This window comes from Mesorhizobium sp. M4B.F.Ca.ET.058.02.1.1 (assembly GCF_003952505.1).
Classification (GTDB): domain Bacteria; phylum Pseudomonadota; class Alphaproteobacteria; order Rhizobiales; family Rhizobiaceae; genus Mesorhizobium.
In genome coordinates, this window is record NZ_CP034450.1 from 619,521 (window position 1) to 675,177 (window position 55,657).

The 55,657-nt window shown below is 61.3% G+C and carries 57 protein-coding genes and 5 tRNA genes (2 of these 62 only partly in view); 44 read left to right on the forward strand and 18 right to left on the reverse strand.

Annotation, left to right across the window (positions count from 1 at the left end):
- The 6 genes from prfB to EJ073_RS03025 form a co-directional block, all read left to right on the forward strand.
- The gene (prfB, locus tag EJ073_RS03000) for a peptide chain release factor 2 (RefSeq protein WP_126054381.1) occupies positions 1–69 on the forward strand; it begins 1,063 nt to the left of the window's first position. Within the gene, positions 1–69 belong to an annotated coding region that runs on past the window's edge; the region does not span the whole gene.
- 62 nt (positions 70–131) lie between these two features.
- Positions 132–560 carry a GFA family protein gene (locus EJ073_RS03005; RefSeq protein ID WP_245455459.1) on the forward strand — a complete coding sequence of 143 codons (429 nt, stop codon included), beginning with the start codon at positions 132–134 and terminating at the stop codon, positions 558–560.
- A 298-nt stretch (positions 561–858) separates the two neighbouring features.
- Positions 859–1,230, forward strand: coding sequence for a hypothetical protein (locus EJ073_RS03010; RefSeq protein WP_126054383.1), 372 nt, complete (start codon positions 859–861; stop codon positions 1,228–1,230).
- Positions 1,231–1,379: 149 nt separating this feature from the next.
- A complete protein-coding gene (locus tag EJ073_RS03015) occupies positions 1,380–1,748 on the forward strand; it encodes a GFA family protein (RefSeq protein WP_126054384.1) in 369 nt (122 codons plus the stop codon).
- A gap of 155 nt (positions 1,749–1,903) precedes the next feature.
- Positions 1,904–2,554 (forward strand): OmpA family protein, encoded by a 651-nt coding sequence (locus EJ073_RS03020; protein WP_126054385.1) that lies wholly within the window; start codon positions 1,904–1,906, stop codon positions 2,552–2,554.
- A gap of 249 nt (positions 2,555–2,803) precedes the next feature.
- Positions 2,804–3,400: a hypothetical protein gene (locus EJ073_RS03025; RefSeq protein ID WP_126054386.1), complete on the forward strand. Its 597-nt coding sequence runs from the start codon at positions 2,804–2,806 to the stop codon at positions 3,398–3,400.
- Positions 3,401–3,467: 67 nt separating this feature from the next.
- Here EJ073_RS03025 and EJ073_RS03030 read toward each other — a convergent pair whose 3' ends face one another.
- A complete protein-coding gene (locus tag EJ073_RS03030; protein ID WP_189347595.1) occupies positions 3,468–5,021 on the reverse strand; it encodes a DEAD/DEAH box helicase in 1,554 nt (517 codons plus the stop codon).
- 192 nt (positions 5,022–5,213) lie between these two features.
- Positions 5,214–5,987, reverse strand: coding sequence for an NAD kinase (locus tag EJ073_RS03035; RefSeq protein WP_126054388.1), 774 nt, complete (start codon positions 5,985–5,987; stop codon positions 5,214–5,216).
- A gap of 1,155 nt (positions 5,988–7,142) precedes the next feature.
- Between EJ073_RS03035 and EJ073_RS03040 the strand changes: the two genes are divergently transcribed.
- From EJ073_RS03040 to EJ073_RS03050, 3 genes are all read left to right on the forward strand, one after another.
- Positions 7,143–8,177: an extracellular solute-binding protein gene (locus EJ073_RS03040; RefSeq protein WP_126054389.1), complete on the forward strand. Its 1,035-nt coding sequence runs from the start codon at positions 7,143–7,145 to the stop codon at positions 8,175–8,177.
- A gap of 68 nt (positions 8,178–8,245) precedes the next feature.
- On the forward strand, positions 8,246–9,673 hold the full coding sequence (locus tag EJ073_RS03045) for an amidase (RefSeq protein ID WP_126054390.1): 1,428 nt from the start codon (positions 8,246–8,248) through the stop codon (positions 9,671–9,673).
- 160 nt (positions 9,674–9,833) lie between these two features.
- Positions 9,834–10,493: a TetR/AcrR family transcriptional regulator gene (locus EJ073_RS03050; protein ID WP_245455460.1), complete on the forward strand. Its 660-nt coding sequence runs from the start codon at positions 9,834–9,836 to the stop codon at positions 10,491–10,493.
- Positions 10,494–10,659: 166 nt separating this feature from the next.
- Here EJ073_RS03050 and EJ073_RS31355 read toward each other — a convergent pair.
- A tRNA-OTHER gene (locus EJ073_RS31355) sits at positions 10,660–10,720 on the reverse strand.
- Between the two features lie 159 nt (positions 10,721–10,879).
- On the opposite strand from EJ073_RS31355, the gene EJ073_RS03055 reads away from it, so the two are divergent.
- From EJ073_RS03055 to EJ073_RS03090, 7 genes are all read left to right on the forward strand, one after another.
- Complete coding sequence (locus EJ073_RS03055) at positions 10,880–12,157, forward strand: site-specific integrase (protein WP_126054391.1); 1,278 nt, start codon at positions 10,880–10,882, stop codon at positions 12,155–12,157.
- Positions 12,154–12,348 carry a hypothetical protein gene (locus EJ073_RS03060; RefSeq protein ID WP_126054392.1) on the forward strand — a complete coding sequence of 65 codons (195 nt, stop codon included), beginning with the start codon at positions 12,154–12,156 and terminating at the stop codon, positions 12,346–12,348. Before EJ073_RS03055 ends, EJ073_RS03060 begins: the two co-directional genes overlap by 4 nt.
- A gap of 633 nt (positions 12,349–12,981) precedes the next feature.
- The gene (locus EJ073_RS03070) at positions 12,982–15,354 is read left to right on the forward strand and encodes a DUF5906 domain-containing protein (RefSeq protein ID WP_126054394.1); all 2,373 of its coding nucleotides are present in this window, start codon (positions 12,982–12,984) and stop codon (positions 15,352–15,354) included.
- Between the two features lie 287 nt (positions 15,355–15,641).
- Positions 15,642–16,208, forward strand: a complete 567-nt coding sequence (locus EJ073_RS03075; protein WP_126054395.1) for a hypothetical protein — start codon at positions 15,642–15,644, stop codon at positions 16,206–16,208.
- Between the two features lie 106 nt (positions 16,209–16,314).
- Positions 16,315–17,136, forward strand: coding sequence for a hypothetical protein (locus EJ073_RS03080; protein ID WP_126054396.1), 822 nt, complete (start codon positions 16,315–16,317; stop codon positions 17,134–17,136).
- Positions 17,137–17,225: 89 nt separating this feature from the next.
- Entirely contained in the window at positions 17,226–17,687 is a 462-nt protein-coding gene (locus EJ073_RS03085; RefSeq protein ID WP_126054397.1) for a hypothetical protein, read from the forward strand.
- Positions 17,662–17,958, forward strand: a complete 297-nt coding sequence (locus tag EJ073_RS03090; RefSeq protein WP_126054398.1) for a hypothetical protein — start codon at positions 17,662–17,664, stop codon at positions 17,956–17,958. Before EJ073_RS03085 ends, EJ073_RS03090 begins: the two co-directional genes overlap by 26 nt.
- A gap of 386 nt (positions 17,959–18,344) precedes the next feature.
- Here EJ073_RS03090 and EJ073_RS03095 read toward each other — a convergent pair whose 3' ends face one another.
- The 6 genes from EJ073_RS03095 to EJ073_RS03120 all read right to left on the reverse strand — a co-directional run bounded on the left by EJ073_RS03095 (position 18,345) and on the right by EJ073_RS03120 (position 20,564).
- A complete protein-coding gene (locus tag EJ073_RS03095) occupies positions 18,345–18,524 on the reverse strand; it encodes a hypothetical protein (protein ID WP_126054399.1) in 180 nt (59 codons plus the stop codon).
- A 32-nt stretch (positions 18,525–18,556) separates the two neighbouring features.
- Positions 18,557–18,739, reverse strand: a complete 183-nt coding sequence (locus tag EJ073_RS03100; protein ID WP_245455461.1) for a hypothetical protein — start codon at positions 18,737–18,739, stop codon at positions 18,557–18,559.
- Between the two features lie 23 nt (positions 18,740–18,762).
- Positions 18,763–19,038 carry a hypothetical protein gene (locus EJ073_RS03105; protein ID WP_126054401.1) on the reverse strand — a complete coding sequence of 92 codons (276 nt, stop codon included), beginning with the start codon at positions 19,036–19,038 and terminating at the stop codon, positions 18,763–18,765.
- Between the two features lie 125 nt (positions 19,039–19,163).
- Positions 19,164–19,364, reverse strand: a complete 201-nt coding sequence (locus EJ073_RS03110; protein ID WP_126054402.1) for a hypothetical protein — start codon at positions 19,362–19,364, stop codon at positions 19,164–19,166.
- Positions 19,365–19,679: 315 nt separating this feature from the next.
- The gene (locus tag EJ073_RS03115; RefSeq protein WP_126054403.1) at positions 19,680–20,081 is read right to left on the reverse strand and encodes a response regulator; all 402 of its coding nucleotides are present in this window, start codon (positions 20,079–20,081) and stop codon (positions 19,680–19,682) included.
- Positions 20,082–20,363: 282 nt separating this feature from the next.
- The gene (locus EJ073_RS03120) at positions 20,364–20,564 is read right to left on the reverse strand and encodes a hypothetical protein (RefSeq protein ID WP_126054404.1); all 201 of its coding nucleotides are present in this window, start codon (positions 20,562–20,564) and stop codon (positions 20,364–20,366) included.
- A gap of 340 nt (positions 20,565–20,904) precedes the next feature.
- Here EJ073_RS03120 and EJ073_RS03125 point away from each other — a divergent pair, with 340 nt between their 5' ends.
- The 3 genes from EJ073_RS03125 (at position 20,905) to EJ073_RS03135 (ending at position 22,674) form a co-directional block, all read left to right on the forward strand.
- The gene (locus tag EJ073_RS03125; RefSeq protein WP_190233820.1) at positions 20,905–21,642 is read left to right on the forward strand and encodes a TIGR04255 family protein; all 738 of its coding nucleotides are present in this window, start codon (positions 20,905–20,907) and stop codon (positions 21,640–21,642) included.
- 86 nt (positions 21,643–21,728) lie between these two features.
- The gene (locus EJ073_RS03130; RefSeq protein WP_126054406.1) at positions 21,729–22,247 is read left to right on the forward strand and encodes a hypothetical protein; all 519 of its coding nucleotides are present in this window, start codon (positions 21,729–21,731) and stop codon (positions 22,245–22,247) included.
- On the forward strand, positions 22,234–22,674 hold the full coding sequence (locus tag EJ073_RS03135) for a hypothetical protein (protein ID WP_126054407.1): 441 nt from the start codon (positions 22,234–22,236) through the stop codon (positions 22,672–22,674). The genes EJ073_RS03130 and EJ073_RS03135 overlap by 14 nt, the downstream gene beginning before the upstream one ends.
- A 35-nt stretch (positions 22,675–22,709) precedes the next feature.
- Here EJ073_RS03135 and EJ073_RS03140 read toward each other — a convergent pair.
- Positions 22,710–22,785: transfer RNA gene (locus EJ073_RS03140), tRNA-Thr, on the reverse strand.
- Positions 22,786–23,064: 279 nt separating this feature from the next.
- On the opposite strand from EJ073_RS03140, the gene EJ073_RS03145 reads away from it, so the two are divergent.
- From EJ073_RS03145 to EJ073_RS03155, 3 genes are all read left to right on the forward strand, one after another.
- On the forward strand, positions 23,065–23,232 hold the full coding sequence (locus tag EJ073_RS03145) for a hypothetical protein (RefSeq protein WP_126054408.1): 168 nt from the start codon (positions 23,065–23,067) through the stop codon (positions 23,230–23,232).
- Between the two features lie 179 nt (positions 23,233–23,411).
- Positions 23,412–23,729: a BA14K family protein gene (locus EJ073_RS03150; protein WP_126054409.1), complete on the forward strand. Its 318-nt coding sequence runs from the start codon at positions 23,412–23,414 to the stop codon at positions 23,727–23,729.
- Positions 23,730–23,913: 184 nt separating this feature from the next.
- Positions 23,914–24,270 (forward strand): hypothetical protein, encoded by a 357-nt coding sequence (locus tag EJ073_RS03155; RefSeq protein ID WP_126054410.1) that lies wholly within the window; start codon positions 23,914–23,916, stop codon positions 24,268–24,270.
- On the opposite strand, the gene EJ073_RS03160 is transcribed toward EJ073_RS03155, so the two are convergent.
- Positions 24,271–24,729: a YbaK/EbsC family protein gene (locus EJ073_RS03160; protein WP_126054411.1), complete on the reverse strand. Its 459-nt coding sequence runs from the start codon at positions 24,727–24,729 to the stop codon at positions 24,271–24,273.
- A gap of 73 nt (positions 24,730–24,802) precedes the next feature.
- Positions 24,803–25,672 (reverse strand): HTH-type transcriptional regulator BhcR, encoded by an 870-nt coding sequence (bhcR, locus tag EJ073_RS03165; protein WP_126054412.1) that lies wholly within the window; start codon positions 25,670–25,672, stop codon positions 24,803–24,805.
- Positions 25,673–25,878: 206 nt separating this feature from the next.
- Between bhcR and gcl the strand changes: the two genes are divergently transcribed.
- The 3 genes from gcl (at position 25,879) to EJ073_RS03180 (ending at position 29,509) form a co-directional block, all read left to right on the forward strand.
- On the forward strand, positions 25,879–27,660 hold the full coding sequence (gcl, locus tag EJ073_RS03170; protein ID WP_126054413.1) for a glyoxylate carboligase: 1,782 nt from the start codon (positions 25,879–25,881) through the stop codon (positions 27,658–27,660).
- Positions 27,661–27,686: 26 nt separating this feature from the next.
- Positions 27,687–28,484, forward strand: a complete 798-nt coding sequence (gene otnI, locus EJ073_RS03175) for a 2-oxo-tetronate isomerase (protein WP_126054414.1) — start codon at positions 27,687–27,689, stop codon at positions 28,482–28,484.
- A 107-nt stretch (positions 28,485–28,591) separates the two neighbouring features.
- On the forward strand, positions 28,592–29,509 hold the full coding sequence (locus tag EJ073_RS03180; RefSeq protein ID WP_126054415.1) for a 2-hydroxy-3-oxopropionate reductase: 918 nt from the start codon (positions 28,592–28,594) through the stop codon (positions 29,507–29,509).
- 137 nt (positions 29,510–29,646) lie between these two features.
- Here EJ073_RS03180 and EJ073_RS03185 read toward each other — a convergent pair whose 3' ends face one another.
- Positions 29,647–30,060 (reverse strand): hypothetical protein, encoded by a 414-nt coding sequence (locus tag EJ073_RS03185; protein ID WP_126054416.1) that lies wholly within the window; start codon positions 30,058–30,060, stop codon positions 29,647–29,649.
- A 13-nt stretch (positions 30,061–30,073) separates the two neighbouring features.
- On the reverse strand, positions 30,074–30,928 hold the full coding sequence (locus EJ073_RS03190) for an RNA methyltransferase (protein ID WP_126054417.1): 855 nt from the start codon (positions 30,926–30,928) through the stop codon (positions 30,074–30,076).
- A 209-nt stretch (positions 30,929–31,137) separates the two neighbouring features.
- Here EJ073_RS03190 and EJ073_RS03195 point away from each other — a divergent pair.
- Together EJ073_RS03195 and EJ073_RS03200 are read left to right on the forward strand one after the other, a co-directional pair.
- Positions 31,138–31,222: transfer RNA gene (locus EJ073_RS03195), tRNA-Tyr, on the forward strand.
- Between the two features lie 89 nt (positions 31,223–31,311).
- Positions 31,312–31,385, forward strand: a tRNA-Gly gene (locus EJ073_RS03200).
- A 71-nt stretch (positions 31,386–31,456) separates the two neighbouring features.
- Here EJ073_RS03200 and EJ073_RS03205 read toward each other — a convergent pair.
- Positions 31,457–32,344 carry a DMT family transporter gene (locus EJ073_RS03205; RefSeq protein ID WP_126054418.1) on the reverse strand — a complete coding sequence of 296 codons (888 nt, stop codon included), beginning with the start codon at positions 32,342–32,344 and terminating at the stop codon, positions 31,457–31,459.
- 237 nt (positions 32,345–32,581) lie between these two features.
- On the opposite strand from EJ073_RS03205, the gene tuf reads away from it, so the two are divergent.
- A complete protein-coding gene (gene tuf / locus EJ073_RS03210; RefSeq protein WP_095805843.1) occupies positions 32,582–33,757 on the forward strand; it encodes an elongation factor Tu in 1,176 nt (391 codons plus the stop codon).
- A gap of 235 nt (positions 33,758–33,992) precedes the next feature.
- The gene (locus tag EJ073_RS03215; protein ID WP_245455667.1) at positions 33,993–35,588 is read left to right on the forward strand and encodes a hypothetical protein; all 1,596 of its coding nucleotides are present in this window, start codon (positions 33,993–33,995) and stop codon (positions 35,586–35,588) included.
- Between the two features lie 46 nt (positions 35,589–35,634).
- Here EJ073_RS03215 and EJ073_RS03220 read toward each other — a convergent pair whose 3' ends face one another.
- Positions 35,635–36,357 (reverse strand): class I SAM-dependent methyltransferase, encoded by a 723-nt coding sequence (locus EJ073_RS03220; RefSeq protein WP_126054420.1) that lies wholly within the window; start codon positions 36,355–36,357, stop codon positions 35,635–35,637.
- Between the two features lie 235 nt (positions 36,358–36,592).
- On the opposite strand from EJ073_RS03220, the gene EJ073_RS03225 reads away from it, so the two are divergent.
- From EJ073_RS03225 to EJ073_RS03280, 12 genes are all read left to right on the forward strand, one after another.
- Positions 36,593–37,078 carry a group II truncated hemoglobin gene (locus EJ073_RS03225; protein WP_126059064.1) on the forward strand — a complete coding sequence of 162 codons (486 nt, stop codon included), beginning with the start codon at positions 36,593–36,595 and terminating at the stop codon, positions 37,076–37,078.
- Between the two features lie 2 nt (positions 37,079–37,080).
- Positions 37,081–37,629: a putative glycolipid-binding domain-containing protein gene (locus tag EJ073_RS03230; RefSeq protein ID WP_126054421.1), complete on the forward strand. Its 549-nt coding sequence runs from the start codon at positions 37,081–37,083 to the stop codon at positions 37,627–37,629.
- A 71-nt stretch (positions 37,630–37,700) separates the two neighbouring features.
- A tRNA-Trp gene (locus EJ073_RS03235) sits at positions 37,701–37,776 on the forward strand.
- 369 nt (positions 37,777–38,145) lie between these two features.
- A complete protein-coding gene (gene secE / locus EJ073_RS03240) occupies positions 38,146–38,349 on the forward strand; it encodes a preprotein translocase subunit SecE (RefSeq protein WP_126054422.1) in 204 nt (67 codons plus the stop codon).
- Between the two features lie 27 nt (positions 38,350–38,376).
- A complete protein-coding gene (gene nusG / locus EJ073_RS03245; protein ID WP_126054423.1) occupies positions 38,377–38,904 on the forward strand; it encodes a transcription termination/antitermination protein NusG in 528 nt (175 codons plus the stop codon).
- Between the two features lie 196 nt (positions 38,905–39,100).
- Positions 39,101–39,529 (forward strand): 50S ribosomal protein L11, encoded by a 429-nt coding sequence (rplK, locus tag EJ073_RS03250; protein WP_095765524.1) that lies wholly within the window; start codon positions 39,101–39,103, stop codon positions 39,527–39,529.
- Positions 39,530–39,534: 5 nt separating this feature from the next.
- On the forward strand, positions 39,535–40,233 hold the full coding sequence (gene rplA, locus EJ073_RS03255) for a 50S ribosomal protein L1 (protein WP_126054424.1): 699 nt from the start codon (positions 39,535–39,537) through the stop codon (positions 40,231–40,233).
- A 396-nt stretch (positions 40,234–40,629) separates the two neighbouring features.
- Complete coding sequence (rplJ, locus tag EJ073_RS03260; RefSeq protein ID WP_126054425.1) at positions 40,630–41,148, forward strand: 50S ribosomal protein L10; 519 nt, start codon at positions 40,630–40,632, stop codon at positions 41,146–41,148.
- A gap of 54 nt (positions 41,149–41,202) precedes the next feature.
- Complete coding sequence (gene rplL, locus EJ073_RS03265; protein ID WP_059189560.1) at positions 41,203–41,583, forward strand: 50S ribosomal protein L7/L12; 381 nt, start codon at positions 41,203–41,205, stop codon at positions 41,581–41,583.
- 251 nt (positions 41,584–41,834) lie between these two features.
- On the forward strand, positions 41,835–45,971 hold the full coding sequence (rpoB, locus tag EJ073_RS03270; RefSeq protein WP_126054426.1) for a DNA-directed RNA polymerase subunit beta: 4,137 nt from the start codon (positions 41,835–41,837) through the stop codon (positions 45,969–45,971).
- Between the two features lie 129 nt (positions 45,972–46,100).
- Positions 46,101–50,297 (forward strand): DNA-directed RNA polymerase subunit beta', encoded by a 4,197-nt coding sequence (rpoC, locus tag EJ073_RS03275; protein WP_126054427.1) that lies wholly within the window; start codon positions 46,101–46,103, stop codon positions 50,295–50,297.
- Positions 50,298–50,371: 74 nt separating this feature from the next.
- On the forward strand, positions 50,372–51,037 hold the full coding sequence (locus tag EJ073_RS03280) for an O-methyltransferase (RefSeq protein ID WP_126054428.1): 666 nt from the start codon (positions 50,372–50,374) through the stop codon (positions 51,035–51,037).
- 410 nt (positions 51,038–51,447) lie between these two features.
- Here the strand turns inward: EJ073_RS03280 and EJ073_RS03285 are convergent, their stop codons facing one another.
- Together EJ073_RS03285 and EJ073_RS03290 are read right to left on the reverse strand one after the other, a co-directional pair.
- Positions 51,448–52,383, reverse strand: a complete 936-nt coding sequence (locus EJ073_RS03285) for a Gfo/Idh/MocA family oxidoreductase (protein ID WP_126054429.1) — start codon at positions 52,381–52,383, stop codon at positions 51,448–51,450.
- A 73-nt stretch (positions 52,384–52,456) separates the two neighbouring features.
- Positions 52,457–52,738, reverse strand: a complete 282-nt coding sequence (locus EJ073_RS03290; RefSeq protein ID WP_126054430.1) for a transcriptional regulator — start codon at positions 52,736–52,738, stop codon at positions 52,457–52,459.
- A gap of 474 nt (positions 52,739–53,212) precedes the next feature.
- On the opposite strand from EJ073_RS03290, the gene rpsL reads away from it, so the two are divergent.
- The 3 genes from rpsL to fusA form a co-directional block, all read left to right on the forward strand.
- Positions 53,213–53,584: a 30S ribosomal protein S12 gene (gene rpsL, locus EJ073_RS03295; RefSeq protein ID WP_006202128.1), complete on the forward strand. Its 372-nt coding sequence runs from the start codon at positions 53,213–53,215 to the stop codon at positions 53,582–53,584.
- 64 nt (positions 53,585–53,648) lie between these two features.
- On the forward strand, positions 53,649–54,119 hold the full coding sequence (gene rpsG, locus EJ073_RS03300; protein WP_126054431.1) for a 30S ribosomal protein S7: 471 nt from the start codon (positions 53,649–53,651) through the stop codon (positions 54,117–54,119).
- Between the two features lie 29 nt (positions 54,120–54,148).
- Positions 54,149–55,657: the 5' portion of an elongation factor G gene (fusA, locus tag EJ073_RS03305; protein WP_126054432.1), read on the forward strand. 582 nt of this gene lie beyond the right edge of the window; only the first 1,509 of its 2,091 coding nucleotides appear in the window; it begins with the start codon at positions 54,149–54,151; its stop codon lies off the right edge, out of view.

Genomic DNA, 55,657 nt, shown 5'->3' on the forward strand with positions numbered 1-55,657 from the left:
TTCATGGAAGCCTCGCTGTCGCACCGCATCGAAGGCGGGGCGGGCGAAGCGGTGGCGGACCTCGACTAGGATATGTCCATATTCAGGTGAGGCCGGGCTGACACCTTGGGCACCAGATGAAGGAGGCGCTTGTGACCAAGCCGGACAAGGCAAATACTCACAGACTTTCCGGAAGGTGCTTTTGCGGCGCCGTCCACTACGAGGTGGCGGACGAATTCGTCTATGCCTTGAACTGCCACTGCTCGAACTGCCAGCGCGCCACCGGGTCGGCTTTCAAGCCCTTCGCCGGCATCGAGCGGGACAAGCTGCGCCTGACCGCCGGCGACGACAGGCTGCTGGTCTTCGGCGATCCGAGCGGCGCTCACGACAAGCACTGCGGGCAGTGCGGCTCGCTGCTTTATTCGGTGGTGCGGGAGGGCGCCTACGTCCACGTCACCATGGGGACGCTGGTGGATACGCCGAGCATCCGCCCGACGGCGCATATCTTCGTTGGTTCCAAGGCGAAATGGTTCACAGTCACCGACGACCTGCCGCGGTATGATGAGCATATTCCCGGTTGAACGGCTGGAACCAGCTTCATCCGAATTTCGTTGTCCGGCACCAGACATCCGTCGCTAACGGCTCGTTAACCAAGCCGGCGCACGATTCTGGCTGCAGAGGTTTGGCGTGCGGCGCGGCGTTGCCGATGCGGCCGCTTCTTGCGCCGGCCAAGGAATCAGCCCAGCATTCGGGCTGAGGGGATAGAAGCATTTATGGCCGGACGCGGCATATCTGCGACCTGACGATCCGGCCAGTGGGAAGACACGTTCCGGGAACGGGCAAGCGAAGGCTTGGAGCTCGTTTGAAAGGAACGTTCTCATGTTTGCTGCCACAATTCGACAGGCCAAAGCCGTTGAACCGGTTGGCCGCTTCCTGTTTTTCCTGGCCGCGGCGGTCGTAGTGTTGACGGCGCCTGCGCTCGCGCATGACGCCAAGCCTACCGCGGCATTGCCGCAAGGCTGGAGCTATCCCTTCTCCTGCTGTGCCAACTACGATTGCCGCACGACCCACTCGGGCGAAGTCCTGGAGAAGCCGGAGGGCTATGTGATCGCCGGCACGGGCGAGGTGGTTCCCATGACCGACAAGCGCGTCAAGGACAGCCCCGACGGTGAATTCCACTGGTGCGCGCATCAGGCGGGGCTCGATGCCGGCAAGACGATCTGCCTGTTCGTGCCGCCGCGCTCCTATTGAGGCGACGGGCATCCGACCTGCGGGTCAAGGGGCATCGGGCTTTCCAGTTTTGAGAGCGGGCAGGCAAGCCTGCCGTCAGGCGGTTGTCAGGAACGCTTCTTTATGTTGCCTTGCCGTGGAGGCGGCGGACAATGGAGAGGAAATCGTTCATGACCATCAAGGGAAGCTGCCACTGCGAAGCGACAACGTTCGAGGTTTCGGAACCGCCGCAAACCGTGACGCAATGCACATGCTCCTTCTGCTCGAAACGCGGCTCGCTCTGGGCCTATTATTTGCCCGAGCAATTCAAGCTCACCAGCCCGCCCGAAAACGTCTCGTTCTACCGCTGGGGGTCAAAGACCATAAAGCACGGCTTTTGCGCCGCATGCGGCTGCGGCACCTTCACCGAAACGCCCGACTGGTCGAGCGGTGAGCCGGACTTCGACAACCCGAAGGTCAGCGTGAATTCGCGCCTGTTCGACGATTTTGACCTCGACAAGGTCGAGGTCGTCGTCATCGACGGCAAGAATCTCTGGTAGAGGGCACTGGCCGGAACGTCCGCGCATTGCGGCGACGGAAAAGCTTTGATTGGCATTTTGCCGTTCCGCTTTTCGCCGTATTTCATGCTACAAGACCGCCGGAAGGGCTGATATGGCGCGGCTGCAATGGCCGCGGTTTGGAGAGGGACATTCTCATGAAGAAGACTGTGCTCGTCGTCGTGGCGACGGCTGTATTGGTGAGCGCTTGCACCACCACCGATCCCTACACCGGTGAGCAGAAGGTTTCCAACACGGCGGCCGGCGCCGGCCTTGGCGCGATCGCGGGTGCCGGGCTTGGCCTTTTGGCCGGCGGCAACGACCGCCGCAACGCGCTGATCGGCGCCGGCATCGGCGCGCTCGCCGGCGGCGCTATTGGCGCCACGATGGACCAGAACGAGGCCGAGTTGCGCCGCCAGCTCCAGGGCACCGGCGTCAGCGTCACCCGCACCGGCGACCAGATCATCCTCAACATGCCGTCCGATATCACCTTCAACGTGGACCAGGACGCGGTGAAGCCCGGCTTCTATCCGGTGTTGAATTCGGTGGCGCTGGTGCTGAACAAGTTCCGCCAGACCACGGTCGATGTTTTCGGCCACACCGATTCGACGGGCGGCGACGAACACAATTTCGATCTGTCGCAGCGCCGCGCGCTGGCGGTCGCCAACTATCTGTCGGGGCAAGGCGTCGATTCGCGCCGCTTCGCCGTCACCGGCTTCGGCGAGACCCGTCCGGTCGCGTCCAATGCGACGGCCCAGGGCCGCGCCCAGAACCGCCGTGTCGAGATCCAGCTGTCGCCGCTCACCTGAGCCGCCTGGCATCGAACGTGAAAACGGCCCCCACGGGGGCCGTTTTTGTTTTGAGCCGACATTGGCAGTCTTCAGTTCACCCAGTCATCCTGAAGAATTAGCTAGTTCTAACGGACTGCTTTTCCGGGATCATGGAAAGGAATAGCATCGGAGCGTTCCTGAGGGGACGGGGCGGTACAATCGGCCGCGCAATCAAGAAGTTCGACGCCTCGGTCTTGCACGGCCAGATCAGAATTCTGGGAGGAATGCATGACGAAAACAGCTCGCTTCGGTGTCCTCGCTTTGACGGGTCTCATTGGCGCCTGGCTTGGCGTGGCCACGGCTCAGGCCGAGGATGCCAGCAAGGCCGACATCGAGGCCTTGAAAAAGTCGCTCGCCAAATATGAGGACTACACCGCCGCCATCCGCGACCTCTATCTGTCTACTGTCGGGTGCGTCTACTTCACCGGCGAAAAGATACCCGGCACGATGGACTATCCGAAAGGCGCCATGGGCATCCATTTCGTCAACGTTCCCAGCGTCGGGAAAAAGCTCGATCCGATGCACCCCAATGTGCTGATCTACGAGCCGACCAAGAAAGGCCTGAAACTGGTCGGGGTGGAATGGCTGGTGCCGCTGACGCCGGACGTCAAGGAAGCACCCACGCTATTCGGCCAGAAATTCATGGGACCGATGGAGGGACACTACCCTCTGATTCCGAAGGAGTTCGTCCACTACGATCTTCACGCCTGGTTCAAGGACAATCCGAACGGCGTGTTCAGCCCGACCAACCCGACCGTGAAATGCAGCAAGGCCGAGTTCCCGATGCTGGAGAAGCCGACCAAGATGATGCCCGGGCCGATGTAACGGGCCGCAAGACCTGAAAAAGGCGAGCCGGTTGGTCGGCTTGCCTTCTTGAAACGGAAACAGAAAATCAGACCTTGGCGACGATCCGCATGAAGGCGGGCATGTCGTCGCCGAAACCGACGGTGGCGTCGTCTTCTTCCTGGCGGTGGCGGGCAGGGCGGTCGCGTTTCGACTCGCTGCGCTGCTCGTTGCGATCACCCTTGCGTTCGCTGTTTTCGGAACGGATTGCTTCCTTGCGAGCGCGCCGCTCGCCGATATCGGCCACCGTGGCTTCGACTGCGACCGGCTGCTCCCCGGATACTGCAGCCGGCGCCGTGTCTTTGCTGTGCCGGGCCTGGCGCTCGCGTGATTTGCGCTCGCCCCTGTCCTTGCGGTCCTCGTCCTCGCGGCCGGCGCGGCGCGGTGCGCCGCGGCCGCGGCGGGGCGCCTCGTCCTCGCCTTCACTGGCGACCACCGTCGACAGGTCGCCGTCGTGCCATTCGATCCTGGTGCCGATCAGGCGCTCGATGGCGTCTATATATTTGCTGTCCGACTTGGTGGCGATGGTGAAGGATTTGCCCGAGCGGCCAGCGCGGCCGGTGCGGCCGATTCGGTGGACATAATCTTCGGCGTGGATCGGCACGTCATAGTTGAAGACGTGGCTGACATCGGGGATGTCCAGGCCGCGCGCCGCGACGTCCGAGGCGACGAGGTAGCGCAATTTGCCGTCCCGGAAATTGGCCAGCATCTGCATGCGTGCGCGCTGGTCCATGTCGCCATGCAGCGCGCCGGCATCGAAATCATACTTCAGCAGCGAGCGGAACAGCTCGGAGACCTCGACCTTGCGGTTGCAGAAGATGATGGCGTTCTTCAGTTCGGCATCTTCGGCCTTGATCAGGTTGCGCAACGTCTCGCGCTTGTCCCAGGGTTTCGAACCGGACTTCACCAGCCGCTGAGTGATGCTGGTCGCGGTGGAGGCGGCCTTCGAGACCTCGACGCGCACCGGCGCATGCAGGAATTTTTCCGTCAGCTTGGTGATCTCTGGCGGCATCGTCGCCGAGAAGAACAGCGTCTGGCGTGTGAACGGGATCATCTCGCAGATGCGCTCGATGTCGGGGATGAAGCCCATGTCGAGCATACGGTCGGCTTCGTCGATGACGAGGATCTCGACGCCGTTGAGCAGCAGCTTGCCGCGCTCTCGATGGTCGAGCAGGCGGCCCGGCGTCGCGATGAGCACGTCGGCGCCGCGCTCCAGCTTCTTGTCCTGTTCGTCGAAGGAGACGCCGCCGATCAGGAGCGCGATGTTGAGCTTGTGGTTCTTACCGTATTTGACGAAGTTCTCCTCGACCTGCGCGGCAAGCTCGCGCGTGGGCTCAAGGATAAGCGTGCGCGGCATGCGGGCGCGGGCGCGGCCTTTTTCGAGACGGGTCAGCATCGGCAGCACGAACGATGCCGTCTTGCCGGTGCCGGTCTGGGCAATGCCCAGCACATCCTTGCCCAGCAAGGCGTGCGGGATGGCGCCGGCCTGGATCGGCGTCGGCTTGGTGTAGCCGGCATCGGTGACTGCGGAAAGGACCTTCGGCGACAGGCCGAGGTCCGCGAATGTCAACGCTTCTTGAGCGGTCTGGGTGTCTGAGGACAAGTGTTGGCTGTCTTTGGCTGGTTTAGGGAAGCGCAACGGCATCCGTCGCGGCAAGCGCCGCGCGCCTGCAAGATCGGCGTTGGAGTTAGGCGCAAGGCCGCGATTTGTCAACAGAAACGGCCCGAATTGCTGCGATTGTGAAGACGTAACCTTAATCGCGATGCTTAATCGAAGCCTTGTCCTTGCGCCGGCTCAGTAGCGGAACTGTTCGGCGAGGATACGCTCGTTCCACGAATGGTTGGGATCGAACAGCAGCGTGGCTGTCGCCGTCGGCGACTCCCGCACCGTCACAGAGGCCACAGCCTTTACTTCCGTATGGTCGGCGGCAGCGTTCACCGGCCGCTTTTCGGCCTCCAATATGTCGAAGCGCACCGTCGCCTTGTTGGCGAGCAATGCGCCGCGCCAGCGGCGCGGGCGGAACGGACTGACCGGTGTCAGCGCAAGCAGAGGCGCGTCGAGCGGCAGGATCGGTCCGTGCGCGGAGAGGTTATAGGCCGTCGAACCGGCCGGCGTCGCGATCATCACGCCGTCGCAGTTCAGTTCCTCCAGCCGCACCTGCTCGTCCACCGTGATGCGGATCTTGGCTGTCTGGTAGGACTGGCGCCACAGCGCCACCTCGTTGATCGCCAGCGCCGATACCGTTTCGCCCTCGCGCGTCACCGCCAGCATCTCCAGCGGACGGATGGTTTCGGCGACGGCGGCGGCGATACGTTCCTCGAGGCCGCCGGCCCGGTATTCGTTCATCAGGAAACCGATGGTGCCACGGTTCATGCCGTAGACCTTCTTGCCCGTGCTCATCGTGTCGCGGAGCGTCTGCAGCAGGAAGCCATCGCCGCCGAGGGCCACGACGATCTCGGCCTCTTCGACCGATGTCTGGCCATAATGCGACGACAGGCTTTCCAGTGCCGCCCTGGCGTCGGCGGTGTCGGACGAGACGAAGGCGAAACGGCTGGTGGCTTTGCTCATGGCTTTCCGATGACGACCGGCTGGCGGCGACCGGTTCGCGGCCGCGCCAGCGCCGGGGTAGCATGGGCCGCCCGCATGTGCAAAGGGCGGCGGTGTTCGCCAATGGCCGCCAAAAGGACCGCTCGCGCATTGTGTCGGCCAACAGGCGAACGTGATGGTTAAGGCGGAGCTTAAGCTCTCGTAAAGCCGGATCGGTCATGTTAGCCGGCAGTGGATGGTTGGTGGGGGCTAGCCAGTCGAGAGCTGTCTATTGCCGGTGACACGCCTAATCATCGTCTTCCTGATGCTGGGAAGTTTTGCCCTCGTTTTCGCCGAGTTGGTGCGCCGCTCGGAGGATATGAGCTTCCGACCCGAGCCGACTGCTTCGCGCTGCGGCGACGCAGCTGGGACGCCCTGTCCGCAAAGGTCGCTGTAAGACCGCTGCGCCAAGCCACCGCGCAATCTACGACCACCGCAAGCACACCGAACATGCCGGCGAGAATAATCAGGTTGACAGTTTTGGCGCGCATATGCCCAAGCCCTGTGGTGCGGAATTCGCCTCCGTTGTCATCAACTCCTGTAGGCTGGGCCTGATGGACTGCATCCCGGTTCGATACTCGCAGTCACTCGGTAGCCGGACTGTGAAGCCGACCTCCCGCAAGCTCGCCGCGATCCGCTCGGCGCTGCCATTGGCATTGGCTTAGGCCGGCGAACCGTCATAGGTCGGACCGGCGACGACCAAGGCGATACGCTCCTCGCCGCGCGCGGCGAGGAAGAGCGCCATGGTCATCAGCAGCACTGCCGCCAGAAAAAGGCGCGTAACCCCCGACCCTGTAAACCGCGGCTGTTCACGCCGAAGCTTGCCCAATCCGTCTATGGCCTCGCGTTTGACGATACATGACACGTTTGCCGGCGCATCGGCGCGTCAATTCCGGTTGCCGATGGCCGAAAGAGGCCTCTGGCAGGGCGCTTGCCGTCCCAATCAGCGATTGTGCCTTCAACGGGCCAACCGGGTAATGTCGCCTAAAAGATATTGACTGTATGTTTAGTTATAGTTATTCCTTGCATTGAGTTGGCCAGCTGGCGTCCGCCGGTGAATGGCCACGCAGGAACGGGAACTATCTTCATTGGACCGAGGCCGCATTTGTGGCCGGTCCCAACAATGGGAGAAGCAGCATGAACTGGAAATCGACCGCGACGGCCGCCGGGCTGTCGCTGATGGCCGCGACGGGCATGGCCCGCGCCGACGGCGAGCTCAACATCTACAATTGGGGCAACTACACTAACCCCGACCTCATCAAGAAGTTCGAGGAGACCTACAAGGTCAAGGTGACTGTCACCGATTACGACTCGAACGACACAGCGCTGGCCAAGGTGCGCCAAGGCGCTTCGGGCTACGATATCGTCGTGCCATCGGCCAGTGTCATGCCGATCTGGATAAGCGAAGGGCTGCTGCTGGAGACCGACCCCAACAAGATGGAGAACTTCAAGAACGTCGATCCAAAATGGGTCGACGTTCCGTTCGATCCAGGCCGCAAATACACCGTTCCATGGCAGTGGGGCACGACCGGTGTGTCTGTAAACAAGTCGGTGTATTCCGGCGACCCGAACACGTCGGCAATTTTCCTCGACCCGCCCGCCGAGCTCGTCGGCAAGATCAATGTCGTGCCGGAGATGGGCGACATCCTTTTCCTCACCATCTCCTATTTCGGCGGCGAATACTGCACCGACGACAAGCAGGTGCTGAAAAAGGTGCGTGACAAGCTGGTCGAGGCCAAGGCGAAATGGCTTTCCTTCGATTATGCGGCCGTCGATGGCCTCGGCAGGGGCGACATCGCGGCCGGCGTGAACTGGAACGGCATATCGCTGCGCGAGCGGCTGGAGAACGACAAGATCGTCTATGGCTATCCGAAGGAAGGCTATCCGATCTGGATGGACAATGTCGCGGTTCTCAAGGACGCAAAGAATGTCGAGAACGCCAAGCTGTTCCAGAACTTCATCATGGATCCGAAGAACGCGGCGATGATCTCGGCCTTCGCGCACTACGCGAACGGCATCAAGGGATCCGAGCCCTTCATGCCGGACGACATGAAGGGGGCGCCGGAGGTCGAGGTTCCGGCTGAATTCGCCGCCAAGGGCAAGTTCATGCCGGCCTGTCCGCCGGACGTGCAGGCGCTTTATACGAAGATCTGGACCGACCTTCAGAAATAGCCGCGCCGAAACCGTTCCGGCCACAGTCGCCGGACCGCGTGCGGTCCGCCGACCGCAGGAGACTGCCCATGACCAATCTCGATCTCTGCTACATGCCGGCGAGCGAAGCGCTGCGGCGGTTCAAGGCAAAGCAGCTCTCGCCTGTGGAGCTGATGCAGGCGGTCATCGACCGCGCCGAGGCGACGAAGGAGACGATCAACTGCTTCACCTTCACGCATTTCGACGAGGCGATGAAGCTGGCCAGGAAAGCAGAGGCGAAATACGCCAGGGGCGCCCGGACCGGAGCTCTCGAAGGACTGCCGATCGGCATCAAGGATGAGAGCTATATCAAGGGCAAGCCGACTTCGCATGGCTCGCTGCTGACCAGGGATGCCGTATGCGGCCATACTTCGACGATGAACGAGCGCATCATCAAGGCGGGCGGCATCGTCCATGCGCGCACGGCGACGCCCGAATTCAGCTGCGCCGGCTACACCTGGTCGAGGCGGTGGGGCGTCACCCGCAATCCGTGGAATCCGGACTTCACGCCCGGCGGTTCGTCCGGGGGTGCCGCAGCGACGCTGGCTTCGGGCACATCCGCGATAGCGACCGGTTCGGACATCGCCGGGTCGATCCGCATCCCCGCATCGGCCTGCGGCCTTGTCGGTTTCAAGCCGCCCTACGGTCGCAATCCCGACGAGCCGCCGTTCAATCTGGACTTCTATTGCCACACCGGACCGCTGGCGCGAAACGTTGGGGATGCGATCCTGCTGCAGAACGTCATGGCGGGACCGAGCCCGCTGGACATCGCCACACTGCGCCCGAAGCTGCGCCTGCCGCTCGACTACAAGCCCATCAAGGGCTGGAAGATTGCTTTCTCGATGGATCTCGGCTCCTTCGAAGTGGACGCCGATGTGCGCAGGAACACGCTTGCCGCATGCGATGTCTTCCGCTCGCTCGGCGCCACGGTCGAGGAAGTCGATCTGGGCTGGGGCGACGAGGTGCTCAAGGCCGGCATGGCCTATCTCGAGCATCTCTTCGGCGCCTCGCTGTCGCAGCTGCTCGAGGAGCATGGCGACGACATGACCAGCTATGCGCGTCGGTTTGCCGAGGAGGGGCAGAAGTCGAAGGCCACGGACTTTGTCGGAACCCTGGAGGTGGCGGCCCGGATGTATCAGACATTGGGTCCGTTGCTTGAAAAGTACGATGTGCTGATCTGCCCGACGAACGCTATCCCCGCGGTGCCTGCCGAGTTCGATCAGACCACGGACATTGTCGAGATCAACGGCAGACAGGTGAACGCGTCGCTGGGCTGGGTGATGACGACACCGTTCAACATGATGAGCCGTTGCCCGGTGCTTTCCATGCCGTCGGGCAAGGCGGCGAGTGGCGTGCCGACAGGCATCCAGATTGTCGGCCGCACCTATTGCGATGCCGATGTATTTCGCGCCGCGATGGCTTATGAGACGGCTCAGGGCCAATGGTATGACAGCGCCGGGACACGCCCGTCGCTTTGAGCAATCCCGGGGGCGCGACCGTTCTCTGGCGTCGGTTATGGAGGGAGGACGCCCGATATTACAGAATGGCTGTGGGACCGGAGGTTCCGCCGCGGGCTAGAAAAGGCCGATGAAAATGGCGCAGCGCAGGGCAACTGCAACAGCCGCAAGACGGGCCGCCATGGCTGATGGCAGGGGGTCGGCGAATGATGCCGCGCCGCCCAAGGATCGTCGGCGCGAGCGCGGCGAGGCGAGCGTGCAGCGTATCATCGACGCCACCATCGACCTCATCGCCGATGAAGGGCTGGCGAGCGTCACCATGCAGCGCATCGCCGAGCAGGTCGGCTCGTCGAACGCGCTGGTCGTGTTCCATTTTCGCAGCAAGGAGAACCTGTTTCGGGCCGTGCTGCAGTATCTCAGCGATCGATATGATGAGCTGTGGGCCACCTTGGTGCGGGCGCCCGGGCTGTCGCCGGTTGAAAGGCTGCTGGGCGCGGTCGAATGCGCGCGAGGATTCGCGCGGCAGCATCCAAAGTGGGTTTCGGTCTTCGTCGTGTTCTCCAGCGACCGCAAGAGCATGCAGATCTACAACGAGATCGGGTTGCCGAGCGACCTCGCCTACACGGCCGAAGCGCGCGAGCTGCTGATCGAGATCTCGCGCAGTGGCGGCTATTCCGGCGTCGACATAGACACCTTATCAGAGAGCCTGAATTATCTGGTTCACGGCGCCTGGTACTGGGATCACCTGAACCCTTCCGGCCGTAACACCAATGTCCTGCGCAAGACGATGCTGATGCTGCTGCATCAGGCGTTTCCGCGGCATTTCGATCTTGAGCGCTAATATCTACCGGCTCTGCCGCAGATGGCAGCCGGCCTGGCGGTTGTGCGCCATTTCGGCTTGTTTGCAGCGAACTGTCGACTGTCCTCCTTCGCCAAGGCTTCGGAGGACACCCCTTCGTCTAACGATCTTCGGGTGGCCTGCTACCCGAAGCTCGAAGAGCGAAGGGTGGTGCCCCCGGACGGGATCGAACCGCCGACCTTCGGTTTACAAATTTTGTGCCAGAATACCCCGAAGCATATCGTTCCCTAACTTTGTTCCAATCAACATATTGATTTTGATTAATTTATCGAGGTTTTTGGCCGATTGAGCATCGGTTTGCATAACGTTGTCGAACGTACTATAACGTACCCCGGATTACCCCTGAGGTTACCCCGGAGCCAAAACCGATGCTTAATTCGATCCCCGGCCAGTTCAAAAAGGCTGCCGCGTTTATCAACAATCTGACGCCGGCAACCACGCGGCAAGAAATACCGGACAGCACCCAAGCCGGCCTCTATCTGGTGATGCAGCCAAGCGGGTCTTTGTCATGGGCTGTGCGAACGAAGATTGATGGCAAGGCCGCGAAAGTGACCATTGGACGCTATGACGAAGTCGGCCGCGACGACCGGGCCGGCAACATCATATCGGCAACACAAGTGCTGAACGTCACCCAGGCACGGGCAGCGGCCGAAAAGGTGATCGCGGACGCAAAGCGCGGCAATGACCCCCGGCAACAGAAGATCGACAAGACGAGTGTGGGCGCTTGGTTCGATGAATTTATCAAGACGGCCAGGACGACCGGTTTCAAGGGTAGGGCGGTTAAGGCAACCACAGCGGACGAATATGAGCGCATAATCGCGACCAATATCAAACCGCACTGGAAACACGTTAGCGACATTCGGACGCTCGATTACCGGGATGTCGAAAAGCTCTTGGCGAAGCTGACGCCGGGCGCGAGGCGGAACGCCTTTGCGGTGCTATCCGCATTCTTCCGCTGGAAGCCCGTTGCGCGCGTCATGGGCCGGAACATCATCGAGCTTGCCGAAGCGCCGGCCAAGCCGACCAGCCGCGACCGCGTGTTGTCCCATGAGGAAATCAAGAAGGTTTGGAACGCTTCCGAAAAGTGCGGCTATCCGTTCGGCCCCATGACACAATTGCTATTGTTGACCGGGCAACGCCGCGACGAAATCGCCGATCTGAAATGGTCCGAAATTGCCGATGACGCGATCACGCTTGAAGCGGCTCGTACGAAGAATTCACGACCGCATGTCGTGCCGCTCTCGCCGCTTGCAAAGACGATAATTGAAGCGTTGCCCAAGATGCACGACGCGGACGGCAATTTGTCGGAATACGTGTTCACGACAACCGCAACGACGCCGTTCAGCGGATTCAGCAATGGCAAGAAAGCGCTCGATAAGCATTGCGGCGAACCGGCGTTGCCCGATTGGCATTTGCACGATCTGCGGCGCACATGCGCGACCGAGCTAGCCAAGCTTGGAATTAAGCAGGAAGTGACCGAAGCAATCCTAAATCACAAAACCGGTAAAGTGTCCGGTGTTGCCGCAATCTATAACCGGTACGATTACCAAGATGAAAAGCGCGACGCTTTGGAACAATGGGCAACCCGCATTCAGGCAATCACCGGGAACAACGTTACGATTCTCCGGAAAGGATCGACCATATGATTGATAAGAAGAGGATAAGGAAGCGGACGAACGAAATAGACGATAACGGATACATTGAACCAAACCCGAACGGGCAGAAATATCCGAGCGACTTCAAGGAGCCGAACCCTATAACTCCCGAGCATGTTCAGGGCTTCGTATGTGGAGTGTTGTTTATGATTTTTCTAATTGCCGTTTACGTGCGGATTTGAGAGTGACTCTAGTATGAGAGACTTATCCACAAGGCAGTTATAGCTAGTTATTGACCACTAGACTTTGTTATGGTTGGTTGCCCATGCCAAAGGTTGGACGACCGATGGTGTGAGGGGCTGGACGGCCCAAGGCCGCGAGGAAGACGCGGCGATAGGGGTTGGACGACCCGAAGCCGGGGAACGGCCCGGCGCTCTGCGATGGATCGCAAGAGCCAGGCCCCAGCCAATTCCCACTCACAAGGTCTGTCCCATGTCTTCCCTAGAACTTATCCCCGCGCCCGTAGTGCGCGCCGCTTGCGGCAATATCACCGATATGACCCTTTGGCGCTGGCTGAACGGTTCATTCGACCCCCGAACGGGAAGATTGACCCCGCCCGTTCCCGGCTTTCCCCGACCTCGCAAAATTAACAACCGCCGTTATTGGAGCCGTGCCGAGATCGAGCGATTTATGGCCTCGCGCCCGCTCGGCTAATTCCCCTAAGGCTTACCCGCGCCGCTCTTGGCGGGCCTGAGTTTTCAGCAAGTGTTTGAGTGAACAACAATTTTCAACATCAGAGCAGCGGTTAGTTGATCCGGCGCTCAAAGAAAAGCCGGCGAGCGCTGCAACGCTGCCGGCCTTGAAGGACAATATCAGTGACCGCCCACATACCACCGGCCGCGTTGTCGGGCAACGCCGCTGTCCCCGAAGCGCTCAAAGCTTACCGACAGTTCGTTGTGTGGCGGCTTGTGCAGCGACCCGGAGAACCGAAGCCAGCCAAGCTCCCGTTCGGTCCGAAGACCGGGCAGGCCGCTAGCTCGACCGATTCAAGCACCTGGACAGATTTTGACACCGCCGCGCGCGCCGTCGCTGCCGGGAGTTTCAACGGCATCGGATTTGTGTTCACCGCCAACGACCCGTTTGCCTTTATCGACCTTGACGATTGCCGCGACCCGGCCACGGGGGAATGGTCGCCGCATGCTCTCTTTATCGCCCAATCCATCTTTCCGAACGGATCGTGGGAAACATCGCAGAGCGGCCAAGGACTGCACGGGATTGTCCGCGTGAGCAACAAAGCAGCATTTGCGAACAAGTCTCGCAAATGGGCAAATGGCGGCGCCCGCTTCGAATGCTACACCGAAGGCCGCTTTGTAGCGTTCGGCCATTGCGATTGGTCACAGCTCGATCTGGAGATTGATTGCGGTGCAGTGTTAGCCGAATGGGTTCCGGATCGGCAATCCGGTTATCCCGGCGTGGTCGAATGGGAAGACGTGGCGCGCTTGGATTACGCCGGTCCCGCCGACGATGACGAACTAGTCAGACGCGCAATTGAGAGCAAGGGCGGCCCCGCCGTTATTCTTGGCAAAGCGCCATCGTTTGCAGCCCTTTGGAACGGCGATGTCGCCGAGCTTGGCGGGTTTTTTCCGGATAGCGGCAAGCGTCCATTCGACCACAGCGCCGCCGAGCTTGCTCTTGCCAATGCATTAGCTTGGTGGACCGGCTGCAATCCTGTGCGCATCGAACGATTGATGAGCCGAGCGCCGCTCTGCCAACGCGCCAAATGGTATACGCGCGGCGACTACCGGGCGCTCACCATCACGTCCGCCATTGCCGGCCCGAACCGCAAATATTTCGCAGCCAAGGACCGGCGCGAACAGCAGTTGCAGGCCGATATGGTGATTGGCGACGATCTGCCAACGCCGCCGCTACCGTCAATCATGACCCTGGACCAAATGTTGCGAGACTTGGTCCATATCGGCTTCGGTAGCCAAATCGTACACCGAGTCAGCAAGACGATCCGGAGTAAGGAAGATGCGGCAAGCGAATATGCCGCGAGCGTAACCGAAGTTGACACAGGCAAGGTCGATGAAGACTGCAATCCGGTCACAAAGCAACTCCAGACGCTGGTTTTGTGGCGTCGTGACCGGAACCGTACATCGGTCGATCAAATAACGTGGCAACCTGACAAGCCGGAAATCTGCCAAGCACTCGACGCCAACGGCAGCGGCCAACGCGCGTACAATCTTTGGACGCCACCGCGATTGAGGGCCGCGCCGTCAAATTGGCTGGAATGGGCGAGACCGTTCATCGATCATGTCGCCTATCTTGTGCCGATTGAGGTCGAACGTGTGCGGTTCCTGCAATGGCTGGCGCATATCGTCCAGAGACCGGGCGAGCTTCCGCATACTTGCTATTTGATGATTGCGACCACGACCGGCATTGGTCGCGGTACGCTGGCGTCAATCCTCACCCGAGCTTTTCGCGGATACGTCGCCGCGAATGCCGATGTTGGCATGCTGTTGAACAAGACTTTCAACGGGCGATTGTCCCAAAAATTGCTCGCAACGGTTGACGAAATACGCGAGGGCGACGGCGCACAACGTTATCGGCAGCAGGAAAATTTTAAGAGCGCCGTCACCGAGGAAGAACGCCACGTCAATCCCAAATTCGGCAGGCAATATGTCGAGAAAAACTGTTGCCGTTGGTTGCTATTCTCAAACCATTTGGACGCGTTGCCTTTCGATAATAACGACCGACGGGTGATCGTTATTGAAAACCCGACCACACCGGCACAGCCGGCTTGGTTCGAATATTTGCACGGCATCATCAACAACCCGACGTTCGTCGCCAGCGTCCAGTACTATCTCGCAACGCTCGATATCAGCACGTTCAAGCCGGGCGAGCGCGCGCCGATGAACGCGGCCAAGGCAAAAGCGGTTGCGAGCATGGAAAGCATCGCTGACAGGGCCGCACGGCAATTTGCAGCCGCGTGGCCCGACGATCTGGCGACGATAGCCGACCTACGCGAATTCCTTGGCGATGACGCTCCAGGCAACAGCGGTGCGATGCGCCATGTGGTTGAGCGCGCCGGTATGAGGACCGCGCACCGCATCAAAATAGCGGGCAGGTTGGAGACGCTTTTGATCGTGCGCGGCCCACTTGACGGAAATGACCTAACCAAAGCCGACAACGCCGCCATTGTTGACAGGATCGGCGCTGCCCAAGCGAAATTTCGGTTCACAGCGTGACCGCCACCCCGGTTCGCCAAGGATCACCAAGTTCGCCACATCTGAAAAGGCCGGAAATAGAAAATAGAACTGATGTTACTCAACGTTATACTGAAAATATTTCTGTGTCTTTTTAGAAGTGGCGAACTTGGTGATCCTTGGCGCACCGCGCCGTCGCCCGCGTGGGTGTAAGGAGCAGCGGTTAACTAGACCGATACAGACCCGCCAAAACTGCAACGAAAACAACCGGTAAATTATCCAGTCAGCACAACGGGTAGTCACCCGGGTAAAAACAGGGGAAACCAACCATGGAACTAACGCTGAAATTCTCTGCCACGCCGGAAGGAATCAAGACCGCCCGCATGTGCCTCGCATTCGACCGTGCAATGGCGTGGTTCAGGCGGCGCGATTGGTCCAGGCCATCCAATCGTCCGGAGCTCAACTATCAGGACGACCAGTTGTACATGGTCTCATATTGGTCCGACGATATCCGCGTCTCGATCTGGCGCGACCACACGACCGGCTCGCTTAATTTCATTCTGGACGCAGTGGACCGCGTCGGCAAGCATGTGGCAAAAATAGGCGAGTTTGGCGCGCTTGGCCGGGACGAATGGTTCATCGCTCACCTAGACGAACAAATCGTTCATTCAATCGATCAAAATATGGACCATCGCTTTCGCCAATCGAGCGCGGCTTTCGTTGCGGAATTTTTGTACAGTTCAACCACGCCGTGGCTAAATCATCCGGTCGAGACTAAGAACAAATTAGGACCCGTTACGCCGGAGATAATCAACGCTCTGCGGAGAGTTGGTTATCGCTCGACATCGGAAACCACATGGGCGGCACCGGGCGAAAATATCGGAAAAAGTCATTAAAATTGCCAACTGTGGATAACTAAATAGCGATATTTGCTTGTGGCGTCTGCCGTACTTATTGCTTTCCCTTAAATACTACTCACTCTAAGCGGAAGGAATACAGACTATGGCGATCAAGAATTTTTCTCGTGTGCCCGGCGAGACTCGCGGCTTTCTTGCAAATTGGACGGCTAGCAGCGGAGGGTCATTTTCCTTCTTCTGGCCGGTTGCCTACGCGAACGTATCCGGCGATCTCGACAACGCTGCTACGGCGTTAGGCAACGGCGTCATGGCCGCTGCCGCGAGTATCGAAGCGGCGGACAAGCAATTCAAGCAGGCCGGCGACGTGGCTCGCGTAGGGGCAGAGGCCTGTTCGAGATATTGCGGTCCAGGCTTCAGGGCAGTGAGACAGGCCGCTATCAGCGAGCGACAAACCACGGCGGCGGCTCGCTACAGCTTGAGACAGCCCGTAGAGGCGAGCGCTACCCCGAACTCGACCGCCGTGGATGCGATCCAGCGCGCCGAAATCCGGCAAACGCTTTTCCGCGAATTCGGAACCGACCTAGGTGGCGCTTTCGAATGGGTGATGCAGTCGCAAGGGCTCGATGTGCTCCAAGCAATTGTTCCGGCAATCGACCGGACGATTTTCGTCAAGGACAAGCAATTGTCCGATTTGCTCGCCGAAGAATTCGCGATCCGGAAGACGATTAAATTCATGCCCAACGAACCGTCCGACGATTTCGCGACGCCGGCCGATCCCCTCAAAAGCAAGATGGACGATTCATCGATCCGCCTACTAGCCAAGGCAAAGGTTGGTCGAATCAAGCTCCGTGAGGAAGCGGTAGACGCTGCAAGCAAGCTGTTGGTCTCGACAATAAATTTCACGGCGCAATCCAGCAATTTGACCGACACAGAGGCGTTGAACCTATTGTTTGGTAAATCCGCCTAGCAATTTACCGATATTGCTAGGCGTTCCGGGCCGGATTGATTTCCTGATTGTCAATCCGGCCCGGGTTTCTCCGTAAAGCGACAAAAACAATGACTGAAAATTTTCTTCCGCTCCCCCAATCCGGTCGAATTGACGATAACGTCCATAGATTATCGGATCGCGACCACAATGGGAGATTTGCGGTCGGTAAATCTACAGGCCGTCCGGTTGGTGCGGTCGGTAAAGTAAGCCGCGATTTGCTTAAACAGGTAAAAGCGCTCGGGCCTCGCGCAATCGACAAGCTGACCGAGGCATTGGACGCAAATCAGGAATGGGCGGTTAAATTCATTTTGCAGCATTGCTTGCCGAAGGGTAGGGCGCTGGAATTCGAAGAAATGACCGTTGATGATTTGGTCGCCGCTGCCAAATCGTCCGATATTTCTCTCGAGGAATTCCGGGCCGGCGTCGATGCGATGGCAAAGGTTCACGACATCCAAGAACTCGAATTGTTGCGCGAGAGAATCGACCAATTGGAGCAAATGCTCAATGTCAAAGCGCGCACTGGAACGTAAACGTATCGCCGAACTCGAAGCGCGCTTGCAGGTTCGCGGCGGTCGGCAACTATTGCCCGGTCGCGACGACACCGGACTTTTGACCGCGCTAGAAATTACAATCGGCATGATACCCGATCCGGCCGATAAATACCGCTGGGCGCTAGGACCCGACGGACAAGCGTTAGTCGCCAGACTGTTCCAGGCGACCACGGCGGCAACTGTGGATCGGATAATTCCGACCGATACGCCGGAGGTTGCACAAGCAAAATACCGGGATTGGATCGGATGATTCCGGCCACACCGTATGAGCAGCGGTTGTCCGAATAGACGCCAGAGCAGAGGATCGGCGACAAATCCCCAACGAATTCAAAGCCCCTCGATCCCCATCGACCCAAACGGGAAGGGCGGGGGTATAGGCGGGGGTAAATTTGATTTCCGCTGGTCAATTCCTTGGCTGGTTGGTGAATTTCCAGCCCTACAGGTCCGCCTCGGTCGCAGCGCTACGGGGCGCCTATTCACCCTTCGTTCACTATATTAGCGCAAGCTGATAAGCGGACATGATGGGTACAGCGTACATGCCTAAAGCCCTAACGCCGATACAAACCTCAGCGCTAGGGCTTATTAACCTCCAGAGATACGGGCCTGTAGCCATTCCCCTGCGGCTGGGTAAGTGCTTCAATGGTTGGCCTTGCCGGGATGTCCTGCCGCTGCCATTTGCTTGTTGAACGCTGCGGCCTCTTGCTCCGTATCGAATGGACGGGCGGTAGCCGTTCCATCGGGAGCGATGACTATGGCCAGGTACGGCAGGCCATTCGCTGGCGGGTGGTAGACGGCATAGATCGTGCTGCGCTTCATTCCCTCATGCTACCGGGACTCAAAGACCTCGCCTAGCCTTGCGTTGAATTCAAAAGCCGATCCCGGTGAGCGACGTGCAGAAGCTGCATCTGCTCGAACAGGGTCAAAAGGTCTTCGGCTAAGTCTGCCCTGAAGCCCTTATGGTGGAAGTCGGCAACAATCTCCCGCTGGCGCGCAATATGTCGCTCGCCCAAAAGCACATGCTGCTCCAGCATCGCTAGAACGGCTTCCCTCATCGCTAAGAGGTATCAGATTTCTCGCGCTTCTTATAGGGACCGCGCTTGCCTGGCTTCGGCGGCAACAGGGCCGCCGCGCCGCTTTCACCTTCAGAGACGGCAGACGTTTCAAACATCGTCCGTACTGGTTTCTGCAACTGCGTTTCAGACAACTCGAGCAAGCTGTAGCACGATGCCATCCGTGTGGCGGAGCGCCCTATTGAACGCTCTGTCGCGGCAACGACCCGGAGAGCCTTGAGATAGCGCTTCCGGGTTCCGAACAACGTGGCGGCCATCATCTGCACCCCTGCTTTTCATAGGCACATCGGTCACCGGCCTAAAATAGGAGCCAAATTTTTGAAATTCAAATTGAGACTTTGTGAGCCGGACTCCGATGCGCAAGACGCGCAATGTCGAACACTCATCAGTTGAATGTGAGTAGGAAGTCCAGGTGCATTTCAAGTTCGCGTTGCACCGCCTCGAAGTCTTGCAATAGCCCTCGGGCCAGGTCGGTCCGGTGGCCGTCGAGCGTCATCTCTTCGATGAGTTTGCGCTGGCGAGCAATGCGTGCCCTGCCTTCGCGAACGTGGCGTTCTCCCTTTTCCACCTTGGTCTCGGTGTTCATGCTGAGACAAGGCGGCTGATGGCCTTTAGGTTCCGCCGCCCCAACGGAACATTTGCTCGCCCCTAGAGTTGGTCGGCATGGACACTTGGACTTCTCTCGATATCAGCGCGGCAGCCCTGAAACGGGCGCAAAAGCTTCGCGACGAAAATGACCGCTTCAGGAAGCAGGCGGCTGCGGAGCTGGCCAGGGCTCGTGAACTGATTTCCGATATTGCCGAGCTTCTGGATGCTCGCGGCCTAAGGCGCCGTTGAACCGCGCGGGAAGTCGCCGGCAAGGAGGTGGCGTCCATCCGGTGGAAACGGGAGGTCCGGTGAACTAGGTTAGTTCGATCAAATGCCTGATGAGGTCATCGGGCATAATGGGTTTCACAAGGCGCCGAACGCCCGAAAATTCGCTTGGGACGATGGTCCGGTCATACCCGGTGACGAATATGAACGGGATGCCGTGCGCCTTCAATTCGGCCGCGACGGCGAAAGTCGCGGCCGCACCAAGCTTTATGTCAACCGTCGCGCATTCGACGTCCTCGCTGGCGATTTTCCTCGATGCATCTTCAGGATTAGCCACCGGGCCAATTACCCTGCCGCCAGCTTCCCTAATCGCCTCTTCGAGTTCGGCTGCGATCAGATACTCGTCCTCGACGACAAGGACTCGGCGTCCCTGCAGTGGCGCTGCCGGCTTGAACTGGCCTGAATTATTGGGAACGACAGAACACAACATCGACGCCCCCCTTTGGGTTGTCGGGTCATGAATAGAGCTTACACCTGTTGGGGGATTTGCGAGTCATTTGGCGAAAATCGAATAGCCCGGCCGCTCAGCCGCGTGACAGAGCGACACGATCGGTGCCGGGCTATTCAGTAGGCCCGCTGCGGGGGTTGGGTTGGCAACGGGGATTGATGACGTGCGTCGTGACAGGCCACACAGTTCCCGACAAAGTTAGGCTGTTTGCCAACGATATGATCCCCGAAACAGCAGCCGCTCAAGGCTGGAGACGGGCGAGCCTTACGGTTCCTCCCGCACGATCCAGTCTAGCATTTCCGGGTCGACGGTCTCGTTGCCTGACATGATGCGGACGATGTGCTTTACGGCGGGGCGCCGTTGCTTTTCGGGCGGATTGTCCTCAGCAACCCACCGCAGGAAGGCTTGGCGGATCACGTCACATTCAAAGGCGGAAATGGAATCGCGTGTGCGGGCTTTGGCCATGGGGCCAAATGCGGCTTAGGCCGATAGGTTCCAACGGGATACGAAAAGCCCGCCGCCAGGAGGACTCGGCGACGGCTTTCCTGAGGACCCAAGAGCGGCGCTGAGCAGCAAACATTCAAACAGGCGCTGCGGCATGACTGAGGAAGGCGGAGTGCTGGGTTTGTAGGGTCCACCGGGCACCAATGCGCCTGCTACCGGGCCTAGGGGTAAAGATGTGGGTAAATTCGCACCCTGACTACGCCATGGAAGGCCCATGCCTAGCTTGTAGATTGAATTCGTGGCACCAAATTGAGCCGCAACGCCACATCGCGCGCTGCGGAATGCCAAAGGGGCCAAATCGGTGAAATCCTACAGCCGTCCGCCAATAGTCGAAGCCGCTGTCGAGTTCGTGGCAAACGTCGCCATATCATATGAAGACCTCCAAGCGATTTCGAATAAGGTCGCCGGCGACTACAAACATCAAACCATAGACAAGAACATCGAGGTCCGCATCGATACGCTTGGCGGCATTCCAACGGTGCACTCCGAGCCGTCGCCAGATCGGTTCCGCAGAACATCCGACGATCAGGCGGACATCGCCATGTTCGGTCACAACTCGATGATCGTAGCGCGCTTAGCCCCCTACCTCGGCTGGGAGTATTTGAGTGAACGTGTCGCAAGGAATTGGCGCATTTGGTCGAAAGGTCCAACGGGCAAAAATATCACTCGGGTGGGTATGCGCTTTATCAATCGAATAGATATTCCTACAGCTGGGCTGGAACATTTCGACATCCGCGACTACCTCAAGCTCCAACCTCTCGTTCCGAGAATCGCTGAGAAGCCGATGTCGGGGTATTTAGTTCAGGCCTCCATGCCTACCGCCAACCCAAATTGGGATTGCAACATAGCCTCAACGACTGTCTTGGACCCACCGTTGATAAATCATACGTCTATTTTGTTGGATATTGACGTGTATCGAACCCGCGACATACCATCAAAAGCTGCAGAAATTCTGCCGATTCTGGAAGAAGCCCGAGCGCTGAAGAATACCATTTTTGAGCTCTGCATAACCGACAAAGCGCGAGAATTGTTTCAATGACCACATCTCTTAATAGTACGGTCGCCGCACCCAACACTGCATCCGAAATCCCGGCACGGGGGGCCGCAGGTGCATACTCGACGCGCATGAACGACGCCGTTTCTAATGCATACAAGCGGACATTCGAACCCCTGGGCGTAGTCAAGTCGGAAGGAATTGATGGGCACCTCAATACGCTTCTCGCAAACTCAAAGGCGATTTTCAAAGTCACGACCAATACGGTCGCTATGCATCGTTTGTCGGCGGATTGGCGAGAACGGCTATTTAAGCAAATCGACAGCCTCCTAGACGCCGATGAATGGGACGAAAATGACAAGCCAATCGTCTCCGGCTCGTCCCAGACCTTTATAAGAATGCTGATTTTCCTCAACGCTCGACGACCGGGACTTGGCGCAACGAGCGATGGAAGTCTCATTGCGACTTGGACAACCGGAGAAAACCGCCTTACGATCATTTGCAAGCCGAATGACTGGGTTCGCTGGGTCGTTTCAACGAGGACCGATTCTGGATGTGAAACTGCTGCGGGCCAGACCAAGATTGCGCGTCTTCCCATTGTGCTAGAAGCTTACAGTCCGCAGCAGTGGTTTTCAGATGGCGGACGATAAGATTGAGGAAGACCATGATCTACTTAGGTACGTTCCATTCTCGAAGCTGCGCAAGGCTGATGGTACCGACGATGTGATCGGGGTGTTGCCGGAGGCGTTCGCACTTCGGGAGGCAGAGCCCTATCTTTCGGCAACTTGGATTGAATATTTTGCGTCTCAGCCAGATCCCGTTGCCTCAGCTGTGCGCGCGGTCAGAAATAGCGCACTCAAGGTGACAACGAAGAGCGGGTTCACCAAGGGCAAACTGAGCGAAATTCGTTCAGCATGCAAAGCCCGTGGCCATCAGATTCGAATAGTCCATGAACGGGAGCCGGACAACGACGCCCACGTAGCAGTTCGTCGCTATCCCGCCGACGATTTGGAGCTTTTTGAATCGCTTGCCACCGACGCGTGGTCCGACTGGTTTCTAAACTCTTCGATTCCGTAGTTTCGCAATCGTGTCGCTCGGTACGCGGTGGTGGATGGTGCCGCCTGAGGGACTCGAACCCCCGACCAATAGTTTACAAAACTACTGCTCTACCATCTGAGCTAAGGCGGCACATTTACCCCTACGTATACCCCTGAAACGCGGTTTTGAAAAACATTGCGGCTTTCCAGCACCTTAGACGATTGATCCAGCGAATTACAAAACCGCTGCTCTACCAGCTGAGCTACAAGGGCATGGCGCTCCGGTAGCATATTCCATGCGCCAGTAAAGACAAAACTCCGTTCGCGACAGCTGATTGACCCGGCGAGGGCGGCCCCGCGCCATCCTGAAAACGGCAGGGCGGCTTCCTATATCAGGGCGAGATGCAATTACCTGGTTGAGGGTTTTCGCATGATCCGGCTCGTCATCATCTTCCCGCTTGTCGTGGTGGCCTGGCTTCTCGTGGTCAAGCTCGTCAGCGATTTGAAGAAAGCCAGCATCGACTGGACCGGCGTCACCACCATCATCGGCTTCATCGCGCTCGCCTTCTGGCTGCGCCATATCACCGGCATGGGATGAACCAGTGAGTAGGCAGTAGGGAATAGTGAGTAGGGAATGGCAGGTGGCCGCGTAGGCGACACTACTTCCTACTGACTATTTCCCACTTACTCAAAAAAGTTTCGAACCTTTTTCGCGGGCGCGACGACTGATGATCAAGAGGCGGATGGATCGCCTCTCCCACGCAACAGGAGATCATCATGTTCAAGCGCACCATTGTTTCCGGCCTCATCGCCACCTCCGTCGCCGCCGCCACGCTGGCCGGCACCGTTCAGCCCTCGGCCGCCCATGGCCATCACCACCACCGCGAGATCGGCATCGGCATTGCCGCCGGCGTCGGCGGGTTCGTACTCGGCAGCCTGCTCGCTCAGCAGCAGCAGCCGCAGCCTGTCTATGTCGACGAATATGGCGGCGGTTCCTCGCACGTCCGCCGCTGCCTCGCCCGCTACGCCAGCTACGACCCATACTCCGACACCTATGCCGGCTACGACGGCTATCGTCATTACTGCCAGCTCTGAGAGGAGGTGAACCGCCTCAGGCAACCGGAAGAAGGGGCTTCTCGGTGGCCCCTTCTTCTGCCGTCAGGGGGCTGGCCCTGCTGCGTTGACAGACTTTCAAGCGGAAACGGCTCCGCCGTCGGCGGTGTACAGCGATTTTCCGAGCGTCTAATCTCTCCCCAACGGCCAAACCGAGGAGGGACGCTTGGACGAACAGGACCCGAAGCAAGACTTGATCGAGCCCGTCTTTCGCAACGGCACGGTCACCACCGTCGGCATCCTGCTGGCGTTTTCGCTGGGCTTCATCACCCATTGGGCCGCCAATCCGATCCCTTGGCAAACGTACCATCTACTCGCCGTCGTGCCGATCCTGATCGGCATCGCGATGCAGATGCGGGCGCTGTCCTTGCTGCTCGACGTAAGTTCGCTGCAAAAGCCCATCTACGAGCGGGCGAACCGCATCTTCATCGCGGGCCTCATCTTCACCGCAAGCGGCGTCGGGCTGGCGATCCTGCTCGACTTCTTCGAGATTGCGGGCAAGAGCGCGCTGCCGAACGGCTAGCTACTGGCAGATGTCGCACCATTCGGCGCCGACCAGGCTCACCATGCGGTCGACGCCTATCCTGACGGCGGCATTGGTGGCGCCGGCCGCCGGCACGACCTCGTCAAAGGCCCGCAGCGACACATCGCAATAGACAGGCAGCGGCGAGGCGAGGCCGAAGGGGCAGACGCCGCCGACCGGATGCCCCGTGATCTCCGCCACCTGTTGGGCATCGAGCATGCGCGGCTTGCCGCCGAAGGCATCGCGCGATTTGCGGTTGTCGATGCGCGCGTCGCCGCGGGCGACCACCAGCAGCACCCGCTCGCCGACCCGCATGCAGATGGTCTTGGCGATCTGCCCCGGCTCGACGCCATGCGCCTCGGCGGCGAGCGCCACGGTCGCCGAACTTGTCGGCGTTTCGATCACCGCGATGTCGGGGGCATGCTCGGCGAAGAAGGCTTTGACGGACTTGAGGCTCATGCGTCTTCAGGCGGGAATGGATCGGATGCGCAGACTTCGACCGTTGCCGGACCGGTGTCAAGCCGGGCCAGAGTCAAGGCAAGCGCGTGGCGCTGACCTCGAACAGCGATGCCTCGGCAGCGCCTTGTGAAGAATGCCCGCCGATCATCCTGGTTATGTCGGTCGCCGCTTCGCGCACCAGCGGACCGATATCGGCCAGACGCTCCGGCGTCACCCGAACGGTGGGCCCGGACACCGAAACGCCGCCGATCGGCTCGCCGAACTCGTTGAAGATGGCGGCGGCCACGCAGCGCATTCCCGGGTGCCGCTCCTCGTCGTCGACCGACCAGCCGCGATGCTTGATCGCGACGAGATCACGGGCCAGCGCCGAAATGTCGGAAAGCGTCTTGTCGGTGAAGCGCTCCAGCCCGGCGCGACGCAGGATGGCAGCGACACGCTCGGGATCGAGATGCGCCAGCACCGCCTTGCCGATGCCGGAGGCATGGAAGGAGCTGCGCGTGCCCGGCCGGAAGAAGGCGCGGATCGCCTGGTGCGTCTCGACCTGGCTGACGAAGACGACGCAATCGTCCTCGGCGACGCCGAGATTGGCGGTCTCGCCGGTCTTCTCCATCAGTTCCTGCATGACGATGCGGGCGCGGTCGACCAGCTTGCGGCGGCGCAGGAACGCGGCGCCCATGCGGTAGGTCTCGACGCCGATCGACCACAGCTGGTCGGTGCCGTCGAACTCGACCATGCCGTGGTTCTCCAGCGTCGTCAGCATGCGGTAGGCGGTGGAGGCGGCAAGGCCGCTTTGCGCCGATATCTCGCTCAGCGACAGGCCGCTGCCTTCGGCGACGATGGCAAGGATGCGCAAGGCGCGGTCGAGCGACTGCACGGAGGCGGCTTCGGACGGGCCGTTGAAGGAGCGCGGACGGCCGCGCTGCCGCTTTTCGCTGGTTTCCATGGTGGGCATTCTCGCCGATTTCGCCGATTTAGCAATGAAAAAGTTTTTCATCGCTCCACGAGACTGAATTCTTGGAAAACGGAAAGCGTAGTGAAATCATATCGTAAAAGCTATTTTATAGAAATGAAAAAATATTCTGAAAAAATTGAAAAATAGCGGGCGTGCTGGCATGCTCAGCCAACCAACAAATTCGTGGAGGCTTGCAAATGGCCAGGATGCGCGCTGTCGACGCTGCCGTTCTCGTTCTCGAAAAGGAGGGCATTTCGTGCGCCTTCGGCGTGCCGGGCGCGGCGATCAACCCGCTTTATTCGGCGCTGAAGGCGAGGGGCACCATTCGCCACGTTCTCGCGCGCCATGTCGAAGGCGCCTCGCATATGGCCGAAGGCTATACGCGGGCCAAGGTCGGCAATATCGGCCTCTGCATCGGTACCTCCGGCCCGGCCGGCACCGACATGATCACCGGGCTCTATTCGGCGGCGGCCGATTCCATTCCGATCCTTTGCATAACTGGCCAAGCTCCCCGCGCGCGCCTCAACAAGGAGGATTTCCAGGCCGTCGACATCGCCGCGATCGCCTCGCCGGTCGCCAAATGGGCGGTCACCGTCATGGAACCCTATCTGGTGCCGATGGCGCTGCAGAAGGCCTTTCATCTGATGCGCTCGTCGCGGCCCGGCCCGGTCCTCATCGACCTGCCGGTCGATGTGCAGATGGCCGAGATTGAATTCGACATCGACGCCTACGAGCCGCTCGCCCCCTTCAAGCCGGCGATGACGCGCGCCCAGGCGGAGAAGGCGCTGACGATGCTCAATCAGGCGGAAAAGCCGTTGATCGTCGCCGGCGGCGGCATCATCAATGCCGACGCGTCGGACCTGCTGATCGAGTTCGCCGAGGTCACCGGCGTGCCGGTCATTCCGACGCTGATGGGCTGGGGCGCGATCCCTGATGACCATCGGCTGATGGCCGGCATGTGCGGGCTGCAGACCTCGCACCGCTACGGCAACGCCACCATGCTCGAGGCCGATTTCGTCTTCGGCATCGGCAATCGCTGGGCCAACCGCCACACCGGCTCCGTCGATGTCTACACGAAGGGCAAAAAGTTCATCCATGTCGATATCGAGCCCACCCAGATCGGTCGCGTCTTCGCGCCGGACCTCGGCGTCGTCTCGGATGCCGGCGCGGCGCTGAAGATGCTGCTCGACGTCGCCACCGAATGGCGGACGGCGGGCAAGCTGCGCGACTGGTCGGGCTGGGCGAAGGAATGCCAGCAGCGCAAGAAGACGATGAAGCGCAAGACGCATTTCGAGCAGGTGCCGCTGAAGCCGCAGCGCGTCTATGAGGAGATGAACAAGGCTTTCGGCCGCGATACCACCTATGTCACCACGATCGGCCTGTCGCAGATCGCCGGCGCGCAGTTCCTGCATGTCTACAAGCCGCGCAACTGGATCAATTGCGGCCAGGCAGGCCCGCTCGGCTGGACGCTGCCGGCCGCCCTCGGCGTGCGAGCGGCCGATCCGGACCGCGATATCGTCGCGCTCTCCGGCGACTACGATTTTCAGTTCATGATTGAGGAACTGGCGGTCGGAGCGCAGCACAGGCTGCCCTACATCCACGTCGTCGTGAACAACGCCTATCTCGGCCTGATCCGCCAGGCGCAGCGTGGCTTCTCGATGGACTATGAGGTCAGCCTCGCCTTCGAGAACGTCAACCGCGCCAACGACCCCGAGGCAGGCTACGGCGTCGACCATGTCGCGGTCGCCGAAGCGATGGGCTGCAAGGCGGTTAGGGTGCGTAAGCCGGAAGAGTTCGCCGGCGCCTTCAAGGAGGCGCAGCGCCTGATGAAGGAGCACCAGGTTCCGGTCGTTCTGGAATTCATCCTCGAGCGCATCACCAACATTTCCATGGGCACGGAAATCGACAAGATCACCGAGTTCGAGGAATTGGCCGAACGCAATGAGGATGCGCCGACGGCCATCATGATGTTGGATTGAGCCCGGCGGGGAGAAGGAGAAAAAGAATGCCGCGTTTTTCAGCCAATCTGTCGATGCTCTTTGGCGAGCACGAGTTCCTCGACCGCTTCGATGCCGCCGCCCGCGCCGGCTTCAAGGGCGTCGAATATATCGGCCCTTACGATCATGCGCCGGACGTCGTCGCCGCGCGCCTGAAGAAGAACGGGCTGACGCAGGTTCTGTTCAACTTGCCGCCGGGCGACTGGGCAAAGGGCGAGCGCGGCATAGCCGTGCTTCCCGATCGGGTACCGGAATTCCGGCAAGGGGTGGCCAAGGCCATCACCTATGCGCATGCGCTCGGCTGCGAGCAGATCAACTGCCTTGCCGGCATCGCCCCACAGGGAGCCGACCGAGCGGTGCTGGAGAACGTCTTTGCCGAGAATCTGGCTTTCGCGGCCGAGAAGCTGGAGCAGGCCGGCATCAGGCTTTTGATCGAGCCGATCAACACCCGGGACATTCCGGGCTTCTTCCTGAATTATTCCGACCAGGCGCTGGCGCTGATCGACCGCATAGGCTCGAAGAACCTGTTCCTGCAATACGACATCTACCACATGCAGATCATGGAGGGGGATCTCGCCCGTACCATCGAGGCAAACCTCGACCGTATCACGCATATCCAGCTTGCGGACAATCCCGGACGTCACGAGCCGGGGACGGGCGAGATCAACTATCCCTTCCTCTACGAGCACATCGACCGGCTCGGCTATGCCGGCTGGATTGGCGCCGAATACAAGCCGAAGGCCGGCACGGACGCAGGGCTGGGCTGGTTCAAGGCATTGGCCGGCCAGGGCAGCGCGGCCGCCTAAAGCCTTCCTTCTCCCCGTCACTATACGGGGAGAAGGTGCCGGCAGGCGGATGAAGGGCAGCGCCGTACCTTCGGCTAGTTGCAGTTACGAATTTCAGGAGCGAAACAATGGAAACCATCGGCTTTATTGGCCTCGGCATCATGGGCGCGCCGATGGCGGGGCATTTGCTGGATGCCGGCTACCCCGTCGTCGCCAGCGACCATCGCTCCAAACCGCCGGCTGACCTGATCGGCAAAGGGCTGAAGACCGTCACCGGCCATGCCGCCGTGGCGAAGGCGGCTGATGTCATCATCACGATGGTGCCGGACACGCCGCAGGTGGCCGACGTGCTGTTCGGCGAGAACGGCGTCGCCTCCGGCCTGTCCAAAGGCAAGCTCGTCATCGACATGAGCTCGATCTCGCCGATCGAGACCAAGACCTTCGCGAAAAAGATCAACGATCTCGGCTGCGACTATCTCGACGCGCCGGTATCGGGCGGCGAGGTCGGCGCCAAGGCTGCCTCGCTCACCATCATGGTCGGCGGCGAGGAACAAGCCTTCGAGCGCGCAAAGCCGGTGTTCGAGAAGATGGGCAAGAACATCACCCTCGTCGGCCCGAACGGCGTCGGCCAGACGACCAAGGTCGCCAACCAGATCGTCGTGGCGCTCACCATCGAGGCGGTCGGCGAAGCGCTTGTCTTCGCCTCGAAGGCGGGCGCCGATCCGGCCAAGGTTCGCCAAGCGCTGATGGGCGGGCTCGCCGCCTCGCGCATCCTCGAAGTGCATGGCGAGCGCATGATCAAGCGCACCTTCGCGCCGGGTTTTCGCATCGAGCTGCACCAGAAGGACCTCAACCTGGCGCTGGAGGGCGCCAAGGCGCTCGGTGTCTCGCTGCCCAACACCTCGACGACGCAGCAACTATTCAACTCATGCGCGGCCAATGGCGGGGCGAAGGAAGATCACTCGGCGCTGGTCAGGGCGCTGGAGCGGATGGCCAATTTCGAGGTCGGCGGCCAAGCAACCGAAGCCAAGGGCAAAGCAGCATAGGTCGGGAGAAGGCGGCGCAACGTTCCCAAGCTGCCAGCTCTTGCCTGCCAAGAACGGGTTCCTGCGTCAAACGCCGGAGCCCGTTTCTCATATTCCGCGCAACCACGAGATGAGCGTCGGCGCAAATCGCGATGTGGTTAGGGAAATTGCTGGTTGATGTCCGCCAGCTTGAACTTGTCGATTTCAGCCCCGATCCGCTCAAGCGCAAGAACAAGTGTGCCGTTCTCGAACGCCTGGCTGAGAGCTCCGTCAACCCACCTTTCATCGGCCAGGTTGCAGGCGACCCGATGATGGATCTCCGTGGCGTCCATGGAGGTCAAGTCTCCTGGACTTTTGGGCAGCCAGGTCTCCCAACAGGCATCGTCGAGAAATTTTTTGATATCGGCGGGATTTTCAAGCGTATGGACAAGCCGAAATATGTCTTCCATCAACACATGGTAGCGGTCGTTCGCCTCGTCGTAGAACTCCGATGGAGTGAGCGTTCGTAGAGTGCCGATTGTGCTCGCAAGAAACGCAAGCCATTCGCCCCGATCTGAGAACGTCTCGAACATCCAGGTCGCTCGTTCAATCCTCGGAAAGGAACTTTCGCGCCGCATAAAGGCTCACCGCCGCCGCGTTGGAAACGTTCAACGAGCGTATCGCACCCGGCATGTCGAGGCGGGCGAGCGCCGTCACCGTCTCGCGCGTCTTCTGACGCAGGCCTTTGCCTTCGGCGCCCAACACCAGCGCGATTTTGTCGCCGGCGAATGTTTTCTCCAACTCGGCCGGTCCGTCCGAATCGAGGCCGATGGTCTGGAAGCCGGCCTCATGCAACTGGCCGAGCGCGTCGGCGAGGTTCTTCACCTCAATCTGATCAATATGTTCCAGCGCGCCGGAGGCGGATTTCGCCAGCACGCCCGATTCCTGCGGGCTGTGGCGGGCCGTGGTGATCAGCGCGCCGGCGCCGAAGGCGACCGCGGAGCGCAGGATCGCGCCGACATTGTGCGGATCGGTGACCTGGTCGAGCACGAGCACCAACTGAGTGTCGCCAAGCGCGTCAAGGCGCTTCGGCTTCAGCGGCTCGGCCTCGATCAGCACGCCCTGATGCACGGCATCCGACCCGGTGATCCTGTCGATCTCCTTTGGCTCGACCAGCTCGGCCTTGAAGGGCAGGGCGGCGAGGTCGGCGATCGCCAGCCGCTCGGCGGCGTTGCGCGTCACCAGCATTTTCCTGATCTTGCGCCGTGAATTGTCGAGCGCGGCTCGCACCGTGTGCAGGCCATAGAGCCGCATCAGGCCGTCGCCGGGGGATTCGCCCGGCGGCAGCGGCTGGCGCGGCCGGAATGCGGGTGCGCCGCCGGCCTTCTGGTCGCGGTGGGCGCGACGCAGCTTGGCGTAGTGAGTGTCTTTGGGTGTTCCGGGCTTGTTGTCTTTGCTCATGGCGGGCTTCTATAGCCGTGTCGTCGGGCCATGGATACTGGCAGAAGCCGGCTTGCCGAGGATGCTGTCAAATTCAGCGCATTTTGCCGGGACGTGCGGTTGACACCCACCAGCCTTGCCGCCATAAGGCGCTTCGCTGATTTCGGAGAAGACTTCTACTCGGGCTCCGGATCGGCAAATGCCTCGTTGCATGGCTCCGGCGGCAGACTGGAGAGGTGCCCGAGTGGTTAAAGGGGACGGACTGTAAATCCGTTGGCTTAGCCTACGTTGGTTCGAATCCAACCCTCTCCACCACTGCCGGCCCGGAAGCCCTGAAACGAAAAAGTCTCGGACCGAAAAGCGCATGGCGCTTTTTGGGTGAATCCGGTACTTCAGTGTAAGGCGCGGGTATAGCTCAGTGGTAGAGCAGCAGCCTTCCAAGCTGAATATGCGGGTTCGATTCCCGCTACCCGCTCCAGATTTCCGGCATGAAAGGCACGCGGAAGTGCCGCCCAGAAATCCTGGGAGTCAAACGCTTGGCTGCCTGGCCTAGGCAACCGGTATCAGCCGGCGCCTTCTTTCGTCCAGCGACACGATGGCAAGGCCGCTGGCCACCACCAGCAGGATGCCGCAAACGGCGAGCGCGTTGGGAAACTGGCCGAACACCAGCAGGCCTGAGATGACCGCCCAGACGGTGAAGCAATAGTAGAACGGCGCCACCGCGCTCGTCGGTCCGACGCGATAGGCCATGAAGATGAAGAAATGGCCGAAGATCAGGAACAGTCCGGCGCCGGCGATGAGCAAGAGGTGGCGGGGCTCCGGCATGACCCAGCGCTCGGAAACGAGATGCGCGACGCCGGAGCCGACCAGCACGACTACGACGGCGGAAATGGCGACGATCATGCCCGGCACCTCGGCGCCGACCTTGCGGCCGGCAAGATCTCGTGCGGCCGACAGGACCGCGTTGCCGAGCGCCAGCAAGGCATAGACCGAAATCCCTTGCATCGTCGGCTGCGCCACCATCAGCGCGCCGATGAAGCCGACCCCGATCAGCGCCATGCGCGCGCCGCCGATACGCTCGCCGAACAGCACCGAGGCGCCGACCAGCATCAGCAGCGGCGTGATCTGCCCGAGCGCCGTTGAATCGGCGATCTGCATGTTGGCGAGCGCCACGACGTAGCAAAGGATCGCCGCCAGTTCGAGCAGGTTGCGGCGCAGAACCTTCCTTTCGAAGATCAAAGGGACCTGCCTGGCGTAGCCGAGCAGGACAAGCAGCGGGACTCCCCAGAGCGCCGCCGCGATGCCGCGCAGGAACAGCACCTCGTAGGGCGGCAGGCCGGTGGTGGCGAGCTTCATCATCGTATCGTTGACCAGATAGGACCCGGTCGAGACGACCATGAACAGCGGACCGCGGAGGTTTGTCGGGATGAACTGCATCGAGCGAGGAGATCAGACCCGTGCAGCGGCGGCAATGGGCCAGTCGCGGAGCCGGCTTCGCCCATTTCATTTTCCGCTGGACGTCCTATATGCATGCCACATCCCCCCGAAATCGGATCATGGGTTCTGACCGGGCGGGCGCGCTCAGCCACAAGGCACTTGTGTTTTTCAGCCGTTGTCGCTAATCGCCCCGCATTCGACTGAACTGAATGTCCAGGCCGTCCAAGGAAAGAGACTATGGCAAAAGGTAAATTCGAGCGCACCAAGCCGCATGTGAACATTGGCACGATCGGCCACGTCGATCATGGCAAGACGTCGCTGACGGCGGCGATCACGAAGTATTTTGGCGAATACAAGCGCTATGACCAGATCGACGCGGCACCCGAAGAGAAGGCGCGCGGCATCACGATCTCGACGGCGCACGTCGAATACGAGACGGCCAACCGCCACTATGCCCACGTCGACTGCCCCGGCCACGCCGACTATGTGAAGAACATGATCACCGGCGCGGCGCAGATGGACGGCGCGATCCTGGTCGTTTCGGCCGCCGACGGCCCGATGCCGCAGACGCGCGAGCACATCCTGCTCGCCCGCCAGGTCGGCGTGCCGTCGATCGTGGTGTTCCTGAACAAGGTCGACCAGGTCGACGACGCCGAGCTGCTTGAGCTGGTCGAGCTCGAGGTTCGCGAGCTCCTGACCAAGAACGAATTCCCCGGCGACGACATTCCGATCGTCAAGGGCTCGGCGCTGGCGGCGCTTGAGGACTCCAACAAGACCATCGGCGAGGACGCGATCCGCGAGCTGATGGCGCAGGTCGACGCCTACATCCCGACGCCGGTGCGTCCGCTGGACAAGCCGTTCCTGATGCCGATCGAGGACGTGTTCTCGATCTCGGGCCGCGGCACGGTTGTGACCGGCCGCGTCGAGCGCGGCGTGGTCAAGGTCGGCGAGGAACTGGAGATCGTCGGCATCCGTCCGACGACCAAGACGACCTGTACGGGCGTCGAGATGTTCCGCAAGCTGCTCGACCAGGGCCAGGCCGGCGACAACATCGGCGCGCTGCTGCGCGGCGTCGACCGTGAGGGCGTCGAGCGCGGCCAGGTTCTGGCCAAGCCGGGTTCGGTGAAGCCGCACAAGAAGTTCGTGGCCGAAGCCTACATCCTGACCAAGGACGAGGGCGGCCGCCACACGCCGTTCTTCACCAACTACCGTCCGCAGTTCTACTTCCGCACCACTGACGTGACCGGCATCGTGACGCTGCCGGCCGGCACCGAGATGGTGATGCCTGGCGACAACATCACGGTCGACGTCGAGCTGATCGTGCCGATCGCCATGGAAGAGAAGCTGCGCTTCGCCATCCGTGAAGGCGGCCGCACCGTCGGTGCCGGCATCGTCGTCACCATCAAAGAATAATCGATTCGGCATTCGCTGGTTCGATAAGAAAAGGGCGGTCTTCGGGCCGCCCTTTTTCGTTTTCGCCTGTGCGAATTGCTATAGTTTACCGAGCTGACTCAAGCCTGTTGCAAGCTTCGGCGCCGCAACTAGTATAGGTTGCATCAAGGGGCTTACGGACGTGGTTGCAGGGCGCCGTTCAACGGGACAGGCATGGTGGGCACTGGGGCTGGTCTGCCTGGTGCTGCTGCTTGCAATGGCCAATTGCAGCCTTGCTGCTGGCGCGAAAGAGTCCGATCGCGGTCCGCCGATGCGCTTCGTCGTCGTGCGCAGCAACGCAGTAGGGTGCGAACCCAACTGTCCCGAGTGGATTTCGGCGGAAGGCACGATCGAAGCTGGCACGCCGGCGCTGCTCAAGCGCATGCTCAAGCGGCTTGGCGGGCGAAAACTGCCGATCGTGGTGGATTCTCCCGGCGGCAATGTCGACGCGGCGCTGACGCTCGGCCGGCTGATCCGCAGGAGCGGGCTGGATATCGCCGTCGGTAAGACCTGGTTCGACGGCTGCATGCCGGACGACAAGGATTGCACGGCCAACAAAGGCAGCGACGCCGGCTATTTCGGCGAACCTTATGCCAGCGGCGCCATCTGCAATTCCGCCTGTCCGCTGATGTTTGCCGGCGGCGTACGCCGCGTCGTCGGCGAATGGGCCTATCTCGGCGTGCACCAGATCACCACGACCTACATCAGGACGAAACTGCTCTACCGAACCACATACAAGGTGGTGAACGGCAAGAAGAAGGTCATCAGCACGAAGGTCGTCAGCCGCAAGAATGCCGGCAGCTACAAGACCTACGAGATGAGCAAGGCGGTGGAGAAGAGGCTGGCCGCCTATTTCCGGGACATGGGCGTTGGCGAGGACGTGCTCACAACGATGAAGAACACGCCGGCCAGCGATATCCATCAGCTGGCCCTCGAAACCATGCTGCGGATGGGTCTCGTCACCAGCATGGATTCGGTCGACCTCCTCACCGCCGCCGCCATCTGCAAGGCGAGGCCGGAGCCGGCAAATTGCCGTGAGATACCAGCGAACAAGGATGCGGCGCCGGCCGCCGCCGTGGCCGCCGAGGTCAAGCCTGCACCCGCCACTGCGGCCAGGCAGGAGATCGTCAAGCGCGACGAGGACATGCGCTTCGTCGTGGTTCGCGGCAGCAATCCGCTCTGCAATCCGGATTGCCCCGAATGGATCTCGGCCGAAGGCACGATCACAGCTTACACGCCGGAGCGGCTGCGTGACATGCTCGACAGCATTGGCCGGCGCAGGCTGCCCTTGGTGATCAACTCGCCGGGCGGCGACGTGCTGGGAGCGCTCGCGGCTGGCCGGCTGATCCGCGAGCACAAACTCGACGTCGCCATTGCTCGGACCGATTTCGTCGGCTGTGATTTGACAGCGCGGGATTGCGCGGCCGACAGCGAAGCTCGCGCCGGGCTTACCGTGGATGCCGAAGGCGTATGCAATTCAGCCTGCGCGATCATGCTTGCCGGCGGTGTCCGGCGGCTTGTCGGCCCGCGGGCGCGGCTCAGCGTGCATTCGCTGGGGATGGAGAAGCAGGTCAGGACCTACCTCGAAGACATGGCGATCGGCAGCGACCTTTTCGCGGCGATGCAGTCGGTGCTCTATTCCAGCCATCGCCAACTCGAGCCGGAGATGATGCTGAAGGTCGGGCTGACGACTGGACCGCAATCGGTCGACGCGCTGACCGGCGCCACCATCTGCGCCGCGACGCCGAAGCCCGAGAACTGCCGCGTGGCGCCGTCGCCCAATGCCCAGGCCGAGGCGCCCGCCAAACTCTAGAGAGTGAAACCCCAAGCGACCGGCAGCCACCACAGGCCGCCACTCATCAAAGGTCGAAATCGTGATCGTTAGGGGGGACCTTCTCGGTCGGGCGTCTGAAAATGTCCACCTTGATAGGCTGTTCGAAAACCAGCTTCCCCTCTGCATCACTTTGAGCGGCGGCCTCGATCGCCATGACGATTGACCGATGCCTCTGTTTGACCACATCCCCTCGCGTTGGATCAACGGCTACGATGCGCTCAAGGAACTGGTCCGGCGTGTCGAATTTTTCGCTGCGTGTGTAGGTTAAGGTTCGCACGCGACGGATGCTGCCGCCAGCATCGGCCGCGTCCATTGCTGTCTGCGCCGCCGCCCGAACGAGCGTTTCGTCCTCGACCAGACGCAGCGCTTCAAAGAAGTTTCCGCTGGCTGTCGGCTCGATCACGATCAGCATTCCGTCAGGCGTGAGGACACGCATTGCTTCGATCAGAGCCGCAAACATGCCGGATTGCGGCACATGGTGCAGGGTATTCACCATCAGGACACGATCAAAGGATGACGGCTCAAATGGCAAGCTCTCTGCCACGGCTATTGTGAAGCTGGCCGATGGTACGGTAGCGGCGGCGGCTTTGACTGCCTGGTGCTCAGGGTCGATTCCCGAAACAATCGCGCCTGCAGCGCAGAGCTGCTTGGCCAGTCCGCCGCTACCACAGCCGACGTCGAGTATCCGGAGGCCGTCAATCGCGCCAAGCGACCGGATCACCGCCAAAGGATTGTCTATCGACTGCATGACTTGTGTCCCTTCAAAGTCGCAGCAGGTGAAAATCACACAGCGCAAGAAAATCTGGAAGACCGCAGTTGGTCATGGCGTGAATTAGGCAAGGAACTGACGGATGCAACGAGTCGAACTCGGTCGCTCAGAGTGATTGGTTTTGGCTCTGGAGGCGAACTGGCCATCGAGGCAGGTTGAGCCGTCTTCGATCTTTCCGCTATCGTCCGCGGCAAGCGACAGGCGAGGATCGATGATGAACGAGGATATTCCGACACTGTTCGAGTGGGCCGGCGGCGCCGAGGCGCTCAGCCGCCTGACGCAGACCTTCTACGACAAGGTGGCGCGCGATCCGATCGTCGGCCCGGTGTTCAGGCACATGTCGCCGGACCATCCCGCCCATGTCGCGGCCTTTATCGGCGAGGTGTTCGGCGGACCGAAGACTTACAGCGAAAAGCATGGCGGCCACCGCGAGATGGTGATGCATCATCTCGGCAAGCACCTGAGCGAGGAACAGCGGCGGCGCTGGATCAACCTTCTCGCCGACGCCGCCGACGAGGTCGGCCTGCCCGACGACCCCGAATTCCGCTCCGCCTTCATGGGCTATGTCGAATGGGGATCGCGGCTGGCGAAGATGAATTCCAATCTCGGCGAGACGTGCGATCCGAAAACGGAGCCGATGCCCGCCTGGGGCTGGGGCGTGCCCGGCGGACCCTACAAGCCGCCGGCGGGAAAATCGTAGCAGTGGAGCCTCGAAGCACGCTCGTTCGATGGCGGCAATGGCAGGGCCCTGGCATCGAACACCTTATCCTGAGGCAGGACTCCGGTGGGATATCGGCCGAGTCCGTGGCGATCTCGGCCGACCATGCGCCGTTCGCGGTCCACTACCGCATTTCATGCGACCCCGACTGGCGCGCCAGGGAGGTCGAGGTCGGCATCGTCGGCGGCGGGCGCTTCCGGCTCGAGACGGACGGCATCGGCAACTGGTCGAAGGACGGCGTTGCGATCCCGGACCTGACCGGGGCGCTCGACCCCGATCTCACCGTCACGCCCTTCACCAACACGCTGCCGATCCAGCGGCTGGGGCTGAAGCCTGGCGAAAGCGCCGAGATTGCCGCAGCCTTCATCGAACTCCCGGAACTGACCATCGTCAAAAGCCCGCAGCGCTACACATGTCTCGATGAGGACAGACGCTATCTCTATGAGTCACTCAGGAGTGGCTTCCGGCGGGAAATCGAGGTTGATCGGGAGGGGCTGGTCGTTACCTATCCGGATTTCTGGCAAAGGATATGAATCGACCGCAGACCACTCTTTACAGAGCGCCCGGAAGCTTTTAGGAAGCGCCTGCGCCGAAACGCGTATGTACGGGCATAGCTCAGTTGGTAGAGCGGCGGTCTCCAAAACCGCAGGTCGTAGGTTCGAGCCCTGCTGCCCGTGCCATTTTTCCCGAAATGGCCGATTTCAATATCGTCGATAGCCCACCTGGTCCTTGAAAACCCATGGGTGGCTTGCCATTTGGTGGGAACTGGGGCATAAGGCGCCCATAGCCGGGACGGAACGACTGGATGGTTCCGAGGCGGCGTTTGGCCATAAAGCGGACACTTGCCACTTGCGTGGATCAAGAATCGGTTTTATGTAGACAGAACAGACACGCGACGCGTGGAGCTGGGAAGCCGGCTTTACGCGTCCGATTTGCATGGGCGAAATGGATGCGCTGATTCGGCGCCGCCATGAAGTCCGAGCGGCATGTCCCGGCCTGCGGGATCATCCAGGAGACCCGGCCAACGGGTCTTGAAGACAGAGCGGCATATGGCTTCGAAAACCACAAACCCTTTCACCTTTCTCCAGCAGGTTCGCGCGGAGACCGCCAAGGTGACCTGGCCGTCGCGACGCGAAACGATGATCTCGACGGTGATGGTCCTGGTGTTCGCGGTCATCGCGATGATCTTTTTCTTCACCGCCGACATAGCCATGGGCTACGCGATCGAGTGGATTCTGGGGCTGGGACGCTAAGTCCGGCGATTACGGAGAAGTCGTGAAATGACTGCGCGGTGGTACATCGTCCACGCCTATTCGAACTTTGAGAAGAAGGTCGCCGAGGACATCGAGAACAAGGCCAAGCAGAAGGGCCTATCCGGTGACATCGAGCAGATCGTGGTGCCGACAGAGAAGGTTGTGGAGATACGCCGTGGCCGCAAGGTCGATGCCGAGCGCAAGTTCTTCCCAGGCTATGTGCTGCTCAAGGCCAACCTGACCGATGCAGTGTTCTCGCTGGTCAAGAACACGCCGAAGGTGACGGGCTTCCTGGGCGACTCCAAGCCCGTGCCGATCACCGAGACCGAGGCGCAGCGCATCCTGAACCAGGTGCAGGAAGGCGTCGAGCGGCCGAAGCCCTCGGTCACTTTCGAGATCGGCGAGGCGATCCGCGTCTCGGACGGCCCGTTCGCGTCGTTCAACGGTTTCGTCCAGGAAGTGGACGAGGAGCGGGCGCGGCTCAAGGTGGAAGTTTCGATCTTCGGGCGCGCTGTGCCCGTCGATCTCGAATTCGGACAGGTCGAAAAGGGCTGATCCGAATACCCGCGCCGAAAGGCGTCGGGATGCCCTGCGCCGCTACGGCTCAGGGAAGGTGGCGCGAAGATCGCGCGGCCATGAACGGGTGGGAGGCGAACGCGACTTTAGCCGGCCGCGGGAACCGCACCACCAGACTGCAACCGCCGGTGCTTCCCTGACAGTGGGACCGGCATGAGAAAAGGCAGGAATAGAGATGGCTAAGAAAGTTGCAGGCCAGCTCAAGCTCCAGGTTGCCGCGGGCTCGGCTACGCCGTCGCCCCCGATCGGCCCGGCGCTTGGTCAGCGCGGCATCAACATCATGGAGTTCTGCAAGGCGTTCAACGCGCAGACCCAGGAGCTGGAAAAGGGGTCGCCGATCCCGGTCGTCATCACCTACTACCAGGACAAGTCGTTCACCTTCGTCATGAAGACGCCGCCGGTGAGCTACTTCCTGAAGAAGGCCGCCAACCTGAAGTCGGGCTCGAAGGAGCCGGGCAAGGTCAAGGCCGGCACGATCAGCCGCGACAAGGTGCGCGCGATCGCCGAGCAGAAGATGAAGGACCTGAACGCAAACGACGTCGAAGCGGCCATGCGCATGGTCGAGGGCTCTGCCCGCTCGATGGGTCTGGAAGTGGTGGGCTGAAGATCATGGCAAAGATTGCAAAGCGTATCGCCAAGACCCGCGAAGGCATCGATCCGAACAAGTCCTACGCGCTCTCTGAGGCGCTGAAGCTGCTCAAGGAGCGGTCCTCGGTGAAATTCGACGAGACCATCGAAGTCGCGATGAATCTCGGCGTCGACCCGCGCCATGCCGACCAGATGGTCCGCGGCGTGGTCAATCTGCCGAACGGCACCGGCCGCTCGGTGCGTGTGGCCGTGTTCGCGCGCGGCGACAAGGCTGAGGAAGCCAAGGCCGCCGGCGCCGATATCGTTGGCGCCGAGGATCTGGTCGACATCGTCCAGAAGGGCACGATCGATTTCGATCGCTGCATCGCGACGCCGGATATGATGCCGCTGGTCGGCCGTCTCGGTAAGGTGCTCGGCCCGCGCGGCATGATGCCGAACCCGAAGGTCGGCACGGTGACCACCGATGTCGCCGCTGCCGTCAAGGCCTCGAAGGGCGGCGCCGTGGAGTTCCGCGTCGAGAAGGCCGGTATCGTCCATGCCGGCGTCGGCAAGATTTCGTTCGACGTCAAGGCGCTGGAAGAGAATGTGCGCGCCTTCGCCGATGCGGTGAACAAGGCCAAGCCGTCCGGCGCCAAGGGCAACTACGTCAAGAAGGTGTCGGTCACCTCGACGATGGGGCCCGGCCTCAAGCTCGACATCGCGACGCTCGCCGCGTCCTGATACGAACTGTTCTGATCGGCCGCTAACAGGCTGATCCGCAAAGAATTCCGGGCCTCCGATCCGTCGGCGGCCCGGTACCCCGGAGGCCGAAAGGCTTCCGGATATCCTGTCCGAGATTGCAGGCGGCCCAACAGCCTTAATTCATGTGGGCCTGCATGAGACGGGTGAAGACCCGACAAAGGAGCGAGAAGCTCCAATGAAAGGTTCGAACCGTGTTTGCCTTTTGTCTGCGCACCATTCGGCCTGCCGATTGGTGTGGCGAAAGGGGCAGGATCCTCGAGCGTCGTTCGGGAGATCCGTTACTGGATGGCCCGGCCGGCAAAAGGCAACCCGACGCCTGTCATCGTGAATGGGAATGTTCCCATTGATGGGGCAGGGGTCAACTGGAGATAGGCAGTGGACAGAGCGGAAAAACGCGAACTCGTCACGGGCCTGAATGATGCGTTTTCGAACGCGGGTTCAGTTGTCGTGGCCCACTACGCTGGTATCACCGTCGCGCAAATGAACGACCTTCGGTCGAAGATGCGCGCCGCCGGTGGCACCGTCAAAGTCGCGAAGAACCGTCTCGCCAAAATCGCTCTTCAGGGCACGGACTCCGCATCGATCATCGACCTGTTCAAGGGACAGACGCTGGTCGCTTATTCGGAGGATCCGATTGCGGCGCCGAAGGTCGCGTCCGACTTCGCCAAGGGAAATGACAAGCTCGTCATTCTCGGCGGCGCAATGGGCACCACCTCGCTCAACGCCGACGGTGTGAAGGCACTCGCCACACTGCCGTCGCTCGACGAGCTGCGCGCCAAGCTGGTTGGCATGATCGCCACGCCGGCAACCCGGATCGCCCAGATCGTCAATGCACCCGCGGCTTCGGTCGCGCGCGTCATCGGCGCTTACGCCCGGAAGGACGAGGCGGCATGAGGCCGTTCCTCGCTATCACAAACACACGTTCGAACCTTACGAAGGAATATGCAAATGGCTGATCTCGCAAAGATCGTAGACGACCTTTCGAAGCTGACCGTCCTCGAGGCGGCTGAGCTGTCGAAGCTCCTGGAAGAGAAGTGGGGCGTTTCGGCTGCCGCTCCGGTAGCGGTTGCCGCTGCTGGCGGCGCTGGTGCCGCTGCCGCCGCTCCGGCCGAAGAGAAGACGGAATTCGACGTCGTTCTCGCCGACGCCGGCGCCCAGAAGATCAACGTCATCAAGGAAGTCCGCGCCATCACCGGCCTTGGCCTCAAGGAAGCCAAGGACCTGGTCGAAGCGGCTCCGAAGCCGGTCAAGGAAGGCGTTTCCAAGGCCGATGCCGACAAGTTCAAGGCGCAGCTGGAAGCAGCCGGCGCCAAGGTTGAGCTGAAGTAAGCTTTGGTTGAGGCGGGCGGCCTCGCGCCGCCCGCCACTCCCTTGACGTCAAGGGAGCCAAAGAGCGCGAGACGTACGGAAACCTCTTTCCTGAGGGCCGCGGAACGGCCTTCAGGAAACGGGTTTTCTCCCGTTTTAACCGGCCGCCGACTGGCGGCGGGAAAACAGATCAGGGGCTGCCGCCGAGGCGGCCCGGAATGCAAGGCGAGCCGCGGCGAGGTTCGCCCCGAGAATCGAGCTAAGGAGCGACGATGGCCCAGACCCAGACTTTCAATGGCCGCAGACGCGTACGCAAGTTCTTCGGAAAGATCCCGGAAGTTGCGGAGATGCCGAACCTGATCGAGGTTCAGAAGGCATCCTACGACCAGTTCCTGATGGTGGACGAGCCCAAGGGCGGCCGTCCCGATGAGGGACTGCAGGCCGTTTTCAAGTCGGTCTTCCCGATCTCCGATTTTTCCGGCTCCTCGATGCTGGAGTTCGTGAAGTACGAGTTCGAAGGACCGAAATTCGACGTTGACGAATGCCGTCAGCGCGACCTGACCTACGCCGCGCCGCTGAAGGTGACGCTGCGCCTCATCGTGTTCGATATCGACGAGGATACCGGCGCGAAGTCGATCAAGGACATCAAGGAGCAGGACGTCTACATGGGCGACATGCCGCTCATGACGTCCAACGGCACCTTCATCGTCAACGGCACCGAGCGCGTCATCGTCTCGCAGATGCACCGCTCGCCGGGCGTCTTCTTCGACCATGACAAGGGCAAGTCGCACTCGTCGGGCAAGCTCCTGTTTGCCGCGCGCGTCATTCCCTATCGCGGCTCGTGGCTCGACATCGAGTTCGACTCCAAGGACGTCGTGCACGCCCGCATCGACCGCCGGCGCAAGATCCCGGTGACGTCGCTGCTGATGGCGCTCGGCATGGACGGCGAGGAGATCCTGTCGACCTTCTACAACAAGATCACCTACAAGCGCGCCGGCGATCACTGGCGCATTCCCTTCAACGTCGAGCGCTTCCGCGGACTCAAGGCCGTCGGCGACCTCGTCGATGCCGACACCGGCGAGATCGTCGTCGAGGCCGGCAAGAAGATCACCGCGCGCCAGGCCCGCCAGCTCGGCGAAAAGGGCCTGAAGGCGATCAAGGCGACTGACGAGGATCTGCTCGGCAACTACCTCGCCGAGGACATCGTCAACTACGCCACCGGCGAGATATTCCTCGAGGCCGGCGACGAGATCGACGACAAGACGCTGAAGGTGCTGCTCGGCACCGGCGAGCAGGAAATCCAGATCCTCGACATCGACCACGTCAATGTCGGCGCCTACATCCGCAACACGCTCGCCGTCGACAAGAACGAGAGCCGGCAGGACGCGCTGTTCGACATCTACCGCGTCATGCGCCCGGGCGAGCCGCCGACGCTCGAGACCGCCGAAGCCATGTTCAACTCGCTGTTCTTCGACAGCGAACGCTATGACCTGTCGGCCGTCGGCCGCGTCAAGATGAACATGCGCCTCGAGCTCAAGGCCGAGGATACGGTGCGTGTGCTGCGCAAGGAAGACATCCTGGCCGTGGTCAAGACGCTGGTGGAACTGCGCGACGGCAAGGGCGAGATCGACGACATCGACAATCTCGGCAACCGCCGCGTGCGCTCGGTCGGCGAGCTGATGGAAAACCAGTACCGCGTCGGCCTGCTGCGCATGGAGCGCGCGATCAAGGAACGCATGTCCTCGATCGAGATCGACACGGTGATGCCGCAGGACCTGATCAACGCCAAGCCGGCGGCCGCCGCCGTGCGCGAGTTCTTCGGTTCCTCGCAGCTGTCGCAGTTCATGGACCAGACCAACCCGCTGTCGGAGATCACCCACAAGCGCCGCCTTTCGGCGCTTGGACCGGGCGGTCTGACGCGTGAGCGCGCCGGCTTCGAGGTGCGCGACGTGCATCCGACGCATTACGGCCGCATCTGCCCGATCGAGACGCCGGAAGGCCCGAATATCGGTCTGATCAACTCGCTGGCGACCTTCGCGCGCGTCAACAAGTACGGCTTCATCGAGAGCCCGTACCGCAAGATCGTCAACGGCAAGCTGACCAACGAGGTCGTCTACCTGTCGGCGATGGAAGAAGCCAAGCACCATGTCGCGCAGGCCAACGCCGAGCTCGACAAGAATGGCGGCTTCGTTGACGAATTCGTCATCTGCCGCAACGCCGGCGAAGTGATGATGGCGCCGCGCGAGAACGTCGACCTGATGGACGTGTCGCCGAAGCAGATGGTTTCGGTGGCGGCGGCGCTCATCCCGTTCCTCGAGAACGACGACGCCAACCGCGCGCTGATGGGCTCGAACATGCAGCGTCAGGCCGTGCCGCTGGTGCGCGCCGAGGCGCCGTTCGTCGGCACCGGCATGGAGCCGATCGTCGCCCGTGACTCGGGCGCCGCCATCGGCGCCCGCCGCGGCGGCATCGTCGACCAGGTGGACGCGACGCGTATCGTCATCCGCGCCACGGAAGATCTCGATCCCGGCAAGTCCGGCGTCGACATCTACCGGCTGATGAAGTTCCAGCGTTCGAACCAGAACACCTGCATCAACCAGCGTCCGCTGGTGCGCATGGGCGACCGCGTCAACAAGGGCGACATCATCGCCGACGGTCCGTCGACCGAGCTCGGCGATCTGGCGCTCGGCCGCAACGTGCTGGTCGCGTTCATGCCGTGGAACGGCTATAACTACGAGGACTCGATCCTCTTGTCCGAGCGCATCGTCGCCGACGACGTCTTCACCTCGATCCACATCGAGGAGTTCGAGGTCATGGCGCGCGACACCAAGCTCGGGCCGGAGGAAATCACGCGCGACATTCCGAACGTTTCGGAAGAAGCGCTGAAGAACCTCGACGAAGCCGGCATCGTCTACATCGGCGCTGAAGTGCAGCCGGGCGACATCCTGGTCGGCAAGATCACGCCGAAGGGCGAAAGCCCGATGACGCCGGAAGAGAAGCTCTTGCGCGCCATCTTCGGTGAAAAGGCTTCCGACGTGCGCGACACTTCGATGCGCATGCCTCCAGGAACCTTCGGCACGGTCGTCGAAGTGCGCGTCTTCAACCGCCACGGCGTGGAGAAGGACGAGCGCGCCATGGCGATCGAGCGCGAGGAGATCGAGCGCCTGGCCAAGGACCGCGACGACGAGCAGGCGATCCTCGATCGCAACGTCTATTCGCGCCTATCCGACATGCTTGTCGGCAAGGATGCGATCGCCGGGCCGAAGGGCTTCAAGAAGGGCTCGAAACTGTCGAAGGACACGCTTGACGAGTATCCGCGCTCGCAGTGGTGGCAGTTCGCGGTGGAGAACGAAAAGCTCCAGAGCGAACTGGAAGCCCTGCGCGGCCAGTACGACGACTCCAAGAAGGCGCTCGAGCAGCGCTTCATGGACAAGGTCGAGAAGGTGCAGCGCGGCGACGAGATGCCTCCGGGCGTCATGAAGATGGTCAAGGTCTTCGTGGCGGTGAAGCGCAAGATGCAGCCGGGCGACAAGATGGCCGGCCGTCACGGCAACAAGGGTGTCGTGTCGCGTATTGTTCCGGTCGAGGACATGCCGTTCCTCGAGGACGGCACGCATGCCGATATCGTGCTCAACCCGCTGGGTGTGCCGAGCCGCATGAATGTCGGCCAGATCCTGGAGACGCATCTGGGCTGGGCTTGCGCCGGCATGGGCAGGAAGATCGGCGAGTTGATCGATGCGTACAAGGCGGGTGGCGACATCAAGCCGCTGCGCAAGACGCTGGAAAGCTTCATGCCTTCCAACGACCGCAACGAGCCGATCCGCGAGTATGACGACGAGAGCATCATTCGCCTGAGCGAGCAGATGCGCCGTGGCGTCTCCATCGCGACCCCGGTGTTCGACGGCGCGCATGAGGCCGACATCAACACCATGCTGGAGCAGGCTGGCCTGCACACCAGCGGTCAGTCGCAGCTCTATGACGGCCGCACCGGCGAGCCGTTCGATCGCAAGGTGACGATGGGCTACATCTACATGCTCAAGCTTCACCACCTGGTGGACGACAAGATCCACGCGCGTTCGATCGGTCCATACTCGCTGGTCACCCAGCAGCCGCTGGGCGGCAAGGCGCAGTTCGGCGGCCAGCGCTTCGGCGAAATGGAGGTCTGGGCGCTGGAAGCCTATGGCGCCGCCTACACGCTGCAAGAGATGCTGACGGTGAAGTCGGACGACGTCGCCGGACGCACCAAGGTCTATGAAGCGATCGTCAGAGGCGACGACACGTTCGAGGCCGGTATCCCCGAGAGCTTCAACGTTCTCGTCAAGGAGATGCGGTCGCTCGGCCTCAATGTCGAACTGGAGAACACCAAGTTCGACGACGCGCCGGTGCAGCTGCCCGACGCTGCCGAGTAAGGCTATGGCGCGCCGCGCAAGGTCGCGGCGCGCCGATCAAATTCCTCGGCCGGTGGGCCGACCAGTCTGCGGGCATTCGGCCCGCGTTAGATGCAAGGGGTTTTCGAGGACCCCGAAAAGGAGAACGGCATGAACCAAGAGGTCATGAATCTCTTCAACCCCCAGGCGCCGGCGCAGGTGTTCGATTCCATCCGGATATCGCTCGCCAGCCCTGAGAAGATTCTGTCCTGGTCGTTCGGCGAGATCAAGAAGCCGGAGACCATCAACTACCGCACCTTCAAGCCGGAGCGTGACGGCCTGTTCTGCGCGCGCATTTTCGGTCCGATCAAGGACTATGAATGCCTGTGCGGCAAGTACAAGCGCATGAAGTACAAGGGCGTCATCTGCGAGAAGTGCGGCGTCGAAGTCACGCTGTCGCGCGTGCGCCGCGAGCGCATGGGCCATATCGAGCTCGCCGCGCCCGTCGCCCATATCTGGTTCCTGAAGTCGCTGCCCTCGCGCATTGGCACGCTGCTCGACATGACGCTGAAGGACATCGAGCGCGTCCTCTACTTCGAGAACTACATCGTCACCGAGCCTGGCCTGACCGCGCTGAAGGAGCACCAGCTGCTCAGCGAGGAAGAGTACATGATCGCCGTCGACGAATATGGCGAGGATTCGTTCACCGCCATGATCGGCGCAGAGGCCATTCACGACCTGCTGGCCGGCATGGATCTGGAGAAGATCGCCGGCGACCTGCGTTCGGAACTGGCTTCGACCACCTCCGAACTCAAGCAGAAGAAGTTCCTGAAGCGGCTCAAGGTCGTCGAGAACTTCATGGAGTCGGGCAACCGTCCGGAATGGATGATCATGAAAGTGGTTCCGGTGATCCCGCCGGACCTGCGCCCGCTCGTCCCGCTGGACGGCGGCCGTTTCGCGACGTCCGACCTCAACGATCTCTATCGCCGCGTCATCAACCGCAACAACCGCCTCAAGCGGCTGATCGAGCTGCGTGCGCCCGGCATCATCGTGCGCAATGAAAAGCGCATGCTGCAGGAAGCGGTCGATGCCCTGTTCGACAACGGCCGCCGCGGCCGCGTCATCACCGGCGCCAACAAGCGTCCGCTGAAGTCGCTGTCCGACATGCTGAAGGGCAAGCAGGGCCGGTTCCGCCAGAACCTGCTCGGCAAGCGCGTCGACTATTCCGGCCGCTCGGTCATCGTGACCGGCCCGGAGCTCAAGCTGCATCAGTGTGGCCTGCCGAAGAAGATGGCGCTCGAACTGTTCAAGCCCTTCATCTACGCCCGCCTTGACGCCAAGGGTTTCTCCTCGACCGTCAAGCAGGCCAAGAAGCTGGTGGAGAAGGAGCGTCCGGAAGTCTGGGATATCCTGGACGAGGTCATCCGCGAGCATCCGGTGCTGTTGAACCGCGCTCCGACGCTGCACCGCCTCGGCATCCAGGCGTTCGAGCCGACCCTGATCGAAGGCAAGGCGATCCAGCTGCATCCGCTGGTCTGCACGGCCTTCAACGCCGACTTCGACGGCGACCAGATGGCCGTTCACGTTCCGCTGTCGCTGGAAGCGCAGCTCGAAGCCCGCGTGCTGATGATGTCGACCAACAACATCCTGCACCCGGCATCCGGCGCGCCGATCATCGTGCCGTCGCAGGACATGGTTCTCGGTCTCTACTATCTCTCGATCGTCAACCAGAACGAGCCGGGCGAGGGCATGGTGTTCGCCGACATGGGCGAGCTCCAGCACGCGCTGGAGACCAAGGCGGTGACGCTGCACGCCAAGATTAAGGGCCGCTTCCGCTCGGTCGATGCCGAAGGCAATGTCGTGTCGAAGATCTATGACACCACGCCCGGCCGCATGATCATCGGCGAGCTGCTGCCGAAGAACGTCAACGTGCCCTACGAGACCGCCAACCAGGAGATGACCAAGAAGAACATCTCCAAGATGATCGACACCGTCTACCGCCATTGCGGTCAGAAGGAGACGGTCATTTTCTGCGATCGCATCATGGCGCTCGGCTTCGCGCATGCCTGCCGCGCCGGCATCTCGTTCGGCAAGGACGACATGCTGATCCCGGACACCAAGATCAAGCTGGTGTCCGAGACCGAGGCTTTGGCCAAGGAATACGAGCAGCAGTACAATGACGGCCTGATCACCCAGGGCGAGAAGTACAACAAGGTCGTCGATGCCTGGGCCAAGTGCTCGGAAAAGGTCGCCGACGAGATGATGGCCCGCATCAAGGCCGTCGAGTTCGAGGACAACGGCCGTCAGAAGCCGATGAACTCGATCTACATGATGTCGCATTCGGGTGCGCGCGGTTCGCCCACCCAGATGCGCCAGCTCGCCGGCATGCGCGGCCTGATGGCCAAGCCGTCGGGCGAAATCATCGAGACGCCGATCATCTCGAACTTCAAGGAAGGCCTCACCGTGCTCGAGTACTTCAACTCGACCCACGGCGCCCGCAAGGGTCTGGCCGACACCGCTCTGAAGACGGCGAACTCGGGTTACCTCACCCGTCGTCTCGTCGACGTGGCGCAGGACTGCATCGTCAACTCGCTCGACTGCGGCACCGACAAGGGCCTCACCATGCAGCCGATCGTCGATGCCGGCCAGATCGTCGCTTCGATCGGCCAGCGCGTGCTCGGCCGCACTGCGCTCGACGACATCAACCATCCGGTCTCCGGCGAAGTGCTGGTCAAGGCCGGCAAGCTGATGGACGAACGCGACGTTGAGCAGATCGAGAAGGCCGGCGTGCAGTCGGTGCGCATCCGCTCGGCGCTGACCTGCGAGGTCAGGACCGGCGTCTGCGCGGTCTGCTACGGACGCGACCTCGCCCGCGGCACCCCTGTCAACCAGGGCGAGGCCGTCGGTGTCATCGCGGCGCAGTCGATCGGCGAGCCGGGCACGCAGCTCACCATGCGTACCTTCCACATGGGCGGCACGGCACAGGTGGTGGACTCTTCGTTCCTCGAAGCCTCCTATGAAGGCAAGGTCGAGATCCGCAACCGCAACGTGGTGCGCAACTCCGACGGGCAGCAGATGGTCATGGGCCGCAACATGGCGGTGCTGATCCTCGACGAGGCCGGCAAGGAACGCGCCACGCACCGCGTTGCCTACGGCTCGCGCCTCTTCGTGGACGATGGCGACAAGGTGAAGCGCGGCCAGCGCATCGCCGAGTGGGATCCCTATACCCGCCCGATCCTCACCGAAATCGAGGGCAAGGTGGCGTTCGAGGATCTGGTCGACGGCATTTCCGTCCAGGAAACGGCCGACGAATCGACCGGCATCACCAAGCGCGAGGTCATCGACTGGCGTTCGACGCCGCGCGGCAACGACCTGAAGCCGGCGATCATCGTGCACGACGCCAAGGGCAAGGTCGGCAAGCTGTCGAAGGGCGGCGATGCCCGCTTCCTGCTCTCGGTCGAGGCAATCCTCTCGGTCGAGCCGGGCGCGCATGTCCGTCCCGGCGACGTGCTGGCGCGTATTCCGATGGAAAGCGCCAAGACCAAGGACATCACCGGCGGTCTGCCGCGTGTTGCCGAACTGTTCGAGGCACGTCGTCCGAAGGATCACGCCATCATCGCCGAGATCGATGGCACGGTCCGCTTCGGCCGCGACTATAAGAACAAGCGCCGTATCATCATCGAGCCGCATGACTCGACGCTCGAGCCGGTCGAATACCTGATCCCGAAGGGCAAGCCGTTCCATCTCCAGGACGGCGACGTCATCGAGAAGGGCGACTACATCCTCGACGGCAACCCGGCGCCGCACGACATCCTGGCGATCAAGGGCGTGGAGGCGCTTGCCTCCTACCTCGTCAACGAGATCCAGGAGGTCTACCGCCTGCAGGGCGTGTCGATCAACGACAAGCACATCGAGGTGATCGTTCGCCAGATGCTGCAGAAGGTCGAGATCACCACGCAGGGAGACTCGACCTACATTCCGGGCGACCACGTCGACGTGATCGAGCTGGAAGAGGTCAACGAGCGGCTGATCGAGGACGGCAAGAAGCCAGCCGAAGGTCAGCCGGTGCTGCTCGGCATTACCAAGGCATCGCTGCAGACGCCGTCCTTCATTTCGGCCGCTTCCTTCCAGGAGACGACCAGGGTGCTGACCGAAGCGGCGGTTGCCGGCAAGACCGACATGCTGCAGGGCCTGAAGGAAAACGTCATCGTCGGCCGGCTGATCCCGGCCGGCACCGGCGGCACGATGAGCCAGATCCGGCGCATCGCCACCTCGCGCGACGAGTTGATCATCGACGAGCGCCGCAAGGCCTCGGGCGTCGAGGTCGCCGAGCCGATGCTGACCGACATGGTCACCGCCGCGCAGTAAGCGCGGGATGAGAAGAGAAGATGGAAAGGGGCCCTATGTGGCCCCTTTTCGCATTTGGGCCATGAGGAACTATGATGAGCAAGAAGACCTGGACGGCCGTCGACGACTACATCGTTGCTTCCCTGTTCGAGGCGGATCCCGTGCTTGACGCGGTGCTCACGGCAAACCGCAATCAGGGTTTGCCGGCGATCGATGTCTCCGCCGCGCAGGGCAAGCTATTGTCGCTGCTGGTGCGCATCCGCGGCGCGAGGAAGATTCTCGAAATCGGCACGCTTGGCGGCTACTCGACAATCTGGATGGCGCGGGGACTGCCCGTTGATGGAAAGGTCGTGACGCTGGAGCTCGATCCGCACCATGCCAGGGTCGCACGCTCGAATTTCGAGCGGGCAGGGGTGTCAGACCGGATCGATCTGCGCATCGGTCCAGCGCTTCAATCGCTCGCCGCGCTGAGTGGCGAAAACGCGGGTCCGTTCGATCTGGTCTTCATCGACGCCGACAAGCCGAACAATCCGAATTATCTCGACTGGGCAATGAAGCTGTCACGGCCTGGAACGGTCATCGTCTGCGACAACGTCATTCGTGACGGCGCTGTGGTGCAGGAAGATAGCGGCGACGCCAATGTCGAAGGCGCACGCGCGGCGTTCTCGTTCATTGGGGGCGAGAGGCGACTGGACGGCACCGCCATCCAGACCGTCGGCGCCAAGGGCTATGACGGCTTTGCGATAGCGATCGTCGAGTGAAGGGGTTGGACAGATGGACGAGGCGGCTCTTTGGGACCTGATCAACGCGGGGCGAGAGCGCATGAATCTTGCGCAGAGAAGACTCTGGGACGTGTTCGGCATCGACCGGAGCTATGGACGCATCGCTCTCCGGCAGGGGACGACCGGCGCGTTTGGGTGGTCGCGTTGATCGGCCGAAGCGTGATTTCCTACAATGAATTCGAATACGGCTTCGACCGCTCGCATTTCGTCCGGTATGGCGAGATTGCCGAGCTTGGCTGGGGGCACGACGACCTTGAGGTTGCCGTTCAACACGTTCTGAACAAGGTGGAGCGCGGAGATCGAACCGCGCCCATCGTTTCTGAACCTCGGCCAGGAGCACATCCCGTTCGAAGACGATAGGATAACGGCGGGAAGGTTCTCAGTTTAGCTCAATCGAAGAACGCCTCGACCACGTTGCGCTTGCCGAGCATGAAGGCGTCGGCGACGTGCTGTAACGGCGCGAGATCGACGTCGGACGTCCCGGCGCGAACGATCTCGGCGAAGCGCTGGTAGAGCATCGGATATTCAGCTTCCGGCTCGTCGTGGACGATCTTGCCGTCGATGGCGAGCTTGGCGCCGCCGCCTGAAAGCACAATCTTGCCCTTGTCGGTCTCGGCCAGGATGTCCCAGCTCTGCGGACCGGTCTGCAGCCAGTCGAGCTCCATCGTCACCGGCACTCCATTCGAGGTGCGGAAGGCGACATGCGCGGCAACCGGCGATGCGCGATTCTCCGGAAAATCGAGAACCGCCGAGGTAATGAACATCGCCGGCAGGATGTGGGTGGCGATCGACAGCGCGTTGATGCCCGGATCGAAGACGCCAAAGCCGCCCGGCGCCCAGATCCATTCCTGGTTCGGGTGCCAGCGGCGCACGTCTTCCTTCCAGATGATCGCCGCCGAGCTGATCCTGGCCGAGGCCAGGAACTCGCGCGCGGCCTCGACCGCCGGCGCGTAGCGTGAGTGCCAACTGGCGAAGAGAGAAACGCCATGCTTGCCGGCGATCCTCTTCAGGTCCTCGACCTCGCTGACGGTGGCGCCCGGCGGCTTCTCCAGGAAGACATGCTTCCCGGCTTCGAGCGCTGCGCGCGCGGCATCGTAACGGAACTGGGGCGGCATGCAGAGCGAGACGGCGTCGAGGTCCGGCACGGCGTCGAGCATTGCCTCGATGGTCGGAAAGTTCGGGATGCCGTCGACCTTGCCGTGCCGGCTGGCGGCGGCGATGAGCTGGTAGTCGCTGTCTTTCGCCAGGGCCGGAAGATGCTGGTCGCGGACGATCTTGCCCACGCCAACGATGCCGAGCTTGATGGGACCTTTGTTCGAGGGCATGGGAACTCCGAGGATTTGGAAAGGTGGGTGTTTCTAAGCAGGGAAGTGACGCCGGGCAAGCCGGCGCCGATCGTCAGATCGGCTCGTCGAACGTGATGATCGACACTTCGCCTTCGAGCGCGCCCTGGTAGGCCGACAGATGCGGCTCGTCATCGGGCGCGCCGTCCATGTCGCCGATCTGGTCGAGTTCGGCCTCGGCATAGCCTTCCGCGGCGAGCGAATCGAGCGCCTTGCGCACCGCCGAATCGTCGTCGGGCGCCACAAGCATCACATGGACGCCTTCCGGCTTGCCGCCTTTCTTCTTCCAGACACGGCCGGTGATGATGGTGACCGGGCGTTCCTCATTGTCGTTCACGGGCTGATTCCTCTCGGCAAAGGGCGGGGCAAGGGCATTTCTGCGGCTCGTGCCGCCTTTTGGCATGAAGCATGGGCCGGCGACAGCCAAAAGCCGGTCACTTTCTTCCTCGCCCTTGCAAAAAGACGCAAGAAAATTACATGCGTTTTTCGCATGGCTGCCAAGCCCCGGTTCGCGCGCAATATTTGCCAGCGCGGGGTTGACGGTTCGAAGGGTTGCGAGTAGAAGCCGCCCAGTCAGAACCGATGTGAGGCTTTCCTTTTCGAGGCGACACGCCTTGGAGTTTGCCTCAAACAGGGTTCGTTTTACGAGCGAAAAGACATTTCCGGCGCGCATGAAGCGGTTTCCGCTTCCTCTGCAATTTGTTCGGGCAAGACCGCGAGGCGCGGTGTGTTGCCCGAATTTGCGTATGGAAACGACGCTTTGAGCGGCCCTGACCGGGCAAGACACGGAATTGAGAGACAAGAGGGTTTAATGCCTACCGTCAACCAGCTGATCCGCAAGCCGCGCCTGGCGCCGGTGAAGCGCAACAAGGTCCCGGCCATGCAGCAGAACCCGCAGAAGCGGGGCGTCTGCACGCGCGTCTACACCACGACGCCGAAGAAGCCGAACTCGGCGCTGCGCAAGGTGGCCAAGATCCGCCTGACCAATGGTTTCGAGGTGATCGGCTACATCCCGGGCGAAGGCCACAACCTGCAGGAACACTCCGTGGTCATGATCCGCGGCGGCCGCGTCAAGGACCTTCCGGGTGTGCGCTACCACATCATCCGCGGCGTGCTCGATACCCAGGGCGTCAAGAACCGCAAGCAGCGCCGTTCGAAATACGGTGCCAAGCGTCCGAAGTAAGGTTTTCCGGCTTCGGCGCTTTTTTTGACTGCGCCGGGCCATGAGAGATTGAGAGACAAAAGCCATGTCCCGTCGTCACAGTGCAGAAAAGCGTGAGATCAATCCGGACCCGAAGTTCGGCGACCTGATCGTCACCAAGTTCATGAACGCCGTCATGTATGACGGCAAGAAGTCGGTTGCCGAGACCATCGTCTACGGCGCGCTGGACCAGGTCCAGGCCAAGACCAAGCAGGAGCCGGTCACCGTCTTCCATCAGGCGCTCGACAATGTCGCGCCGCATGTGGAAGTGCGCTCGCGCCGCGTCGGCGGCGCCACCTACCAGGTTCCGGTCGACGTGCGCCCCGAGCGCCGCCAGGCACTGGCCATCCGCTGGCTGATCACCGCGGCGCGCAATCGCAACGAGACCACCATGATCGACCGCCTCTCGGGCGAGCTGATGGACGCGGCCAACAACCGTGGCACGGCCGTGAAGAAGCGTGAAGACACCCACAAGATGGCAGAAGCCAACCGCGCCTTCGCGCACTACCGCTGGTAAAGCGCGAACGAGACTGAGAGGCACCTACCATGGCCCGCGAATACAAAATCGAAGACTACCGCAATTTCGGTATCATGGCGCATATCGACGCCGGCAAGACGACGACGACCGAGCGCGTCCTGTACTACACGGGCAAGTCGCACAAGATCGGCGAAGTCCATGACGGCGCTGCCACCATGGACTGGATGGAGCAGGAGCAGGAGCGCGGCATCACCATCACGTCCGCCGCGACCACGACCTTCTGGAAGGGCCGTGACGGCAAGATGCACCGCTTCAACATCATCGACACTCCCGGACACGTCGACTTCACCATCGAGGTCGAGCGTTCGCTGCGCGTGCTCGACGGCGCCATCGCGCTGCTCGACGCCAATGCCGGTGTCGAGCCGCAGACGGAGACCGTCTGGCGCCAGGCCGACAAGTACCACGTGCCGCGCATGATCTTCTGCAACAAGATGGACAAGATCGGCGCCGACTTCTACCGCTCGGTCGAGATGATCGGCTCGCGCCTCGGCGCGCAGGCCGTCGTCATGCAGCTGCCGATCGGCGCCGAGACCGAGTTCAAGGGCGTCGTCGATCTCGTCGAGATGAACGCGCTGGTCTGGCGCGACGAGACGCTGGGCGCCGCCTGGGACGTCGTCGAGATCCCGGCCGACCTCAAGGCTCGCGCCGAGGAATACCGCGAGAAGATGATCGAAGCCGCCGTCGAGATGGACGAGACCGCGCTCGAGAACTACCTCGAAGGCAAGATGCCGTCGAACGACGAGATCCGCGCGCTGATCCGCAAGGGCACCATCGCGGTCAAGTTCTTCCCGATGTTCTGTGGCTCGGCCTTCAAGAACAAGGGCGTGCAGCCGCTGCTCGACGCCGTCGTCGAATACCTGCCGTCGCCGGCCGACGTTCCCGCCATCAAGGGCGTCGATGCCAAGACCGACGCCGAGATCGAGCGTCACGCGGACGACAACGAGCCGCTGTCGATGCTGGCCTTCAAGATCATGAACGACCCGTTCGTCGGCTCGCTCACCTTCGCCCGCATCTATTCGGGCAAGCTCGCCAAGGGCGTCTCGCTCGACAACACCGTGAAGGGCAAGAAGGAGCGCATCGGCCGCATGCTGCAGATGCATGCGAATTCGCGCGCCGACATCGAAGAGGCTTACGCCGGCGACATCGTCGCTCTGGCCGGCCTCAAGGACACCACCACCGGCGACACGCTCTGCGATCCGCTGCACCCGGTCATCCTCGAGCGCATGGAATTCCCCGATCCGGTCATCCAGATCGCCATCGAGCCGAAGACCAAGAACGACCAGGAGAAGATGGGCCTTGCCCTGCATCGCCTGGCGGCTGAGGATCCGTCCTTCCGCGTCAAGACCGACGAGGAAAGCGGCCAGACCATCATCGCCGGCATGGGCGAGTTGCACCTCGACATCATCGTCGACCGTATGCGTCGCGAGTTCAAGGTCGAAGCCAATATCGGCGCGCCGCAGGTGGCCTATCGCGAGACGATCACCCGCACGCATGAGCAGGACTACACGCACAAGAAG

Excerpts from the sequence above, each read along its gene's own strand:
- EJ073_RS03045 (WP_126054390.1), top strand. The coding sequence starts at position 8,246 with ATGACCAATCTCGATCTCTGCTACATGCCGGCGAGCGAAGCGCTGCGG.
- EJ073_RS03105 (WP_126054401.1), bottom strand. The coding sequence starts at position 19,038 with ATGATGGCCGCCACGTTGTTCGGAACCCGGAAGCGCTATCTCAAGGCT.
- rpoC (WP_126054427.1), top strand. The coding sequence starts at position 46,101 with ATGAACCAAGAGGTCATGAATCTCTTCAACCCCCAGGCGCCGGCGCAG.
- EJ073_RS03040 (WP_126054389.1), top strand. The coding sequence starts at position 7,143 with ATGAACTGGAAATCGACCGCGACGGCCGCCGGGCTGTCGCTGATGGCC.
- EJ073_RS03025 (WP_126054386.1), top strand. The coding sequence starts at position 2,804 with ATGACGAAAACAGCTCGCTTCGGTGTCCTCGCTTTGACGGGTCTCATT.
- EJ073_RS03160 (WP_126054411.1), bottom strand. The coding sequence starts at position 24,729 with ATGAGCCTCAAGTCCGTCAAAGCCTTCTTCGCCGAGCATGCCCCCGAC.
- EJ073_RS03050 (WP_245455460.1), top strand. The coding sequence starts at position 9,834 with ATGGCTGATGGCAGGGGGTCGGCGAATGATGCCGCGCCGCCCAAGGAT.
- EJ073_RS03015 (WP_126054384.1), top strand. The coding sequence starts at position 1,380 with ATGACCATCAAGGGAAGCTGCCACTGCGAAGCGACAACGTTCGAGGTT.
- EJ073_RS03020 (WP_126054385.1), top strand. The coding sequence starts at position 1,904 with ATGAAGAAGACTGTGCTCGTCGTCGTGGCGACGGCTGTATTGGTGAGC.
- EJ073_RS03100 (WP_245455461.1), bottom strand. The coding sequence starts at position 18,739 with ATGCTGGAGCAGCATGTGCTTTTGGGCGAGCGACATATTGCGCGCCAG.
- rplL (WP_059189560.1), top strand. The coding sequence starts at position 41,203 with ATGGCTGATCTCGCAAAGATCGTAGACGACCTTTCGAAGCTGACCGTC.
- rpsL (WP_006202128.1), top strand. The coding sequence starts at position 53,213 with ATGCCTACCGTCAACCAGCTGATCCGCAAGCCGCGCCTGGCGCCGGTG.
- EJ073_RS03220 (WP_126054420.1), bottom strand. The coding sequence starts at position 36,357 with ATGCAGTCGATAGACAATCCTTTGGCGGTGATCCGGTCGCTTGGCGCG.
- EJ073_RS03135 (WP_126054407.1), top strand. The coding sequence starts at position 22,234 with ATGGCGGACGATAAGATTGAGGAAGACCATGATCTACTTAGGTACGTT.
- EJ073_RS03215 (WP_245455667.1), top strand. The coding sequence starts at position 33,993 with ATGGCCAATTGCAGCCTTGCTGCTGGCGCGAAAGAGTCCGATCGCGGT.
- tuf (WP_095805843.1), top strand. The coding sequence starts at position 32,582 with ATGGCAAAAGGTAAATTCGAGCGCACCAAGCCGCATGTGAACATTGGC.
- EJ073_RS03115 (WP_126054403.1), bottom strand. The coding sequence starts at position 20,081 with ATGTTGTGTTCTGTCGTTCCCAATAATTCAGGCCAGTTCAAGCCGGCA.
- EJ073_RS03285 (WP_126054429.1), bottom strand. The coding sequence starts at position 52,383 with ATGCCCTCGAACAAAGGTCCCATCAAGCTCGGCATCGTTGGCGTGGGC.
- EJ073_RS03150 (WP_126054409.1), top strand. The coding sequence starts at position 23,412 with ATGTTCAAGCGCACCATTGTTTCCGGCCTCATCGCCACCTCCGTCGCC.
- EJ073_RS03085 (WP_126054397.1), top strand. The coding sequence starts at position 17,226 with ATGACTGAAAATTTTCTTCCGCTCCCCCAATCCGGTCGAATTGACGAT.
- EJ073_RS03080 (WP_126054396.1), top strand. The coding sequence starts at position 16,315 with ATGGCGATCAAGAATTTTTCTCGTGTGCCCGGCGAGACTCGCGGCTTT.
- rpoB (WP_126054426.1), top strand. The coding sequence starts at position 41,835 with ATGGCCCAGACCCAGACTTTCAATGGCCGCAGACGCGTACGCAAGTTC.
- EJ073_RS03055 (WP_126054391.1), top strand. The coding sequence starts at position 10,880 with ATGCTTAATTCGATCCCCGGCCAGTTCAAAAAGGCTGCCGCGTTTATC.
- nusG (WP_126054423.1), top strand. The coding sequence starts at position 38,377 with ATGACTGCGCGGTGGTACATCGTCCACGCCTATTCGAACTTTGAGAAG.
- EJ073_RS03090 (WP_126054398.1), top strand. The coding sequence starts at position 17,662 with ATGTCAAAGCGCGCACTGGAACGTAAACGTATCGCCGAACTCGAAGCG.
- EJ073_RS03130 (WP_126054406.1), top strand. The coding sequence starts at position 21,729 with ATGAACGACGCCGTTTCTAATGCATACAAGCGGACATTCGAACCCCTG.
- secE (WP_126054422.1), top strand. The coding sequence starts at position 38,146 with ATGGCTTCGAAAACCACAAACCCTTTCACCTTTCTCCAGCAGGTTCGC.
- otnI (WP_126054414.1), top strand. The coding sequence starts at position 27,687 with ATGCCGCGTTTTTCAGCCAATCTGTCGATGCTCTTTGGCGAGCACGAG.
- rpsG (WP_126054431.1), top strand. The coding sequence starts at position 53,649 with ATGTCCCGTCGTCACAGTGCAGAAAAGCGTGAGATCAATCCGGACCCG.
- EJ073_RS03190 (WP_126054417.1), bottom strand. The coding sequence starts at position 30,928 with ATGAGCAAAGACAACAAGCCCGGAACACCCAAAGACACTCACTACGCC.
- EJ073_RS03280 (WP_126054428.1), top strand. The coding sequence starts at position 50,372 with ATGAGCAAGAAGACCTGGACGGCCGTCGACGACTACATCGTTGCTTCC.
- EJ073_RS03010 (WP_126054383.1), top strand. The coding sequence starts at position 859 with ATGTTTGCTGCCACAATTCGACAGGCCAAAGCCGTTGAACCGGTTGGC.
- rplK (WP_095765524.1), top strand. The coding sequence starts at position 39,101 with ATGGCTAAGAAAGTTGCAGGCCAGCTCAAGCTCCAGGTTGCCGCGGGC.
- EJ073_RS03060 (WP_126054392.1), top strand. The coding sequence starts at position 12,154 with ATGATTGATAAGAAGAGGATAAGGAAGCGGACGAACGAAATAGACGAT.
- EJ073_RS03095 (WP_126054399.1), bottom strand. The coding sequence starts at position 18,524 with ATGAAGCGCAGCACGATCTATGCCGTCTACCACCCGCCAGCGAATGGC.
- EJ073_RS03120 (WP_126054404.1), bottom strand. The coding sequence starts at position 20,564 with ATGGCCAAAGCCCGCACACGCGATTCCATTTCCGCCTTTGAATGTGAC.
- EJ073_RS03225 (WP_126059064.1), top strand. The coding sequence starts at position 36,593 with ATGAACGAGGATATTCCGACACTGTTCGAGTGGGCCGGCGGCGCCGAG.
- rplA (WP_126054424.1), top strand. The coding sequence starts at position 39,535 with ATGGCAAAGATTGCAAAGCGTATCGCCAAGACCCGCGAAGGCATCGAT.
- EJ073_RS03205 (WP_126054418.1), bottom strand. The coding sequence starts at position 32,344 with ATGCAGTTCATCCCGACAAACCTCCGCGGTCCGCTGTTCATGGTCGTC.
- bhcR (WP_126054412.1), bottom strand. The coding sequence starts at position 25,672 with ATGGAAACCAGCGAAAAGCGGCAGCGCGGCCGTCCGCGCTCCTTCAAC.
- EJ073_RS03180 (WP_126054415.1), top strand. The coding sequence starts at position 28,592 with ATGGAAACCATCGGCTTTATTGGCCTCGGCATCATGGGCGCGCCGATG.
- EJ073_RS03185 (WP_126054416.1), bottom strand. The coding sequence starts at position 30,060 with ATGTTCGAGACGTTCTCAGATCGGGGCGAATGGCTTGCGTTTCTTGCG.
- gcl (WP_126054413.1), top strand. The coding sequence starts at position 25,879 with ATGGCCAGGATGCGCGCTGTCGACGCTGCCGTTCTCGTTCTCGAAAAG.
- EJ073_RS03145 (WP_126054408.1), top strand. The coding sequence starts at position 23,065 with ATGATCCGGCTCGTCATCATCTTCCCGCTTGTCGTGGTGGCCTGGCTT.
- EJ073_RS03035 (WP_126054388.1), bottom strand. The coding sequence starts at position 5,987 with ATGAGCAAAGCCACCAGCCGTTTCGCCTTCGTCTCGTCCGACACCGCC.
- EJ073_RS03110 (WP_126054402.1), bottom strand. The coding sequence starts at position 19,364 with ATGAACACCGAGACCAAGGTGGAAAAGGGAGAACGCCACGTTCGCGAA.
- EJ073_RS03075 (WP_126054395.1), top strand. The coding sequence starts at position 15,642 with ATGGAACTAACGCTGAAATTCTCTGCCACGCCGGAAGGAATCAAGACC.